The sequence below is a fragment of the Pseudoalteromonas sp. DSM 26666 genome (assembly GCF_900116475.1).
GTDB lineage: Bacteria > Pseudomonadota > Gammaproteobacteria > Enterobacterales > Alteromonadaceae > Pseudoalteromonas > Pseudoalteromonas tetraodonis.
Map to the genome: position 1 here is coordinate 173015 of NZ_FPAR01000003.1, position 57671 is coordinate 230685.

At 40.3% G+C, this 57671-nt stretch carries 47 protein-coding genes (2 of these 47 running past the window's edge); 24 read left to right on the forward strand and 23 right to left on the reverse strand.

From position 1 onward, the window contains the following. Positions 1 to 865, forward strand: partial view of a Dyp-type peroxidase gene (locus BM380_RS06975; protein WP_013465923.1) — the 3' portion only. Its footprint begins 35 nt before the window's first position; only the last 865 of its 900 coding nucleotides appear in the window; its start codon lies beyond the left edge, outside the window; it ends in the stop codon at positions 863 to 865. Between the two features lie 57 nt (positions 866 to 922). Here the strand turns inward: BM380_RS06975 and argR are convergent, their stop codons facing one another. Continuing rightward, positions 923 to 1390, reverse strand: a complete 468-nt coding sequence (gene argR, locus BM380_RS06980; RefSeq protein WP_008114955.1) for a transcriptional regulator ArgR — start codon at positions 1388 to 1390, stop codon at positions 923 to 925. A gap of 215 nt (positions 1391 to 1605) precedes the next feature. On the opposite strand from argR, the gene mdh reads away from it, so the two are divergent. Continuing rightward, the gene (mdh, locus tag BM380_RS06985) at positions 1606 to 2538 is read left to right on the forward strand and encodes a malate dehydrogenase (RefSeq protein ID WP_013465922.1); all 933 of its coding nucleotides are present in this window, start codon (positions 1606 to 1608) and stop codon (positions 2536 to 2538) included. Positions 2539 to 2613: 75 nt separating this feature from the next. On the opposite strand, the gene ispB is transcribed toward mdh, so the two are convergent. Beyond that, complete coding sequence (ispB, locus tag BM380_RS06990) at positions 2614 to 3585, reverse strand: octaprenyl diphosphate synthase (RefSeq protein ID WP_064663827.1); 972 nt, start codon at positions 3583 to 3585, stop codon at positions 2614 to 2616. Positions 3586 to 4008: 423 nt separating this feature from the next. On the opposite strand from ispB, the gene rplU reads away from it, so the two are divergent. The 7 genes from rplU to BM380_RS07025 all read left to right on the forward strand — a co-directional run bounded on the left by rplU (position 4009) and on the right by BM380_RS07025 (position 9592). Beyond that, the gene (gene rplU / locus BM380_RS06995; RefSeq protein WP_004587921.1) at positions 4009 to 4320 is read left to right on the forward strand and encodes a 50S ribosomal protein L21; all 312 of its coding nucleotides are present in this window, start codon (positions 4009 to 4011) and stop codon (positions 4318 to 4320) included. Positions 4321 to 4336: 16 nt separating this feature from the next. Beyond that, positions 4337 to 4594 carry a 50S ribosomal protein L27 gene (rpmA, locus tag BM380_RS07000; RefSeq protein WP_008114963.1) on the forward strand — a complete coding sequence of 86 codons (258 nt, stop codon included), beginning with the start codon at positions 4337 to 4339 and terminating at the stop codon, positions 4592 to 4594. A 154-nt stretch (positions 4595 to 4748) separates the two neighbouring features. Then, on the forward strand, positions 4749 to 5900 hold the full coding sequence (cgtA, locus tag BM380_RS07005; protein ID WP_090493737.1) for an Obg family GTPase CgtA: 1152 nt from the start codon (positions 4749 to 4751) through the stop codon (positions 5898 to 5900). A 71-nt stretch (positions 5901 to 5971) separates the two neighbouring features. Continuing rightward, positions 5972 to 6463, forward strand: coding sequence for a type 3 dihydrofolate reductase (folA, locus tag BM380_RS07010; protein ID WP_024601745.1), 492 nt, complete (start codon positions 5972 to 5974; stop codon positions 6461 to 6463). An 82-nt stretch (positions 6464 to 6545) separates the two neighbouring features. Next, positions 6546 to 6920: a DUF3718 domain-containing protein gene (locus tag BM380_RS07015; protein ID WP_013465918.1), complete on the forward strand. Its 375-nt coding sequence runs from the start codon at positions 6546 to 6548 to the stop codon at positions 6918 to 6920. Positions 6921 to 7103: 183 nt separating this feature from the next. Continuing rightward, positions 7104 to 9044: a methyl-accepting chemotaxis protein gene (locus tag BM380_RS07020; protein WP_036956678.1), complete on the forward strand. Its 1941-nt coding sequence runs from the start codon at positions 7104 to 7106 to the stop codon at positions 9042 to 9044. 74 nt (positions 9045 to 9118) lie between these two features. Next, complete coding sequence (locus tag BM380_RS07025; RefSeq protein ID WP_090493739.1) at positions 9119 to 9592, forward strand: peroxiredoxin; 474 nt, start codon at positions 9119 to 9121, stop codon at positions 9590 to 9592. A gap of 73 nt (positions 9593 to 9665) precedes the next feature. Here the strand turns inward: BM380_RS07025 and BM380_RS07030 are convergent, their stop codons facing one another. After that, positions 9666 to 11795 carry a S8 family peptidase gene (locus BM380_RS07030; RefSeq protein WP_090493741.1) on the reverse strand — a complete coding sequence of 710 codons (2130 nt, stop codon included), beginning with the start codon at positions 11793 to 11795 and terminating at the stop codon, positions 9666 to 9668. A 448-nt stretch (positions 11796 to 12243) separates the two neighbouring features. Here BM380_RS07030 and BM380_RS07035 point away from each other — a divergent pair, with 448 nt between their 5' ends. Continuing rightward, a complete protein-coding gene (locus tag BM380_RS07035) occupies positions 12244 to 13428 on the forward strand; it encodes a BaiN/RdsA family NAD(P)/FAD-dependent oxidoreductase (protein ID WP_090493743.1) in 1185 nt (394 codons plus the stop codon). Between the two features lie 102 nt (positions 13429 to 13530). Here the strand turns inward: BM380_RS07035 and BM380_RS07040 are convergent, their stop codons facing one another. The 5 genes from BM380_RS07040 to coaBC form a co-directional block, all read right to left on the reverse strand. Beyond that, positions 13531 to 14421, reverse strand: coding sequence for a Fic family protein (locus tag BM380_RS07040; protein WP_254772058.1), 891 nt, complete (start codon positions 14419 to 14421; stop codon positions 13531 to 13533). 196 nt (positions 14422 to 14617) lie between these two features. Next, positions 14618 to 15706: a GGDEF domain-containing protein gene (locus BM380_RS07045; protein ID WP_090493747.1), complete on the reverse strand. Its 1089-nt coding sequence runs from the start codon at positions 15704 to 15706 to the stop codon at positions 14618 to 14620. Between the two features lie 283 nt (positions 15707 to 15989). Then, a complete protein-coding gene (locus BM380_RS07050) occupies positions 15990 to 18737 on the reverse strand; it encodes a S9 family peptidase (RefSeq protein ID WP_090493749.1) in 2748 nt (915 codons plus the stop codon). A 358-nt stretch (positions 18738 to 19095) separates the two neighbouring features. Beyond that, the gene (gene slmA / locus BM380_RS07055) at positions 19096 to 19683 is read right to left on the reverse strand and encodes a nucleoid occlusion factor SlmA (protein ID WP_008113236.1); all 588 of its coding nucleotides are present in this window, start codon (positions 19681 to 19683) and stop codon (positions 19096 to 19098) included. 223 nt (positions 19684 to 19906) lie between these two features. After that, a complete protein-coding gene (coaBC, locus tag BM380_RS07060; RefSeq protein ID WP_090493751.1) occupies positions 19907 to 21100 on the reverse strand; it encodes a bifunctional phosphopantothenoylcysteine decarboxylase/phosphopantothenate--cysteine ligase CoaBC in 1194 nt (397 codons plus the stop codon). 141 nt (positions 21101 to 21241) lie between these two features. Between coaBC and radC the strand changes: the two genes are divergently transcribed. The 3 genes from radC (at position 21242) to rpmG (ending at position 22592) form a co-directional block, all read left to right on the forward strand. Continuing rightward, complete coding sequence (gene radC, locus BM380_RS07065; RefSeq protein WP_013465906.1) at positions 21242 to 21916, forward strand: RadC family protein; 675 nt, start codon at positions 21242 to 21244, stop codon at positions 21914 to 21916. 272 nt (positions 21917 to 22188) lie between these two features. Beyond that, positions 22189 to 22425 (forward strand): 50S ribosomal protein L28, encoded by a 237-nt coding sequence (gene rpmB, locus BM380_RS07070; RefSeq protein WP_008464111.1) that lies wholly within the window; start codon positions 22189 to 22191, stop codon positions 22423 to 22425. 11 nt (positions 22426 to 22436) lie between these two features. Beyond that, positions 22437 to 22592: a 50S ribosomal protein L33 gene (rpmG, locus tag BM380_RS07075; protein WP_004587947.1), complete on the forward strand. Its 156-nt coding sequence runs from the start codon at positions 22437 to 22439 to the stop codon at positions 22590 to 22592. A 355-nt stretch (positions 22593 to 22947) separates the two neighbouring features. On the opposite strand, the gene BM380_RS07080 is transcribed toward rpmG, so the two are convergent. The 7 genes from BM380_RS07080 to lptD all read right to left on the reverse strand — a co-directional run bounded on the left by BM380_RS07080 (position 22948) and on the right by lptD (position 31911). Continuing rightward, positions 22948 to 24963, reverse strand: a complete 2016-nt coding sequence (locus BM380_RS07080) for a methyl-accepting chemotaxis protein (protein ID WP_090493752.1) — start codon at positions 24961 to 24963, stop codon at positions 22948 to 22950. 304 nt (positions 24964 to 25267) lie between these two features. Then, positions 25268 to 26086, reverse strand: coding sequence for a symmetrical bis(5'-nucleosyl)-tetraphosphatase (locus BM380_RS07085; protein WP_090493753.1), 819 nt, complete (start codon positions 26084 to 26086; stop codon positions 25268 to 25270). Between the two features lie 15 nt (positions 26087 to 26101). Continuing rightward, positions 26102 to 26491: a Co2+/Mg2+ efflux protein ApaG gene (gene apaG / locus BM380_RS07090; protein WP_041709470.1), complete on the reverse strand. Its 390-nt coding sequence runs from the start codon at positions 26489 to 26491 to the stop codon at positions 26102 to 26104. Then, complete coding sequence (rsmA, locus tag BM380_RS07095; protein ID WP_010391631.1) at positions 26475 to 27281, reverse strand: 16S rRNA (adenine(1518)-N(6)/adenine(1519)-N(6))-dimethyltransferase RsmA; 807 nt, start codon at positions 27279 to 27281, stop codon at positions 26475 to 26477. The genes apaG and rsmA overlap by 17 nt, the downstream gene beginning before the upstream one ends. Continuing rightward, on the reverse strand, positions 27278 to 28270 hold the full coding sequence (pdxA, locus tag BM380_RS07100) for a 4-hydroxythreonine-4-phosphate dehydrogenase PdxA (protein ID WP_033103982.1): 993 nt from the start codon (positions 28268 to 28270) through the stop codon (positions 27278 to 27280). Before pdxA ends, rsmA begins: the two co-directional genes overlap by 4 nt. Before the next feature lie 2 nt (positions 28271 to 28272). Next, entirely contained in the window at positions 28273 to 29568 is a 1296-nt protein-coding gene (gene surA / locus BM380_RS07105; RefSeq protein ID WP_090493755.1) for a peptidylprolyl isomerase SurA, read from the reverse strand. Between the two features lie 96 nt (positions 29569 to 29664). Then, the gene (lptD, locus tag BM380_RS07110) at positions 29665 to 31911 is read right to left on the reverse strand and encodes an LPS assembly protein LptD (protein ID WP_090493757.1); all 2247 of its coding nucleotides are present in this window, start codon (positions 31909 to 31911) and stop codon (positions 29665 to 29667) included. A 94-nt stretch (positions 31912 to 32005) separates the two neighbouring features. Here lptD and BM380_RS07115 point away from each other — a divergent pair, with 94 nt between their 5' ends. From BM380_RS07115 to djlA, 3 genes are read left to right on the forward strand one after another with little or no spacing between them, the layout of a single operon-like run. After that, a complete protein-coding gene (locus BM380_RS07115; RefSeq protein ID WP_090493758.1) occupies positions 32006 to 33007 on the forward strand; it encodes an aminoglycoside phosphotransferase family protein in 1002 nt (333 codons plus the stop codon). Continuing rightward, positions 33004 to 33660, forward strand: coding sequence for an N-acetylmuramate alpha-1-phosphate uridylyltransferase MurU (gene murU / locus BM380_RS07120; protein WP_090493760.1), 657 nt, complete (start codon positions 33004 to 33006; stop codon positions 33658 to 33660). Before BM380_RS07115 ends, murU begins: the two co-directional genes overlap by 4 nt. A gap of 33 nt (positions 33661 to 33693) precedes the next feature. After that, positions 33694 to 34551: a co-chaperone DjlA gene (gene djlA / locus BM380_RS07125; RefSeq protein WP_090493762.1), complete on the forward strand. Its 858-nt coding sequence runs from the start codon at positions 33694 to 33696 to the stop codon at positions 34549 to 34551. Here djlA and BM380_RS07130 read toward each other — a convergent pair. The 3 genes from BM380_RS07130 to rapA form a co-directional block, all read right to left on the reverse strand. Next, the gene (locus BM380_RS07130; protein ID WP_090493925.1) at positions 34534 to 35430 is read right to left on the reverse strand and encodes a DUF3530 family protein; all 897 of its coding nucleotides are present in this window, start codon (positions 35428 to 35430) and stop codon (positions 34534 to 34536) included. The two genes, djlA and BM380_RS07130, sit on opposite strands and share 18 nt — an antisense overlap. 73 nt (positions 35431 to 35503) lie before the next feature. After that, the gene (rluA, locus tag BM380_RS07135; protein ID WP_075169847.1) at positions 35504 to 36157 is read right to left on the reverse strand and encodes a bifunctional tRNA pseudouridine(32) synthase/23S rRNA pseudouridine(746) synthase RluA; all 654 of its coding nucleotides are present in this window, start codon (positions 36155 to 36157) and stop codon (positions 35504 to 35506) included. 154 nt (positions 36158 to 36311) lie between these two features. Then, positions 36312 to 39206: an RNA polymerase-associated protein RapA gene (gene rapA / locus BM380_RS07140; RefSeq protein WP_090493764.1), complete on the reverse strand. Its 2895-nt coding sequence runs from the start codon at positions 39204 to 39206 to the stop codon at positions 36312 to 36314. Positions 39207 to 39505: 299 nt separating this feature from the next. Here rapA and BM380_RS07145 point away from each other — a divergent pair, with 299 nt between their 5' ends. The 3 genes from BM380_RS07145 to BM380_RS07155 all read left to right on the forward strand — a co-directional run bounded on the left by BM380_RS07145 (position 39506) and on the right by BM380_RS07155 (position 45623). Further along, positions 39506 to 40897, forward strand: coding sequence for a PhoH family protein (locus BM380_RS07145; protein WP_090493766.1), 1392 nt, complete (start codon positions 39506 to 39508; stop codon positions 40895 to 40897). Between the two features lie 66 nt (positions 40898 to 40963). Continuing rightward, positions 40964 to 44734 (forward strand): PAS domain-containing hybrid sensor histidine kinase/response regulator, encoded by a 3771-nt coding sequence (locus BM380_RS07150; RefSeq protein ID WP_090493769.1) that lies wholly within the window; start codon positions 40964 to 40966, stop codon positions 44732 to 44734. Next, on the forward strand, positions 44724 to 45623 hold the full coding sequence (locus BM380_RS07155) for a diguanylate cyclase (protein WP_016900589.1): 900 nt from the start codon (positions 44724 to 44726) through the stop codon (positions 45621 to 45623). Before BM380_RS07150 ends, BM380_RS07155 begins: the two co-directional genes overlap by 11 nt. A 13-nt stretch (positions 45624 to 45636) precedes the next feature. Here BM380_RS07155 and BM380_RS07160 read toward each other — a convergent pair whose 3' ends face one another. Beyond that, a complete protein-coding gene (locus BM380_RS07160) occupies positions 45637 to 46017 on the reverse strand; it encodes a DUF3192 domain-containing protein (protein ID WP_013465869.1) in 381 nt (126 codons plus the stop codon). 174 nt (positions 46018 to 46191) lie between these two features. Then, positions 46192 to 47136 (reverse strand): D-2-hydroxyacid dehydrogenase, encoded by a 945-nt coding sequence (locus BM380_RS07165; RefSeq protein WP_013465868.1) that lies wholly within the window; start codon positions 47134 to 47136, stop codon positions 46192 to 46194. A 440-nt stretch (positions 47137 to 47576) separates the two neighbouring features. On the opposite strand from BM380_RS07165, the gene BM380_RS07170 reads away from it, so the two are divergent. Together BM380_RS07170 and BM380_RS07175 are read left to right on the forward strand one after the other, a co-directional pair. Next, on the forward strand, positions 47577 to 48710 hold the full coding sequence (locus tag BM380_RS07170) for a 1-acyl-sn-glycerol-3-phosphate acyltransferase (protein WP_013465867.1): 1134 nt from the start codon (positions 47577 to 47579) through the stop codon (positions 48708 to 48710). A gap of 103 nt (positions 48711 to 48813) precedes the next feature. After that, positions 48814 to 49059: a DUF1289 domain-containing protein gene (locus BM380_RS07175; RefSeq protein WP_013465866.1), complete on the forward strand. Its 246-nt coding sequence runs from the start codon at positions 48814 to 48816 to the stop codon at positions 49057 to 49059. Here the strand turns inward: BM380_RS07175 and BM380_RS07180 are convergent. Then, positions 49056 to 49832 (reverse strand): type 2 periplasmic-binding domain-containing protein, encoded by a 777-nt coding sequence (locus BM380_RS07180; protein WP_254772059.1) that lies wholly within the window; start codon positions 49830 to 49832, stop codon positions 49056 to 49058. The genes BM380_RS07175 and BM380_RS07180 overlap by 4 nt on opposite strands. 293 nt (positions 49833 to 50125) lie before the next feature. Here BM380_RS07180 and BM380_RS07185 point away from each other — a divergent pair, with 293 nt between their 5' ends. Genes BM380_RS07185 through BM380_RS07195 form a run of 3 tightly spaced genes read left to right on the forward strand, consistent with a single transcriptional unit; the run spans position 50126 to position 55274 of the window. Further along, a complete protein-coding gene (locus BM380_RS07185) occupies positions 50126 to 50329 on the forward strand; it encodes a DUF3283 family protein (protein WP_013465864.1) in 204 nt (67 codons plus the stop codon). A gap of 12 nt (positions 50330 to 50341) precedes the next feature. After that, complete coding sequence (locus BM380_RS07190; RefSeq protein ID WP_024600832.1) at positions 50342 to 50743, forward strand: GNAT family N-acetyltransferase; 402 nt, start codon at positions 50342 to 50344, stop codon at positions 50741 to 50743. 25 nt (positions 50744 to 50768) lie between these two features. Then, positions 50769 to 55274: an EAL domain-containing protein gene (locus tag BM380_RS07195; RefSeq protein WP_090493771.1), complete on the forward strand. Its 4506-nt coding sequence runs from the start codon at positions 50769 to 50771 to the stop codon at positions 55272 to 55274. 24 nt (positions 55275 to 55298) lie between these two features. On the opposite strand, the gene BM380_RS07200 is transcribed toward BM380_RS07195, so the two are convergent. Next, a complete protein-coding gene (locus BM380_RS07200; RefSeq protein ID WP_013465861.1) occupies positions 55299 to 56243 on the reverse strand; it encodes an ion transporter in 945 nt (314 codons plus the stop codon). An 8-nt stretch (positions 56244 to 56251) separates the two neighbouring features. Continuing rightward, a protein-coding gene (locus BM380_RS07205) for a bifunctional acetate--CoA ligase family protein/GNAT family N-acetyltransferase (RefSeq protein ID WP_090493773.1) crosses the window boundary here: on the reverse strand, positions 56252 to 57671 show its 3' portion. Its footprint extends 1247 nt past the window's final position; the window shows 1420 of its 2667 coding nt (coding positions 1248-2667); the start codon falls outside the window, past its right edge; its stop codon occupies positions 56252 to 56254.

A 57671-nucleotide genomic window follows, 5' to 3' on the forward strand; every position in this document is an offset into this window, starting at 1 on the left:
AAACTTACACGGTTTGCACTTATTTTTTAATGTACTTGATGGTCACGACGAATCACTTCGCGCTAAGCTTAAAAAAGTGAGCGATATTGAAGATGAGTTTAGTGATCAATTCTCTGAATCTATGCTTTCTTGTATGGTCGCCATTGGCGCGCAATATTGGCCACACATTCTGCCTGATTATATGCCAAGTGAGCTGCAAAGCTTTCCTAATATCACCCATAGCGATTTTGTGATGAGTGCAAGGCCATGCGATTTATTTGTACAAATCCGCTCAGACAGAGAAGATGTAAACCACCTGTTTGCATTGCAAATATTAAAACTTTTCAACCCTGATGTTGAGCTGGTGGAGCAAATTCGAAATTTTCGTTTTTTAGATGGCCGTGATTTTAATGGTTTTATTTATGCGGGCGATACTCCGCATGGTCGTCAAAAACGGGTAACGGCCCTCGTTAATAAGCCTGATAGCTTTGAAGATCAAGGCAGCTATATTCATGTTCAGCGCTATAAACATGACTTAACGTTATGGCAGCACTTGTCGTTGCAAGAACAAGAACAAATAATGGGGCGTACTCGTCTCGACAATACCCTAATAAGCCCCGCACTTGAAAGCAGCCATGCAACCCGAAGTGAATTAAAAGATGAACAGGGGCAAGCATTATTACTAAATCAAAGTATGCCTTATGGCGACGTGTATGAGCAGGGGATGTTAATGATTACGTGCTCGGCTAAAGGGGATGCGTTCGAGAAAGTACTCAATAGCCGATTAGGGCAGGGGGAGTATTACGACCATTGGCTTGATTTTACTCAAGCAGATATGGGCTCTGCGTTTTTTGCACCCTCAGTGCGATTTCTAAAGCAGCTATAAAACAAGCCAGTAACGGCTACGTATTAGTATAGCCGTAACAGTGATAACCAAACGAGTTTAAACCGTATCAAACAAAATACGCACACGCTCTAATGTGAGGTCTATTTCTGATACTTTCGCTGGCGCAATAAAAATAGTGTCATCGCCGGCAATTGTTCCTAATACGCCATCTGCTTTACCTAATGAGTCAAGTAAACGGGCAATTAGCTGAGCAGCGCCAGGACTGGTGCGAATAATAATCATCATTTCGTTATGCATAATGTCAATAACTAACTGGCGTAACGGGCTTTTAGCGGTTGGTACACCCATTTCGGCAGGTAAACAGTACACCATTTCTTGTTTTGCATTGCGGGTACGTACCGCGCCAAACTTACTTAACATCCGCGACACTTTACTTTGGCTAATATTATCAAAGCCTTGTTCTTTTAATGCGTCAACTATTTCGCCTTGTGAGCCAAAATTCTCTTCTTTTAAAAGTGCTTTAAAGGCTTTTACCAATGCTTCTTGTTTGTCTTGTGGTTGCATAGTGTCTAATTAGTTATGTTGTCGATACTGCAAATTCTACACAAAAATGCATATTTATGCAGCAGTTGTTTAGGTTTTGCTGCGTTTAAACAGCAAAGTTTACAACTATGGTCGAAAATATAGCTAAAATAGGCAGGATAAATTTGTTTTTAGTCGTTAATTTCTTTATCTTATAAACCACAAATATTTCCTTCCTCAAATCACGGAGAATTCCAATGAAAGTTGCTGTATTAGGTGCTGCAGGCGGTATCGGTCAAGCGTTGTCTTTATTATTAAAAACAGGCTTACCAGCTGGTTCAGAATTATCACTATATGATGTTGCGCCAGTAGTTCCTGGTGTTGCTGTTGACCTTTCTCATATCCCAACAGATGTAAAAGTTGAAGGTTTTGGTGCAGATGCACTAGATAAAGCATTAACAGGTTGTGATATTGTTTTAATCCCAGCGGGTATGCCACGTAAGCCAGGTATGGATCGTGCAGATTTATTTAATGTTAACGCTGGTATCATTAAAACATTAGCAGAAGGCATTGTTGCTAACTGTCCTAAAGCGCTTGTAGGTATTATCACTAACCCAGTTAATGGAACTGTACCTATTGTTGCTGAAGTATTCAAAAAAGCAGGTACTTACGATGCTAAGCGTGTATTTGGTATTACAACTTTAGATGTGATCCGTTCTGAAGCGTTTATTGCTGAACTTAAAGGCGTAGACGTAGCAAGTGTTAAAGTACCAGTGATTGGTGGCCACTCAGGCACAACCATTCTACCGTTACTTTCTCAAGTTGAAGGTGTTACTTTCACTGATGAAGAAGTAGCTACACTAACTCCTCGTATCCAAAATGCAGGTACTGAAGTAGTTAATGCTAAGGCGGGCGGTGGTTCTGCAACATTATCTATGGGTGCTGCTGCAGCACGTTTTTGTATGTCTTTAGTTAAAGGCTTACAAGGTGAAGACGTTGTAGATTATGCATACGTTGCTGTTGAAAATGGCGATGCAGAGTACTTTGCACACCCAGTACGTTTAGGCAAAAATGGCGTAGAAGAAATTCTTTCTTACGGCACTTTAAGCGCATTTGAAGAGCAAGCTAAAAATGACATGCTTGAAACGCTGAAAAAAGATATCAAAGAAGGTGTTGATTTTATGGCGTAATAGCCAAAATTAACCCATAAAAAAGCCTGCATTTGCAGGCTTTTTTATTGCTCGGAATTATCTACACAGTATTACTTAGTGGTCGCGGTCAACCGCTATTCTAGCTAAGCTAATTAGTGCTTGCTTGTAACTCGACTCAGCTAAGCAATCTAAACAGGCAATTGCTTTATTAGCTTCTTGCTCGGCTTTTTCCATTGTGAACTCAAGGGCATTGGTATGTTTAAGTGCAGCCAGTATCTCGTCAAGGTGCTCCATACCATTACAGTGCTCAATAGCGTCTCTTATTAACTGTGTTTGATGCTCACTACCGTGTTGCATTGCATATATAAGAGGTAACGTCGGCTTACCTTCAGCTAAATCGTCGCCAATGTTTTTACCAAGTTGGTCGGCATCAGCGTTGTAATCTAAAACATCATCCACTAACTGAAAAGCAGTACCTAAATGCATGCCATACAAATTAAGTGCCTCTAGTACACTATCGTCTTGCTCAGTAATAATGGCCGCAAGACCCGTCGCTGCTTCAAATAGCTTGGCGGTTTTAGAATAAATAACCTGCATATAACTGGCTTCAGTGGTATCAGGGTCGTTGCAGTTCATTAATTGCAGCACTTCACCTTCAGCAATAATGTTGGTTGCATCAGCCAGTACTTGCATTATTTGCATTTTACCAAGACCCACCATTAGCTGAAACGAGCGGGTGTAAATAAAATCACCCACCAGTACGCTAGCAGCATTACCAAACTCAGCATTTGCTGTAGGTGTGCCACGGCGCAAATTAGATTCATCTACAACATCATCATGTAAAAGCGTTGCGGTATGAATAAATTCAATGATAGTTGCTAGCGTAATGTGATCTTTGCCTTGGTAACCTAGCGCTTTAGCCGCCAAAATAGCCAACATAGGGCGAACGCGTTTGCCACCGCTGTTAACAATATACAAACCAAGTTGATTAACTAACGCCACATCTGAGCGCATTTGCGCATGTATTAGTTGATTGACGTCATTCATATCGCTTTCGATTAACGCCTGGATAGCTTTTATATCCATTGATCTCCGAGCCAATTTTAATGTGTGAACGGCGCAGATTGTACAACAAAAAATGCATTAGCTCGATATTTTGTGATGATTCCTTAAAAAAACACCCTTAAGTAGGTTAAATGACCTATTAACCTTGTGAATAATTGATTAAACATCCTGGTTTAATTTTGAATCACCCCTGGCGGTTAATTGAACTACATAGGCTCGCTTTGCTATTGCTAATTTATTTTCTGTAACCGTTAAAAAGCGCTTGGCAAAGGGGGATTTTAATATAAAATAGGGGAAATATTGAATTGCTCTCAATGCAGCTACTTTTTATTCATTTAATTACAAAAAGAGGCTTGCTAGTTTTTACGCATTAGCGTAAACTTCGCGCCCTATTGAAGAATATTTTAGTTGCGTCGATTTGAGGGCGCACAGACGGAGTTAATTATGTACGCGGTTTTCCAAAGTGGTGGTAAACAGCACCGTGTGACTGAAGGTCAAACAATTCGTCTTGAGAAATTAGACGTTGAAACTGGTGCAGCAGTTGAATTTGATTCAGTACTTTTAGTTGCTGATGGTGAGAAGATCGAGATTGGTGTACCGTTCGTAAACGGTGGTAAAGTAACAGCTGAGGTTGTTTCACACGGTCGCGGTGAGAAGATTAAGGTTGTTAAATTTAGACGCCGTAAGCATTCTCGTAAGCAAATGGGCCATCGTCAATGGTTCACAGAAGTTAAAATCACTGGCATTAGCGCTTAATTAGAGGTACTTAGAAATGGCACATAAAAAAGCAGCTGGTAGTACTCGTAACGGTCGCGATTCAGAAAGCAAACGCCTAGGTGTTAAGCGTTTTGGTGGCGAATCAGTTCTAGCGGGTAGCATCATTGTTCGTCAGCGTGGAACTCGTTTCCACCCAGGCGCAAACGTAGGTATCGGTAAAGACCACACTATCTTCGCAAAAGCAGATGGTAAAGTTCAGTTTGAACAAAAAGGTCCTTTAAACCGTAAATACGTAACTATCGTAGCTGAGTAATCAGTAAGGTAGTTAAAAAACCCCGCCTTTGCGGGGTTTTTTGTTTTAAGCATGTTTAAATATATACCCAAGTGTTTTTATGCTCAGTGTGCTCTATAGGCCACTTAGGTATATAATAGAGTTATTAACAAGCCAATCCCTAAAGTGAGTAATCATGAAGTTTGTAGATGAAGTAGAAATTCGCGCAGAAGCTGGTGACGGTGGCAGCGGCATCGTGTCTTTTCGTCGTGAGAAATATGTTCCAGATGGTGGACCTGATGGCGGTGACGGTGGAGACGGTGGTAGTGTTTATCTACAAGCTGATGAAAACTTAAATACCCTTATTGACTATCAATTTGAGCGTTTTCACAGAGCAGAACGCGGTACAAACGGTCAAAGCCGTAATTGTACGGGTAAAAAAGGTGAAGACCTGATCGTTAAAGTGCCTGTTGGTACACGTATTATTGATGTTGATACACAAGAATCATTAGGGGATTTAACCCAAGATGGTCAACGAATTGTGGTTGCAAAAGGCGGTTTCCATGGCTTGGGGAATGCGCGTTTTAAATCAAGTACTAATCGTGCTCCACGTCAAAAAACACTTGGCACACCGGGTGAAGTACGTAACCTTAAGTTAGAGCTAATGCTACTGGCTGATGTCGGCTTACTAGGCTTACCAAATGCAGGTAAATCAACCTTTATCCGCAGTGTGTCAGCTGCAAAACCTAAAGTAGCTGATTATCCATTTACTACGCTGATTCCTAACTTAGGGGTTGTTCGTCCTGAAGCAAACAAATCATTTGTAATTGCTGATATTCCAGGTTTGATTGAAGGCGCGTCAGAGGGGGCGGGATTAGGTATTCGCTTCTTAAAGCATTTAGAGCGTTGTCGTGTGCTTTTACACATTATAGATGTAATGCCAGTTGATGGCTCTAACCCTGTTGATAATGCATTTGCAATCATCAACGAGCTACACCAGTACAGCCCTAAGCTTGCTGAAAAGCCACGCTGGTTGGTATTTAATAAAATTGATTTATTGCCTGAAGATGAAGCCAAAGCCTTATGTGAGCAAATTACAGAAGAGTTGGGTGAGTCTGAAAATATTTACAGTATTGCTGCAATTAATAAATTAAATACGCAGCCATTAATTCACGACATCATGACGCTACTTGATAACATGCCTAAAGAGAAGTTTGTTGAAGTGGCAGACGAAGAGGTTGAATTTAAGTGGGATACCTACCATCAAAAAGCCACTAAAGGCGATGATGATGACTGGGATGATTGGGATGAAGATGATTACGACGTAGAAGTTGTCTACGAGCGTTAATAATTGTTTATATTTAAAAGGAGCTAACGCTCCTTTTTCTTTGATTAATAATAAAGTATTGGGTATTTAGTGTGATAATTTCAATGATTGCAGCAATGGCAAATAACCGTGTCATTGGCTTAGATAATAAAATGCCATGGCATTTACCTGGTGACCTTCAGCACTTTAAAAAAGTAACCTCTGGTAAACCCGTTATTATGGGGCGCAAAACATTTGAATCAATAGGCCGACCGTTACCTGGGCGACGTAATATTATTATTACTCGTAATAAAGACTATCACGCATCAGGAATTGAAACAGTAACCACACCAGAAGCTGCACTTGAGCTTGTTAATGATGTTGCAGAGGTGATGATAATTGGTGGCGGAAACATCTACCAGCAGTTTTTAGCGCAGGCGCAGCGCTTGTATTTAACCTTTATAGACTTAGATGTTGAAGGGGATACACAATTTCCTGATTATAAAAGTGTTGCAAACTGGCAAATTGAAGATGAAATGTTGATGACGCCCGATGATAAAAATAAATATAGTTATAAGTTCGTAACTTTGAATAAAGTTTCTTAACATTATTGCGAAAATCTGAGCGTGTTGGTACAATATTAAACAGTCGAGTACGAAAAAAGTATTAATATAGGGTGTCCAATCAATGATTAAATTACCAAAGCTAGTTGTAATTGCTGCTATTGCAGCGGGTTCGTTCGCTTATACTGCGCCTGTAAGCGCTGATGATCAGTTAGCTGTTTCAGTCTGTGAATACATTGCCGCTGATGATAAAAATCGTCTGCGTAGCAAACTAAAAAGTTCACGTGTGAAAGTACGTAATATCTATGATGCAGTTTTCTGTAATGGTAACAACTTATTGCGTCACGCTGTTGCAAGTAATGCGGTTGATACGGGTGAGTACATTGTTAAAAACTTATCAAAAAGCTCACTTGAAGATGGCGCAGATATCGCTTGGGCTGAGGCAAATCATGCTGGTTCAGCTTTAATCCCTATTATTAAAGACCGCGCAGGCCTTTAATTAAAAGCTTAATTTAAAAAAACCGCGTTTATACGCGGTTTTTTATTAGTTACCTAAAACATCCTTCCATTGAGCCTTTAGCTATCTCTCAATACACCTGACTATTACCCTAATTAAGTCTTTTACATAAAAATGTCATAAAAATTCAATACTCTGTATGAATGTCACTTTTGAGATATGTTTATGCGTGTATCATTTTTTACCCGTCTTTTAGCTATTTTATTAACGTTAGCCAGTGTGTTGCTCGCTGCTACCTTGTTATGGGCAAGTCATACATTACTAAAAATTCAACAACAAGATATTGCTTATAGCCAATTAAAAAATACCATAATGGTCGATCTTGCTGGCCTTTTAGAAGACTACTTGGCACGAGGCAATAGCCAATACCTGACGCAATCTTCAGCTTTAATTGAGCAACTTAAAGCGCAGCAGCTAACGGTACTTCCCTCTGAGTTAGAAGTGCGCCTTTCAACACAGCTATTTTCACTAAATAAAGACATTAACGGTAAATACAGAGCACTAGGAAAGCTCTCAGGTAACGAAACTGCGCTTTTAGACAATGCACTGAGACAAATGGCGGGCTCAGCGTCATCGCTTATAAATTATGTACAAAAAGCATCAACTCAAAGTAGCCATGCTCTAAGCTACAATAAGTTGGCGAGTGATTATTATAGTGAAGTGGTTAATTTATCTTTATCGACCTATCAACTGCTAAATGATTACCAGCCTGAAATTGAAAAAAGCCTGCAACAAAGCGTAAAAAATTTAAACTTACTCGCTGCAAAAATTGCACAGTTGCCTAATTTAGGAGTGATGACTGAGGTTGATGAATTTGCTTTATTTGTAGATGAGGAGCCAGAGGATTTGGCTGCTGATATAAAAGCGGAGTTGGTTAGTTGGCCTAAGCGCTATTTACGTGATTTAAGCAGTACTTTATCGCAAGCAAAGCAGCGTAATTCTGGAACGAATGAGTTACGTGAACAAATTAGCGTGTTATCAAAAACAGTGATTGAGGCAGAGCAAACATTAAAAGCGCAGCAAGATACCGTTAAACAACAAGTATTTTGGGTGTTTGGAATTGCAATAGGTGGTTTAGTAATATTAGCTTTTGGTGTTTATTGGGTGCAACGTAAACAGGTTTTACAGCCTTTGCGGCAACTACGAGATGGGTTTGCATTTTTAATCGAAAGTAATGAGTTAAAAAATATTACAGTGAATAATCCTAAAACAGAGGTTGGTGAAATAGCGCAGTATTTTAACCTGTTAATTGAGCGCCAGCGTCTGGAGGCGCAAGAAAGAGCGAGTATGCTTGGTGTCGTTAGTGACTTCATGGAGCAAATGAGTGAGCATTTAGAAAAAATAGGTACAAAAAGCGCGACTAGCTACGAACAAGTTGTTAAAAATGAAAGTTTACTAGTAAATATTCAACACATAGGTGAGCAGGTTAATCATATTAACGCTCAAGCTGCTGAAAATGCTCAAAGTACTTATGAGGCAATGCAGCAAAGTGTTGGTTTTGCTAAAAATATGCTTAATGCGAGTTCTGATACACAGCAACGTATTGAACAAGGTATGCACAGTGTGCAAGAGTTACTGAGCGGCGTACAAGGAGTGAGTAATATAATAACGGTTATTCGCACCATAGCTGAACAAACCAATTTATTAGCACTGAACGCTGCAATAGAATCAGCAAGAGCCGGTGAGCAAGGCCGAGGTTTTGCGGTGGTTGCTGATGAAGTAAGGCAATTAGCCATGCAAACCCAAGGTTCGTTAAAAGAGATTAACGATCAGCTCGCGTTATTAAGTGAGAACTCTCAAATGGTCTATTCACAAATTAATGCGTTAACTGAGGATGCACAGCTACAAACCGAAAATGCCCAAGAGCTTCAAGCAAACTCTGAAGGGGTCGCAAATAATGCTCAGCAAGCAAACACAGTTGCAGTTGAAGCAATGGAGCTTGCAAAACAGCAAAGCAATTTCCTTAGTGACTTTACCCAATCAATGCATAATATGAAAAGCCAAGTAAATGAGTCGAGTGAGTTGGTGTCTGATATTCGCTCGCAGCTAGAGCTGCAAATGGCAACAATTAAAAAGGGATTGGGTTTAGACAGTGATGCTGTTTAATCTCGGTATAAACTCGAAACCGTAAATATTAACCTGTATGCTAAAAGTCTACGTAATTACCCAAAGGATTTAACATGATTGAACAAGGTCAAACAATACCCGCAGTTAGTCTATCTAAGCTAACCGATGACGGTATGCAAACACTGACAAGCAATGAATTATTTGCAGATAAAAAAGTCGTGTTATTTGCAGTGCCAGGCGCTTTTACACCAACGTGTTCGAATGCTCATTTACCTGGATATATTAGCTTGGCTGATAAAATTAAGGCCAAGGGAGTTGACGCTATTTATTGTGTATCGGTAAACGATGCATTTGTGATGAAAGCGTGGGGTGAGTCACAAAATGCAGAGCATATAGACATGCTTGCAGACGGTGATGCTAGTTTTACTCGTGCTTTAGGGCTTGAAAAAGATACCGCAGGCTTTGGTGGAATACGCTCAAAACGATACGCGATGGTTGTTGATAATGGTGTTGTTACTGGTCTATTTGTAGAACAAGACAAAGAGTTTGTAATAAGCAGTGCTGAAGCTGTTTTAGCAACGCTTTAACACTGACGACTTTAATCAGAGAATAAAAAGCCGATACAGTGTATCGGCTTTTTTTATCTAAAGAGAGGATGTTTTATGGCTGGTATTGACCGCTTAGCGTTAAACCAGAGAATGTTTGATACGCATTAACACTTAAGTGCCATGTTCCCGCTTGAGGATTACTAAAAGTACAAGTTTCGGCGTTACCATTTTTATATGGACGACAATCATAACTTGAGCTTGTTGGCTGGCTACCAAATTTTACAAATAAGTCTGCATCACCGGTGCCGCCTGACGTTGTAACAGTAAAGCTTGCCATACCCGCCGGTACATCTAGCGTGTAATGTTTCCACTGACCTGCATTTGCTGTGATATCAGACACCGTGCCACCACCTGCTTGAGGTGTGCCTGAACCACCACCTGTTGAACCACCCGTAATGTTACCGACTAAACTCACGCCACTGTAGGCTGAATAACCACGCAGCATTACATGATAAGTGCCGGCTGTTGGATTATCAATAGAACATTCTTCACTGTTTCCACCTTTATATGGACGACAATCATAAGTGGTTGTGGTTGGTTTACTACCTGCACGTACATACAAGTCAGCATCCCCTGTACCGCCACTCATAGTGAAAGTAACATTTGTTGCACCACTTGGTACTGTCATAGTGTAAAAGTCTTGTGCACTTGCCGCACCGCTTAAACCGGTTTTGACTTCTCCATCAACAAGTTCGTTATCACCCGTTGTTGGCGGTGTACCACCAGATGCTGCAGCAACCGCAGCGGCCGCATCAACAATACCTGTACCACAGCTGGTACACGTGGCAGAGAATGGACGAGTGGTTGTTTTTAAAATACTTTCTATTTCATCAGGAGTCGCGTTTGGTTTTGCTTGTTTGATCAGTGCAGCAACACCCGCAACATGAGGAGCCGCCATTGAGGTGCCTTGCGAAAAGCCATAACTGTCGCTTGATGGTGTTGTTGAACCTGAATTGTAAGTTGATAAAACACCTTCAGAATCATTGGCAAAGCTTTGCGCGCCACCCGGTGCTGCCACATCAATATTACTTCCGTAATTTGAGTAATAAGCGCGGCCACCATTACGGCCAACTGATGCAACATTAACAACACCATTACAGTTACCTGGGTTGTAGTTTGCAGAATTATCGTTATCGTTACCTGCAGCAATAACAACAACTGTGCCGTTGTTACGAGCGGTATTAATGGCATTTTGCGTGGTTGAACTACATGCACCCGCACCACCTAAACTCATGTTAATTACATCAGCAGGATTAGCATTTGCCGATGTACCCGATACATTACCACCTGAGGCCCAAATGATACCGTCAGCAATATCTGAGGTTAAACCGCCACATTTACCCAATACACGCACTGGTACTACTTTGGCGTCATAAGCAACACCAGCAACGCCTTCACCGTTATTTGTTACTGCAGCGACAGTGCCTGCAACGTGAGTACCATGCCAACTCGAGCCTTGTGCACCGTTATTACCACATTCACCAGCTGCAACCGCATCCCCTGGATCGCGAGCATCGTTATCACGGCCATTGCCATCATTGGCGACTGATAGATTAGAGATCATATCGTAGCCTGGTAAAATATTAGCGTTTAAATCAGCGTGAGGGCGATAGCCTGTATCAAGTACAGCGACAACCACACCACTGCCTGTTGCCGTATCCCAAGCTGTTGGTAGGTTAAGTCCACCGGCTTGCTCATAGTAATGCCATTGATCATCAAAACGCGGGTCATTTGGTGTCGCAAATGGTTTTAGCATTTGATCGACTTCAATATATTCAACATTACCCGAATTAACCATTTCCTGCATGAACTGCTGGGCCTCTTCAGCGTTTAGTTTTTTATCGGCACGCATTACGTGATGGTTATTGAGTGCCATTGCGCGAACATACTTGGCTTTAACTTTGCCTTTTTTTGAGGTGAAGTTTTTTACAAAGCTTTGCGCTTTTTTATTCATCATTGCTGGTGATACATCAGCGGTTGAGGTACTCATCATATCGTTGTTATTCTTATATTTAATGATGAATTGAGTCTCAAAGCCACCTTGATTTTGTAACTTGGCTGAGGTTTCTGCCATTGAAGGTGCGATTGCTTGCGCTGGGTTTGCCATGCTTGAGCTGGCAGCAAAGAGTGTACTTATTGTTAGCGCAACAGCGCATTTTTTGAATGAATTATTAGAAGTCATAATTACCCTTAGTTTTATTATTATTTGTGAAAATCCACAAAGCGGGTACAAAGGTAAATGATCTGTTAACTATTTTGAAATATTAAATACGTATGTACCTATTTCATTTAGTTATAACCGCGTATTTAGTGCGCTTTCAGTTGTTTTGTATTTGTTTTATTGCTATCAACGATCCTAATGTATTAGATTTTTTTGGTGTTTTTTATCATTGATTTACTTTTATTGATAAATTAAAAATAATACAAAAGGGCGTGTTGACCTTTGCGGGTTAAAATAAGTTCAATCTAGGAAGAGGTTAACCGCAGCGCGCGATTTGTAACCTTGTGGGCTAAGTAAAAATCGAGCAAAGCTACCGCGCCCTGTTTACGCTTAAGATAAACACGTTCTGGCTATCTGGTTATTATTGAAACTTTGTTATAATTCACAAAAGTTTTTAAGAGATAACTAAATGACTCACGTTGATGTGATAGTGATTGGTGCCGGAGCCGCTGGTTTAATGTGTGCGGCACAAGCAGGGTATCGCGGCCGAAGCGTCACAGTACTTGATATGGGTAAAAAGCCAGGACGTAAAATTTTAATTAGTGGCGGTGGGCGTTGTAATTTTACCAATGAAAATGCAAGCCCTAGCAACTATTTATGCGCAAACCCCCATTTTGTAAAATCGTGCTTAAGTCGTTATACGCAGCACGACTTTGTAGAGCTTGTAGAGCGACATGGTTTGGCATATCACCATAAGACACTCGGGCAATTATTTTGTGACAATAGCGCACAAGACATTGTTGATATTTTACTAACCGAGTGTGAGTGGGCGGGCGTTACTATTCAACTGCGCAGCGAAGTGTTAAATGTCGCTAAAACAGCCACCGGCTATAGTGTGACCACTGAACAAGAAACACTTACTTGTGAGTCGCTTGTGGTTGCATCGGGTGGGTTAACCATGCCTAAACTGGGTGCTACGCCAATCGGCTATAAAATTGCAGAGCAATTTGGCTTAGAGATATTGCCGACTATGGCTGCTTTAGTTCCCTTTACCTTACATCAGCACGATAAAGACCGTTTTGAAGGGCTTTCGGGTATTAGTATTCCTTGTGAAGTTGCAAGCGAAGATGGCACCGTATTTAAAGAGAATATTTTATTTACTCATCGTGGTCTATCTGGGCCTGCTATATTGCAAATAAGCTCATTTTGGCGAGCAGGTCAGGCGGTAACGATCAATTTACTGCCTGAAATAGATTTAAAGCAACAGCTAGCTGATTGGCGAGAAACACAAGCGCAAAAATCGTTGAAAAATAGCCTTGCGACTATCCTACCTAAACGCTTTGTAGAAATACTCCACGACAGTAACGCTATTCCCGATTGTAATATTAATCAACTAACGCATGGCCAAATAGATGCGCTTGCTGATTATATTCATGCGTGGCAAATTAAACCAAATGGTACCGAGGGTTACAGAACCGCAGAGGTTACTTTAGGCGGTGTAGATACCGATGAGTTGAGCTCAAAGACATTTGAGGCTAAAAAAGCCAAAGGCTTATACTTTATTGGCGAAGTAACCGATGTAACGGGTTGGCTAGGAGGCTATAATTTCCAATATGCGTGGAGCTGTGGATTTGCCGCCGGGCAGTACGCGTAGTCGTTTTTAATCAATTATAAAATTTCGCTGCAAACAGCGTATTAACACGCCACTTCATCTTTGAGGTGGCGTTTATTCCTACTCTGTTTATAACTTAAGTTTTTAACTCGTCTGGGTAAGTTTATACTGCTGCATTTTGCTATTTGGTTTTTCGGGAATAGTCATTTCTATAATTCCAGCCTCAATGGCTGGCTTTAAGTAACGCTCTCTAAAATGTTTACGGTCTTTTAATCCAAGTAAATTTTGTAGCTCTTGTCGGTTTAGTGGCTTTTCGCTTTGGATAAATATATTTATTAAAGCGATGACTTGGGGGGCTTGTAAGTCTAAATTTATAGTCTCTTTAACTTGAGGGGTTTGTTGGGGGTTTTTGGTTTTTGTTATTGATTTTAAATCACTTTCTAATGACTTTAGTGCCGCTAATAATACTTCCAATATATACTCAATAAACACGGATGAGTCACCGGACTTGGTACTAAGATTAATGCTTTCAAAATAATGTCGGCGAGTTGTCGCTATAACATTGTTAATATTTATTAGTGAAAATAGCGAATGCCACTGCGATAATTGCAGGGTTTGCCACGTACACGCTATTTCAGTATTACCCTGTGCAAAAGGTTGAATAAACTGTAATTCATAATGGCATACTGCACTACTGATTAAAGGATGATGCGCGGTTGTTTTAAACCAAGCAAATAACTCCTCTACCATTTGTGGTACTCGCATTGCTTGTGGTGCCATTTGCAAACCACTTTTTAACGCTAAACTTTGCTGCCTATAACTGCCCGATTTTTCACTCAGATCTTTGATTAAGCTTCGATGCAAGGCTAATAAGATATCTGGGGTTGATAGGCCAGATGATATTGATTGAATATCAAGGTTATTGATTTGCAGGGAGGCGGTTTTTTGTTGCTTATAGTGCTCAAGCATTGCTGGCGAATATAAGGCACTGATTTTACCTAAAACTTCACTAATATTTACCATACTGTGAGTCATGCTAGCTGAAATAGAGAAGGGGGGAGTGGCGTTGCTCATTTTGGTATAGGGGTTATTCAAATCAGGGGGTTAAGAATACGCGAACTGAGTTTAAAAGTCAGTTTTAATGGGTTTTTAGTCTGGTTTTTTGTGCTGTTATTAGTTCTTTATAATTAGTTTGGTGTGTGTCGATACATTAATTGGCTATCTTACTTAGTTATAAGAGGCTAGCTGAAGCGACTATCGTTAGTTTATTGTCGCTAAAATAAACTGAATTACGACCATTATTTTTAGCTTCGTATAGTGCGCTATCGGCACGTTCTAACACGCTAATAACTGAATCATCAGAACTGATGGTAGCTACCCCTATGCTTATGGTTAGCTGAATGTTGGCAACAGGGTGTGTCGAAATATAGTCTTTTAACGCGTTTGCTTGTGCTAATGCATTGGTCAGTGAGGTGTTTGGTAAAATAATAGTAAACTCTTCTCCCCCCCAACGCGCAATTAATGAATGGTTGGGCATGTTACTTTTAATCAGTTTAGCAAACTCAGCTAACACTTTATCACCGACTAAATGACCATAGGCGTCGTTTATTTTCTTAAAGTGATCAATATCACAAATAAATAAGCAGTTTGTGGTTTTTGTTTCTTTGCTGCTGGTAATGACTTGCGACAATGCATAATCAAATTTTTGTCTATTATAAAGCCCTGTGAGTTTATCTGTTTCAGCGAGATGTTGAATCTCTATATTACGGGTTGTTAAATGCGCATATGCAGAAAAACGTGTTTTTTCATAAAATCTGAAAATTAAGATATGGGCAATGCTGACCTCAATGATGTTAAATAAAGAGCCCAGCCCGATAGTGACGGTTAGCTGTTGTTGCTTATAAGTTAGGTAAGCACAAATACAAAAAGCAATGGCGCTAAAAATGCTTCCCCAATTTCTACCCACTAAAAAAAACGCAAAAGGGGGAATAAGTGTTGCCCAAAATAAAGAGTGAGCAAGGCCACCTACAGAGATAACAAATGTCATTATTAAACTAACGACCATAAATGTAACTGCCCATGCCGCAGCACTTACATTTGCAGTTTTACTAAACCAGCCATAAATAGCTAATGATATAACTAAGCCTAATGCATCAATGGCGGCAATATCGTAACTGTGAAAGTAGAACAGGTTGAGTAGGGTTAAAACTAAAAAGTAGCAGGTTGCCGTTAATAATGAATGAGCAATTAAGCGTGTGCGCCAAAAGTCTTTATGATCTTTTGGATACTGTGGTAGTCCTTTGTACCAAAAATCTAGCATGCTCTACTTCTCTTAGACTGTGTCTTTTTTATTGACTGATTATTACTCATAACCCGCTCATATAAAAGTACCGAGTAAATAACTATAAAATAAAGGGTTATCTAGCTTGCGCTATTTTTGTATGCAAATACAGTTCTGCATTGCAGTGATAGCGAGTAGATCTTCAGCTAAAGATCTGACGGGCACATTATTACTTTGGACACTCTCTTTAAAGTGGTGATAGTTACATAGTTAAAAACCCCGATATCATGCAGTGCTATCGGGGTTTTTTAACTTCTAGTGGTTACTCTTCGATAAACGCTTCACCTTCTTTCATCCACTTAGCGGCCGGTTTGCCTTTAAGATAATGATCAAAGTACTGCATCATACGCACTGAAAAATCGACCTGATTAGGAAATTTTTTCAAGTGGTGTGGTTCACCTTCGTATTGTAAAAAGGTTGCATCTTTACCTGCGCGGCGAAGCGCTAAGTAATATTGCACGCCTTCATGCCATGGCACCGCATCATCTTTGTCGCCAAACATAATTAAGATAGGCGTGTTTACTTTATCGGCAAAAAATACCGGTGAGTTTTCAATATAAAGCTCAGGTGCTTCAAATAAATTTTTACCAATACGGCTTTGCCCTGTTTCGTATTGAAATTGGCGTGCAAGTCCAGATTTTAAGCGAATGCCACTGTAAGCACTGGTCATGTTAGACACTGGCGCGCCCGATACCACAGCTTTAAACATATCAGTTTGGGTGATCATAAATGCACTTTGATAACCCGCCCAAGAGTGGCCTTGTAAACCTATTTTATCTGGATCGGCAATGCCTAAATCAATCAGCTTTTGGGTGGCGTTGATCATGGTTTGAGTTGAAGATTTACCAGGGTGTCCTATTTCAAAGCGAATGTCAGGTAAAAAAATGGCGTAGCCATTTGAGGTAAACATCGGGAAATTAGGGCGATGATTTAATTCCATTTTTGGAAAGTCATACATGCGCTGGCTCATGTAGCGGTAAAAGTACACCACAACAGGCACTTTATCGCCTTTTTTATAATCGGCAGGCTTGATTAATACCCCTTGTAAATCTTCACCATCAAAGCCTTTATAGCTAATGAGTTCAGGTGCTTGTCCCCAAGCAAAGTTGCTTATCTGAGGGTTAAGGTTAGTTACGCGTTGTGGTTGTTTAAAGTTAGAGTCTGTTTGATAAATGTCTGGAAATTGCTGATAGGTTTGCTCAGTAAATAAGTATTTATCGGCATGTTTGGCTTTTTTAACTACATCAAAGCGCTTATTACCTGTAAGTAATTCAGTGACTTCAAGGGTTGCTAAATTAAGTTTAGCCACTTCACTTTGCTTGCTTTGTAAATTAATCGCAGAAAGCAGGATCGTATCATTGTTGTTAAAGCCTACTTGGTTTTTATCAAGTTTGATCACCCTGTACTGCGTGTTATTTTGTTTACCATTAGTTAAGCGTTTAGCTTGCTTGGTATTGACGTTAAACGACCAAATATCGTATTTGCTATAAACCAGTATTTCGCTGCTATCGTTTAGCCAGCCTGCAAAACCATAACCAGGCTGCTTGGATGGATAGTCGTGTTTGTCATCGGCAAACGTGGCGTTAATCGCCTTGCTGAGTACGCTCACTTTGTTATTACCTAAGTTTTTAAGCTGTACTTGGTTATTATCAAAGTAAGCAGCAAACTGCCCATTAGGCGCAAGGCTCGGCCTAAATGGATAGTCGTTAATGATAGGAGTTTGTTTACCCGTGTTTATATCAACAGCAAAGTAGTCAGCAAAAAAACCGCCGTACATTACTTTTTCAAGATGCGCTAAATTTGAGTAGCCTAACAATGACGTGGCACGCTCAGTATTAAGCGCCAGCTCAGGCATATTTGGGGTGCTTAACTGAACGACTTGCTGTGAGTTTATATGGTATACCGCAGTGTAATGACGATTTTTATTATTTTCATTCCATTGCTGTTCTTCGCGCGGTTTTATTTGTGCATCATTGTTGTGCCATACATTTAGCCCTTTATGGTCGCGAATTACCTCAAAGTCATACAGTGATGACTCATCTGTGTATTCTTTTTGTTTAACTTTTGCTGCGAGTTTTGGGCGGTTTTCAAAGTATAAACGTGTACCATCTTCGGCCCAAGTTAATGTCGCGGTTTTGCCCATTAACCATTCTGGGTTAGGTGATTGCACAGTGGTTAGCGTGTCGTTTTGCCACAGCGTTAATTCGTACTGACGACGACGCTTATCATCGTTTACATAGTTGCCTAAGGTAAACGCAACGGTTTTTTCGATTGGGTGCCACGCTATTTTGCTAGCAACCACACCAGGCTCATCAATTAATACGGTGCTGGTAAAATTATCGAGTGAGAATAAAGTAATTTGATTATTGCCGCCATCCACATAGCTTTGACTCACCAATAGCTGATCGCTGGTGGCACTAATGCCATAGGTAAAGGCATTTTCAAGAGTATGAGTGCGTTTATCACTTAAGTTGATGATAACCAGCGGATAGCTTTTATCTTTTTTGTCGGCAGTGATAGCGCTATCGTTGTCGAGCTTTTTATCGTCTTCTTCAGCGTTTTCATTTTTGCGATAGGCCAGCCACTGGCCGTTATTAGCTAGTACGTAATCTTTTACATCATTAAAGCTTTGCTGCTCACCGGTTTGGGTGTTGACTAATACTAAGTTATTTTTTAAGTCACTTTTTTTCTTAGTGGTTTCTTTTTCAAGCAGAGTAGGCACCTGCGTAAATGCAACCCAGTTTGCCATTTTGCTAATGGTAGGACGGGTTCCTCGTTCCACCTCAGCAATAAGCTTATTTCTATTGAGTGAGTAGACTTTCCCTGTAGCATTCCCGCGATAAGGGGTTGCACTTAAAGAAAGGATTTGACCATTTTCAGAAAGCTGCGTGCCTTTTGCAGATTTAAAATCAAATACATCTTTAAATTCTAGTGGCTTATTAGCTAAAGCACTGGCGCTCGTTAAGCTGGTAATAAGTGCACAGCCTACAAGAGTGAGTTGTGTTTTCATTATAGATTCTCGTTTTTTAACATTATTTTATTGTAACGAGTTTTAATAACAATTCGAGTAGATACGATAAGTGGTAGCAAGGCAGAGATGAGAGGTTAAAAATATAAGGTAAAAGGTGAAAGGTGAAAGGTAAAAGGTAAAACTTTCGGGCTACGGGATGCGAGGTGCTAAGTATCCGTAAAAAGTTAGGGAAGCGGAAGTTTAATTGTGGTTTTCAATTTTTTTACTTTCAGCTCTGTGTTCAAATTTATTTTTAAGTCTAATTTATAAAAAGAACACAGAGTTTATGTGGAATAGATTATAAGAAATGGCTAAATAGTTTAATTTAATAACCTTGCTATCAAAATTAACTAAAACCTTATAACCAAATTTTTTGTAATTCTGGCCATTGTTTTTCAAATTGCTCGCTAGGTCGTGCACTAAAATTACTGCGCACAAATTGGTTCATTTTACCCTCAACGTAGGCAAGCAAAAAGTTAGCTAGCGTCAGTTCATCACTTTGAAAGTTTTTACCTTCACGTAATTTACGCTCTCTAAGAATCTGTTTGAATTGGGTTTCTAGCTTTTCAAACAAGCCTTGTACACGCTCACGAAGTCGCTCTTGTTCACCCTGTAGAGCATCGCCTGTTAATATACGGGTTATGCCTGGGTTTTTTTCAGCAAACGTTAGCAGCAGTAATAGGGTGTTGTATACACGCGCTTTACTTTCTTTCTCGTTATCTAAAATAAGATTAATACGTGATAGCAGCGTGTCTTCAATAAATTCAATTAACCCTTCAAACATGCGCGCTTTACTAGGAAAGTGGCGGTAAAGAGCGGCTTCAGATACGCCAACTTCTGCGGCAAGTTTGGCTGTTGTAATACGCTGGCCTGGGCTGGTTTCTAACATTTGTGCGAGTGCTTGCAGTATTTGCTCTTTGCGATTACTTTTTTTTGTCGCAGGCATGAACATTCCTTTTTAATAGTTATTTTTTTCAACATAAATGTGCGATAACACAGCTTTGTGCCAAGTGTTACAGCGCGCAATACTCAATGGGGTGTTTTTGCACGTATTACAGCGATACATTAGTAATGCGCAAGCGTTAAGCTATTTTAGCGCAGTAAAATTACACTAAAAGGTCACAAGGCGTCATCATGTTAATGTTTTATTCAGTTTGTTTCCAGCCTTTTTATAATCGTTTGGCGAGCTGCTCGATCACTTTAACCGCTATTTCTATTTTACTGGTTTCAGGTAAATCGAGTTGTTCATTTTGCCAGTAAAGAGTGAGTGCGTTACGCTCTGAATTGAAGCCCAAGTCACTTTGCGATACATCGTTGGCACAAATCATATCGAGGTTTTTATTGGTTAGTTTCCCCTTTGCGTAATTAGCAACGTTCTGCGTTTCTGCGGCGAAGCCCACGGTGTAAGGACGGTTTTGTGTGAGGTTTGCAACCGCGGCTATTACATCTGGGTTTTTAACTAAGCTAAGAGTGAGTTCATCGCCTTGTTTTTTCATTTTTTGCGTAGCGATACTTGCTGCACGATAATCGGCCACAGCGGCACAACCAATAAAGGCATCTGAGTGAGGCGCATATTTGAGTGACTCATGCAGTAACTGTTCAGCACTTTCTATATTAATTAAATTAACACCTTGCGGTGCTGAAATAGTTACCGGACCTGAGATTAAGTTCACGTGTGCGCCAAATGATAACGCAGCTTGCGCCAGTGCATAGCCCATTTTTCCAGAGCTATGATTTGATATAAAACGAACAGGATCGAGAGGTTCACGGGTTGGACCTGCAGTAATTGTAATTGTTTTACCTGCTAAGAGTTGTGGTTGCGCAGGTTCAGTGCATAAACTCACTAATTCATGCGGTTCAAGCATTCGCCCAGCACCGACATCGCCACAAGCTTGCTCGCCTTTGCCTGGCCCCCATATAGCAACGTTGCGTGCTTTTAAAGTGGCTAAATTAGCTTGCGTTGCAGGGTGAGCATACATTTGCTGATTCATAGCTGGTGCGATGGCAACTTTTGCAGGAGTTGCGAGTAATAACGTAGTAAGTAGATCATCAGCAATGCCTACCGCCATTTTTGCAATAATATTGCTGGTGGCAGGAGCAACTAAAATTAAATCAGCCCATTTTGCAAATTCAATGTGCCCCATAGCGGCTTCGGCTGAAGGGTCTAGTAATGAGTCAGACACCATTTCACCACTCACTGCTTGCATGGTTAGCGGGGTGATAAAATGTTTTGCTGATTCGGTCATTACTACTTTAACGTCACAACCATGGTCTTTTAAGCGTCTTACGAGTTCAGCACATTTATAGGCTGCAATTCCACCGCTAATACCCAGCACTATTTTTTTATTTGTTAAATTAATCATGGTTGTTCATCAATTTTATAAAATATGGTGGCTAAAATAACAAATCTTGAGCGTGACAGCTAAGATAAAATGCGTTTTATCGCGCTAATTTTTGATTTTGCATTACAGTTATACAGTACAGTAATCTTTCAAGGATGAATCATGCAATTAACGTCACTGCCTAATTCGCTCCGCCCGCGAGAAAAACTGCTAGAAAAGGGCGCAAAGGCACTCTCTGATGCTGAACTATTAGCTATATTTTTGCGCACGGGCCTACCCGGCATGAATGCCATAGAGTTGGCGCAGCATCTGATCAACGAAAATAAAACCCTGCATAATTTGTTTAATGCCAGTATGGATGAATTTTGTGCGCAAAAAGGCTTGGGAATGGCTAAATATGTTCAGCTACAAGCAGTACTTGAACTAAGCCAGCGATACATGCAAGAGGGCTTTGTGCGCGACGCCGTTTTTAACTCCCCACAAGCCGTTTATGACTATTTAACGCTGCAAATGCGTGGATTGCAGCAAGAGGTATTTATGGTGTTGTACCTTGATAGTCAAAATCGTTTATTAAAAGATGAAATATTATTTTACGGCACAATTAATGCGGCCAGTGTATATCCGCGTGAAGTGGTAAAGGCGGCACTGAAAAATAATGCGGCGGCGGTTATTTTTTCACATAATCACCCCAGTGGTATTGCAGAACCGAGTCAGGCCGATAAGCTCATTACCAATAAGTTGTGCCAAGCACTGCAATTAGTCGACATAAATGTGTTGGATCATATTATTATTGGTGGTGAAAGCAGTGTTTCGTTTGCCGAACGGGGACTGATTTGAGTTTATCGCTTCAGATATGTGCTAAAAATGAGCGGTTTAGTGCGTTTTGGCAAATTAGTTTAATTTAAATGCAGTTTTTACTTTCCCTAAGGGCATTCGATCTTTATAATTAGCCGCTATCAAATTTACACATGAGCTGGTTGGATAAGATCAGTATTTGATCTTTGCCTGTAAAAGCTGTATAAAGAGCGCCCTTCGATTTATCTCTAGGGCACAAATACATGGCCTTAGGGAAAATTAAGCTCGAGCGAAGTTATTGGAGATATATAGACATGTCTAAAGTATGTCAAGTTACAGGTAAGCGTCCAGCGGTTGGTAACCACCGTTCACACGCGAGAAACGCGACTAAACGTCGTTTCCTACCTAACCTACAAACACACCGTTTTTGGGTTGAAAGTGAAAAACGTTTTGTAACATTACGCACTACTACTAAAGGTATGCGTATTATCGATAAAAAAGGCATTGACACGGTTCTTACTGAAATCCGTGCTCGTGGCGAAAAAGTTTAAGGAACTGAATTATGCGCGATAAGATCCGTTTAGTTTCAACTGCTGGTACTGGTTTTTTCTACACTACCGACAAGAACAAGCGTAACATGCCTGAAAAAATGGAAATCAAAAAATTCGATCCTAAGGCTCGTAAACATGTGATTTTCAAAGAAGCTAAAATCAAGTAATTTAGTTTTCTTTCAGAAATGTAAAAACCCAGCTTATGCTGGGTTTTTTGTTTTTAAAATCTGCTCTATCATCCACCGAAACCATATCACCGTAATGATACCCATTGAATTAAATCGCTAATTGGCTTTTGTTAAGCACTAATTATTCCGTAGATAATGGCATCAGTTGTTTATAACTAAAAAACATAAAGAGTATGAGCATTAAATAATTTTACGAGCTAAGTCGTTTGGTGTTGTGGATTTAGAGTGCGGTTATGAGCTGTTTAAGTATGCCTGAAGAGGAAGAAGGAGGCTTTACGCTGACTTACTAGGGTATGAGCTGTAAGTAGCTCTAAGGCTACTTACAGCGCGATATTTATACTTTAAAGTTCTCTACTGATATTCTTAGTTCTTCGGCTAATTTAGCCACTTCTGAACTTGAAATATTCGTTTGTACAGCGCCTTCTGCTGTTTGCTCGGCAATAGCAACAATAGACTCTAAGCGCTCACTGATCTCTTGTGATACTTGTTGTTGCTCTTGTGCTGCTGTTGATATCTCTTCACTGACATTATGCGCTTGTGATACTGCAAGGGTAATTGAATCCAGTGCACTGTTGGCTAAGTCACTTTGCTCAACACACGAAACCGCGCGTTCTTTACCTTTTTCCATAGCTTTAACCGCTTCTTCAGCGCCCGACTGTAGTGACTCAATCATAGATTGAATTTCTTGGGTCGACTCTTGTGTTTTACTTGCAAGTGATCTTACTTCATCAGCTACCACAGCAAAGCCTCTGCCGTACTCTCCGGCACGAGCGGCTTCAATCGCTGCATTAAGTGCGAGTAAGTTAGTTTGCTCGGCAATACCGCGAATAACATCTAAAATACTACCAATTGATGCGCTATCTTTGTGTAGTTTATTGATAACACTTGATGCTTCGTCTACCTCGTAGGCGAGTTGCTCAATGGTTGCTTTATTTTGATTTGAAATACCTTTAACGCGCTCCGCTTCTTTATCGGCATTTTTAATTTCGCTCAGTGCTTGTTGTGCACTATTACTCACTGTTTGTGATGTGCTGCTCATTTCAGTGGTTGCGGTTGCTGCTTGCTCTACTTGCGCTTGCTGATTACTGATTGCTTTGCTTGATTCACCGGTAATTGTTGAGGTTTGCTCAGAAGCGGCTGCAAGTTGTGTTGAACGTGAAATAATACCGGTGATTAAGCTACGTAAACTATCGATTAAGGTATTACAACTTTTCGATAATTCACCAAATTCATCTTTTGCGCTGTCATCTAAGCGTTGAGTCATATCACCACTGGCAACAATATCTAGAATACGATTTACTTCCGCTAATGGCTTAGTAATACGGTTAACCGTAATGATGGCTACAAGCACAGCGATAATAGTCGCAATGATCATACCTATCCATGTCCATAAATTAGCTGAGTTTACGTCACTACGTACGCCCTCTTGTAATGTAAATGCAACGCCACTGGCTTGTAATACTAATTCGTCAATTTGGCTAAGCGCTGTTTTAGTCGCTTTTTCAGACTCTGCTAATTCACGCTCGGTTGTGCTTATTGCGTCAATAAGGCGTTTTTTATTCGCTGAAAGGCTATCGTTACCTAAAATATTGCTCTCTAGGGTATCTACATAACCCTTTAAGTCATTAAACAAGCTGCTGTGACTTTGCTCTATCGCCGGCTTTATTAATGAAACGGTACGAACGACTTCTTCAAAGTAATACACTTGTTCATTTTTAATAATATCGAGCGTGTTAAGCGTTTTAACGGTTAGCATGTCGGTGCTGCTGGTAACCACGGACATAAAGTTATTTTCTAGATTATTAGCTGCTTGATAAGCGCGTGGATGATTATCCTCTAAACCATCAATATCAATAATATCAAGTACCATAGAGTTGGCATCTTCTGCCGCGAGCTCAACGGTTTCTAGTTGCACTTTGAGCTTTTTGTTAAGCACTAGCTGGGTGTTTTTATCTTTAAGCAGGCTGTTTATGATATTTGAAAAGCTCTGGTAGGTTTTTTCAACTTCAAGGCTGCTTTTGTTTAGCTGTGGATCGTCTTTAACAACTTGTTGTAGTTCGCGGTGCAATTTATTAAATATTTGTTTTTGCTCTTCTATTTGCGCTTTTAACGTGGCGAGTTCTTGAGCCGATGTTATATGGAAACTAGCTTGAGCGGCTTTACTCATCAAAATAAATTCTGCTTGTAACTGAGCGCTCTTGTTTAATGCAGGAAGCGATAGCTGATTAACTTTTTGAGTTGAACGATCTATATTTGCTATTTTTATTAAAGAGTTACCGCCAATAATTAAAAGTAATAAAGTGATAAATATAAAACCACCCCAAATACGTTGACTCACTGTTAGATTCATATGGTTTTCCATTCAAAAATACGTCTATTAAAACTTATCGGCGCTTTCAACAATAAGTTAAGTAATTAAAAATAATTAATTTTTACTGTTAATAGTTAGTTGCTAAATTTACCGCAAAACTTAATTACAAACTAAGTCTTTTATTAAAGATAAAAAATAATTTAGGCAATAACACTCGTTTACTGTCTATGTTTAACTCAATTATAAGAGCATTGCTATTTTTTACACATTATTGTGAATGTTTTGTAATTATACAATTTAACATCCACTCTTAAACTTAACAGATGTATTAACTTTTTTCAGTTTATTTAGACAAAAGTTGTGATTTTTCTGAAAATTTTTGTTTGCTTTGTAAATCTATTAAGGTCATTGAGCCGCCCCAGACGCAACCTGTGTCTAGAGCGTACAGGTGTTTGTAGGGAGTTTGACCTTCAAGGGCAGCCCAATGACCAAAAATAAGGTCATGTTGAGCGTTAACGATTTTAGGGTGAGAAAACCAAGGAATTAATGAGTGGCTATTGGCTGTTGCTTCTTTTGCATTAAAATCAAGCAAATTATCAGGCGTAATAAAGCGCATACGGGTGAAATAATTAACGATATAGCGAAACTTTGCAGCGTCATCGAGCTGCTCACTCCATGAAAGTGGGTGAGGCTGATACATGTTTTTTAAGAAGTATTGAGCGTTGTCAGCACCATAGCATTGCTGCGCGAATTGGGCATGCTGAATGGCTTGCTCGCATGACCAATCAGGATTAAGTCCTGCGTGAGAGATAAAACAATCATACTGCTCTAAATAAAGAGCTAAAGGCTGAGTTTGTAAAAACGCGATGTAGTCGGGGAGTTTACTGCTGTTGAACAGTGTCGTTAGTTTGTCTTTAGGGTTGGGTGCAACATTGTTTAAATAACAGGCAATCATGTGTAAGTCATGATTGCCTAATGTGACGCTAACGCTGTCTTGATGTTGATAAATATAATCAAGGCACGCTTTGGAGTCTGGGCCGCGAGCAACAATATCACCTACTAGGTAGAGGTGGTCTTTGCTGGGGTTAAAGTCGACTTGCTTTAACAATAAATTAAATTCGTTAAAGCAGCCTTGTAAATCACCTATTGCGTAGTCAGCCATTAGTCGCTGTTTTAATCAGTGTAAGATATTAGGGCAAGCTAAACGGAACACATTTATTGGTGCTTCAAACTCAGCACCAAACTCGTTTCGTAAAGTGTAATGCCCTTGCATGGTGCCTACGGGAGTATCTAATATTGCACCACTGGTGTATTTGTAACTTTCACCAGGGGCTATATCTGGGGTTTCACCCACCACACCTTCGCCTTGCACTTCTACTTCTTTACCGTTGGCATCGGTAATTAACCAATAGCGGCTAAGTAGTTTTGCACTACATAAACTGTGGTTTTTTATAGTAACGGAATAAGCAAATACAAATTTATCAAGTTCAGGTTGCGATTGCTCTTCTACATAAAATGTTTCTACAGATACCTTTACAGGTGATCCCATATTACTGCTTGTTGTCATAAATCCAGTTAGCTATATCAATAAATTGTTGTAACGACAGGCTCTCAGCACGCAAGGTAATATCAATGCCAATGCTGGTTAACTCTTCAGCGGTTAAAAGGTTGCCTAGGCTGTTGCGCAGTGTTTTACGACGTTGATTAAACGCTTCTAAACAGACTGTATTTAGTATTTTAACGCTTTTAGCTGTGCGCTGTTCTGCCTTTTTAGGGATTAGACGAATAACCGCAGAATCTACTTTAGGTGCAGGTTTGAAGCACTCAGGCGGTACTTCTACTACAGGCATCGCATTACAGTAGTATTGAGTCATTACACTCAAGCGGCCAAAGGTTTTGCTACCTGGACCTGCAACCATGCGCTTTACCACTTCTTTTTGCAGCATAAAGTGCATGTGCTCAATATGATCGGCAAATTCAAAAAGGTGAAACAACAAAGGAGTAGAAATGTTGTACGGTAGGTTACCAAATACTTTTAGCTTTTTGTCGTCTTTAACTAGGCTTGCAAAATCAAACTTCATTGCATCGCCTTGGTTTACGGTTAATTTAGGCCCTAAAAAAGGGTGTTCAATTAAACGTTGGGCTAAATCTTTATCTAGCTCAACAACCGTTAAATGGCCACTTAAATCGGCTACAGGCTCAGTAATAGCGCCAAGGCCTGGGCCAATTTCGACTAAATTATCTTGCGGCTTGGGATCAATAGCGGTGACAATTTTATCGATGATTGATTCATCGAATAAAAAGTTTTGGCCAAAACGTTTACGGGCGCGGTGTCCTAAATGTACTTTATCGGTCATTGATTCTGTGCTTTTTCATGGGCGAGCTTAATTGCTTCGCGGATCGCTAATTCAAAACTGCCAACATCAGCATCGCCTGTACCGGCTAAATCAAGCGCAGTACCGTGGTCGACTGAAGTGCGGATAAATGGAAGGCCAAGAGTTATATTCACTGACTTACCAAATCCTTTGTATTTTAGCACAGGTAATCCCTGATCGTGATACATAGCCAGTACTGCATCGGCTTCATTTAGGTATTTATCTTGAAATAATGTATCTGCTGGTAAAGGACCGATTAAGTTCATCCCTTCAGCTCTTAGTATGTCAAGTGTAGGCGTTATCGTGTCGATTTCTTCGCGGCCTAAATGGCCATCTTCACCAGCGTGCGGGTTTAAGCCACAGACTAAAATACGCGGTTGCTCAATACCAAACTTGGTTTTTAAGTCATGATTAAGAATATTAGCCACTTTAACCAGTCGCTCTTGGGTAATAGCACGAGCAACATAAGCAAGCGGGATATGCGTTGTTACTAATGCAACTCGCAGCCCTTCGGTAGCCAATAACATAACAACATCAGCGGTGCCCGACTGTTGAGCAAAGTACTCAGTGTGGCCACTAAAAGAAATACCGGCTTGGTTAATAATACCTTTATGAACAGGGCCAGTAACAACGGCATCAAAAGTGCCGTCCATATTCTTCTCACTGGCGATACGCAGTGTATCTAGTACGTATTGACCGTTTGCGTCATTTAGCACACCCAGTTCAACTGACTCGGCTAAATCAATCTGTTTTATATATAAGCTGCCAGCCGCTGTAGGCATGGCTTCGGCGCTTTCATCAAATTCAATTAACTTAATGTTTAAACCTAAATGTTTAGCGCGCTGCTTTAGTAGCGATGCATCTGCAATCGCTACTAGCTGTGCATCCCAGCTGTGCTGTGCCAGTTTTAATAGCAAGTCAGGGCCAATGCCAGCAGGCTCACCAGGGGTTACCGCAATTCTTAAGGTCATAATTATTCGTCTGTTGGGAAAATTTCAACATGGGCTTGTTCGCGCATTTCTTGCTGCCAGTTAAAGCTTTCTTCTTTAAATTTACGATTAAACAACATGCCATGTGCACGATTACGTTTAGCTTGCTCGGTTTTATCAGCAACGCGTGTATCTAATAACTGTACAATGTGCCAACCATACTGAGTTCTAAATGGTTCGCTGATTTCGTTTTGATCAAGAGATAGTAATGTATCTCTAAACGCAGGTACGTAGGTAGTTGGATCAGTCCAGTCGTATTGTCCGCCTTTAAGTGCTGAGCCTGGATCTTGCGAGTGCTCTTTAGCTAGTTCTGCAAAGTCAGCATTTCCAGCACGTAAATCCTTAACAAAGCCAGTTAGCATAGTGCGGGCTTTTTCTTCGCTTAAAATAATTGAAGGCTTAATAAGAATATGACGAGATTTAACTTCTGTGGTTTCTACTACTTGGCGACCACGTACGTCTTGCACCTTAATAATGTGAAAACCTGCGCCAGAGCGAAGCGGGCCAATAATCGCATCTTTCTTTTGACCTTTTACAGCTTCTGCAAATAAAGATGGCATTTCGTTAATGCCCATCCAGCCTAATTGACCTCCCTCAAGCGCTTTTGAGCCACTAGATGAAGAAATAGCAATACGCTTAAATTCTTGGCCGTCTTGCAGCAGTTCAATTACTTTGTCTGCGCGTGTTTTTGCAGAGCTTACGTCGTCTGCACTTGCCCCGCTTGGAATATCGATAAGAATATGACCAATATCGTATTCTTCGGCATTTTGGCCTTGGCTATCCATAATTTTTAGTAAGTTATCAATTTCTTGGTCGCTTACATATATACGGCGGTCTACGTTTGCACGCGTTACTTGTTGCGTGGTTATCTCTTTACGAATTTCTTCACGGTAAGCTTGAAAGCTTTCACCCGACGCTTCAATAGTTCGACGTAAATCAGCAATTGTACCGCCTTGCTCTTTGGCCATGTTGGCGAGTGTTTGGTCAAGCTGGCTATCTGAAATCTCTAAGCCCATGCGCTCAGCCATTTGCATCATTAGCGTTTGATTAACTAAGCGCTCAATTGCTTGTACGCGCAGTGTTTCGTCTTTTGGCAGCTGTTGGTCTTGTTCTTCTGCTTGTTTTTTAACACGATCAACAATGGTGTCAACTTCACTTTTTAAAATAACGCCTTGGTTTACAATACCAATTACTTTGTCTATTTCGACCGGAGCGGCGAATGCACTTTGGCATAAGCTAAACGTTAAAACTGCTGATGTTAATAATTTTTTTAAATTCATATTCTTTTTACTACTCTTACTAATAGTACTGTTGTAATGCTAAATGCGGCTAGATTGATATAGTTATTTGTAAATTTTTACTATACAAAATGCAGTTTAGTCATTAAGAAAATACGGCCTACGATAACCAAAAATACCTTGTTGTAATAATTTTTGAGCATCATAACGGCTTTTACTACCAAGCCCTTTTAATACAAAATTCAAACGAATGCTCGAATCAAAAGTGGCTTGGGGTTGCCCAATTGACTGATTTAAATCAGTTTCAATTTGACGATGGCCAGTAATTTGGAACGCCCAACAGCACGATTCATACTGTAATCCACTAAATACTTCAATACTGCGGTTATTATCAAGATCGCGATGGTAACTTGCAATAAATTGCCATTCGTCACTAATAGGGATGCTTGTAAATAAGCCCGCTTGTTCGATTGTATTTCCTGAGACATCATTTGCATAGCGATGGTTCAATTGAACCAGCTGATTATCGTCACCTTTATAGTCTAAGGTTAAATTTGACTGGATAATTTGCTTGCCATCTGTGTCGTACTGAATTCCACCCGATAAATACCAGCGGCGGTGCCAATGTAACATGGTTTGCGCTGCAAACAAGGCATTGTAGTTACTGTCACTGTTAAGCCCTTGCTCTGTGGGCTTGGCTGAGTCACTTAAATAAAATATTTGGCCTGCGCTGAAGTTAAATACTTCTTCATTTTTATTATCAAATAAACGGGTGGTTGCCCCAAGCGTAAACTGATTCGCAGCGGCAATACGGTCAACACTTGAAAAACGCGCATCTCTAAATAAGCCAAAAAAGTCATCTTGTAATTTAGTGGTATCGTACAAGCCAATATCAGACTGATCTTTATTGGGTGTATATAAATACTGAATTTGTGGTTCTAAGGTTTGAATACCATCGTCGATAAAAATTGAGGTATCACGCTCAAAGTTAAGCTGAGAATATAAGCGCACTTTTGGCAATGTGCGCGAAACATTATCACTATACTGTGTACCCTGTAAATCACCGTCTTGTTTATAGTTAGTTTGCAATAAGCTCACTTCAGATAAAAACGACCAGGCATACTCTTTGTAATCAAAGCGTGCTTTAGGTTCTATATGCACGCGAGTTGCTTGATCAATAACCGCTGAGCTATTAGTAAAGTGGCTCAGCTCCCCTGAAACAGTAAAATCGAAGTAATCAATTTTCCACGGCGTAGTTTGTGTAAAGCTAACTTGCGGTAAGGCTGTATATGACTCTAAGTGGTCACCGAGTACTTCAAAGTTTTGTATTTTTATATCAGTACGCCACATCTCGCCCATGTGAGTTAGTGAGCCGGTACGATAAAGCTGAGTATCGGTTTTACTTGCATAAGTTGAGTTTAAATCAGTGAGGTAGTTATCATCACTGACATTGGTAATATCAATACTGGCTCGCCAGTCTTCGCCTATATAGCTTTTTTGTTGCCAATGAAACAAAAAACGCTCGTCAAGCTCAGGCTCTGAGTCATCTTTATTTAAGTATTCAACAGCCACTAAACCTTGGTGTTCTGGAGTTAGATATCTAAATTCAGTTTGTAGCTGTAAACCTTTACGTGACATATAACGCGGCGTAATGGTTGCATCATAGTTTGGAGCAATATTCCAATAATAAGGCGTAATAGTCTCTAACCCATAACGATCTGAACTTGAAAAGCTGGGCGTTAATAAGCCTGACTTACGGCGCTCATCGAGTGGGAAAGTAAAATAAGGTAAATAGAGTACTGGCGTGTCTAAAATACGTAGCACCGCATTGTAGGTTTCACCCCAGCCTTCTTCTCGTGATAAATTAATTTCGTCGGCTTCAATAGCCCACACAGGCGTATTACCTGGGCAAGCAGTAAAGCTTGCATTCATCAGCATTAAGCCAGACTTGTCGATGGTGAGTTTTTCCGCGCCGCCTTTGCCTTGCTGTTGTGTTAGGCTGTATTGTGCGCCTAATAAGCTAAATGCTGAGTTGTTTAAATCGGCGTTTAAGCCCGCACTTTGAACTTTACTCACATAATCGCGATAGGTAATAGGGCCGGTAGCATTGAGCAGGCCGCGTTGTTTATCAATCAGTGCTGATTGTGCGGACAAACTCATGTTAACGGTGTTAATATTAACATTGCCAGTAAATTCAGCGCTTTGTGTGCCTAAAAGCTCAACGTCATCAGCGCTGATATCAACCGTTCCAAGCTCAAGGCCAGCTAGCGGTTGCCAAGCTCTGGTTTGCATTGAAGTGCCACAAAAATTGTGTGTCAGTTCAGTTTCGGCAAGCGATGGTGCGCTCAGTACGCTTAGCATCAAAATGCCCCAGGTTTTGCTCATTTATCGACCTTTATGCTCTGTGATTAGTTACAAGCTATACATAATAAAGGAAAACAATGGCAAAGTAATTAGTGAAAAATAGATAGCTTATAAAATGACACGCTTTGAGAGTTTACAACAGTTTATTAATACTCACTTTAGTGAGCAATCCTGCGCGCTTAATGCAATAACCGCAGATGCCAGTTTTCGCCGTTACTATAGATTAAATTTTGAAAATAAAAGCTTTATTGTGATGGACTCCGATCCAAAAAAAGTTAACAACGTCCCTTATATTGCATTAAATAAGGTGTTTTCTGAGCAGGGCTTTTTATTGCCATCCATTATTTATAGTGACGAGCAGCAAGGCTTTTTTATTTTAAGTGATTTGGGCAGCACCCATTTAGCTGACTTGCTTGATGATGCCAATCGAAGTGAGTATTACCAGCAGCTGATCAGTTTAAGTGCCAAGTGGGCTAAAACGCCAAAAGCACCGGCAATGAACCCGTACGACAGTGATTTTATTGCACTTGAGTTGGATATTTTTAAAAACTGGTTGGTTAATGATTTTATTAGTGCAGAGCTCAGCACTGAGCAACAAAATATTTGGCAAACAAGCACTTCGTTGTTAATCAATACACTGCTTGAACAACCTACAGTGACTATGCACCGTGATTACCATAGTCGTAATATTATGCGCTGCGAGCAGCAATGGGCAATTATTGATTATCAAGACGCGGTACAAGGCCCATTATGTTATGACTTGGTCTCGCTTTTAAGAGATTGTTACTTTAAGTTGCCTAATGACGAGCTTACTCACTTACTCGAGTTTGGCTATGACGAATTTAAGCGCCAAGGCTTAATAACTAATGAGTCATTTGCACAATTTAAGTATTGGTTTGATTTAACCGGCTTGCAGCGGCATTTAAAAGCGGCGGGTATTTTTTGTCGCTTGTACCTACGTGATGGCAAAAAAGGTTACTTAGCGAATATACTTCCTACGCTTGAATACGTAATAGAGGTAGCGGCACAATATCCGGAGCTTTACGACTTATCAGATTGGATAAAAGCTAGCGTGATGCCAAAGGTACAGCAGCGGTTAAAAGAGGAACAATTATGAAGGCCATGATTTTAGCTGCTGGACGCGGAAAACGCATGATGCCGCTCACCGCACAGCTGCCAAAACCTATGTTATGTGTGGCAGGTAAGCCACTTATTGAACATCATATTATGCGCTTAAAAGCGGCTGGCATTAGCCAAATTGTGATTAACCTTGCGTGGCAAGGAGATAAAATAAAAGCCTATTTTGCAGATGGCAGTGCATGGGGGGTAACCATAACCTATAGCCAAGAGGTGACTGGCGGGCTTGAAACTGCAGGGGGTATTATTCAAGCACTTCCTTTACTCGGTGAGTCATTTATTGTGATTAATGGTGATGTTTACAGCGATTACGATGTTAGCGCATTAATGCAGCTGCATTTACAGCCAAAAGAGGCGCACATTGTATTGGTTGAAAACCCTGCGCATAACCCAGAAGGCGATTTTACCCTAAGTCATTTACCTAATAGTGAACAGCGCTATACCTTCTCTGGAATTGGCCGTTATCAAGCTGATTTTTTTGAAGGGTTGACCCCTGGTATCCGCCCGTTAGGGCCTTTACTGCGTGAAAAATTAAATGAACATTTAGTCTCCACTGAACTCTATATTGGCCAATGGGACGATATAGGCACACCAGAGCGTTTATCAACTCTTAACCAACAATTAGCGCCATAAGCTAAATATAAAACACTAGAGGTAAGTTTTAAAATGTGGGGAAAAATTCTCGGTTTCTGTTTTGGTTTTATGTTTGGCAAAATATTTGGCGCCATTTTAGGCTTATACCTAGGCCATATGTTTGATAAAAGTCTAAAGAAAGATTTTGATAAGGCAGGCGGCTTTTCTAATTTATTTAAAGGTGATGATGTTAACGAGCGCCAAGCACTGTTTTTCTCTAGCTGCTTTGCGGTAATGGGACATATTGCCAAGTCAAATGGGCGTGTTAGCGAAACCCATATTAAAGCAGCGACGCTGTTTATGGATGAAATGGGCTTAAAAGGCGAAGAACGCCGTGAAGCGCAGCAGGCGTTTCAATCGGGTAAAGACAGCGACTTTTCACTTAAAGACACGGTTTATGACTTTAAAGAACGCTTTGCTAAACGTTACGATTTACTGCAGTTATTTTTAGAAATTCAAATCCAGATGGCGTTTTCTGACGGGGTACTTGCCGCACAAGAAAAGCAATTACTGCAAGAAGTTAGTAAGCAGTTGGGCGTATCTAAAGCGCACTTTGCGTTTGTGCTAAAACGTTATCAAGCAGAGTTTAATTTTAGGCAGCAACAGCAGCGCTTTAGACAGCAGCAAAGTCAAAGTAGTAGTTACCGAGAAGGCTCAGGGCATCATGTACCGTCAAGTAATGATATGAATCGCTCGCAGGCATTGGCCTTATTAGGGCTAAATAAAGACGCCTCGCAACGTGATATTAAACTAGCGTACCGTAAGCTTATGGCTCAGCACCATCCTGATAAACTGGTATCTCAAGGTTTACCTAAGCACATGATGGAAGTGGCAGTTAAAAAAAGCCAAGATATTCAAGCGGCATACGAGTATTTAAAAAAGGCGGCGTAAAAAACCGTCTATTTCTTTGCTCAAGCGTGCATGTTGCTGCGGCGCGTCGCGCAATCCAAACAGCTGGCGCTGGCGGTAATCAAACTTTGCATTACGGTTAACCCAACGCTGACGGTTTTTAAGGTTCATTAAAATATCGTTATGATCGCCTGAAAAATAAATATCTAATAACGCAGGTGTCACTAAAGAGGTGGTTTGGCTCAAACGCGCATTACGCTGTGAATTTGGTAAAAAGCTACTTAAACTAATAAATGCATTGATCTGTAAATCTGAAAAATCAGCATAGTGCTCCATTAATACTCCCGCACTGGTTCCTTGAGCAATAACCACGATATCATTCGAGGCTTCAATCGCTTGCTGATAGAGGGCCTCATAGCGAGCAATTAAATTTGTTTTGTAGTTATCTAATACGTCAACATTGACCTGCTCAATATAATCAACATGATGAGGCGGGTCAGTTGGCGTGCTGTTATCTGCTGCAGCCGGTTGATTATCTGCCTCGCTGCTCTGCTCAGCAGCTTGCCAATTAATATCGGGCACCGTCATAGCGTAAGTGCTATAGCCATGGTTATTTAACTCTTTGCGCAAAAAGTTCATGCCAGAACTGTTTGTAGGGCTCGATTGCCAGTCGGGTATTAGAATCACCACACCTCTAAAATCAGCGCTCATGTACTCACGATGTAAGGTTAAAAATGGGGTGTCGCCAAGCTCAATGGTTTTAATTTCATCCCCTGGTGCCAAGCGTTTAATATCATTTTCAATAATAGTTGAGTGGGCTGTAGGGGCTATATGTTCTACTGCATATGCTTGCCAATGCATTAATATGCAAACAGCTGACAATGCATACAGTGACATTTTTATAAATTGCGCAACAACCATAATAAACTCAAACAATAAAGATTATTTAGGTATCGGCGCGAGGCTATAAAAGTTTAGCTATTTGCGTGTTTATTTAAAACTCGGGGTCAGCTTCAAACGTGAGTACTTGCTCTGTAACAGGATGCTTTAGTTGCAGCATTTGTGCATGCAGCTGTAATCGAGGTGCCGCAGCAAGTGCGTCTTTGTGGGCATATAAACGATCGCCTAAAATAGGGTGGCCTAAGCTTAACATATGCACGCGCAGCTGGTGGGAACGCCCTGTTATGGGAGTAAGCTCTACACGGGTTGCCTGTGCTTCGCGCTCAAGCACTTTAAAATGAGTAAGCGAGGGCTTGCCATTGTCGTGATCAACCATTTGCTTAGGACGGTTCGGCCAATCACAAATAAGCGGTAAATCAACGGAGCCGGTTTCACTTTCAAGTTGCCCATAAACTCGCGCAATGTAACGTTTTGCCGTTTCGCGCTCTTGAAATTGCATACTTAAATGCCGATGAGCGGCTTTGTTCATTGCTAAGCAAAGTATGCCTGAGGTAGCCATATCTAAACGGTGAACAATTTTAGCCGTAGGAAAAACACGGTTGACGCGATTAATTAAGCTATCAGCATGTTTTGGGTCTTTACCTGGTACGGTAAGTAACTCGCTGGGCTTATTTACAATAAGTAAATCATCGTCTTGAAACAGTATAGTTAAATACGGGCTCATAGGGGGATTGTAATTAACTAACACGGCAGACCTCAGTGATTTTGAAGTGCGCTATTTTAGTGGAGTGAGCGCAAAGGCTCAAGTAAAAAGCGCGATATAAATATCGCGCTTTTTTCAATACACACGCTAGTTAATCTTTAACTAACGACTGACAGCTTATAGCTCAAAGCTAGATCCCTTAGTGAGAAACCACAATTAAACGAATGGCATCGAGTTTTAACTGCGCTTTTTCAATATGTGCGGTTAGCTCATTGCGTTGTTTATCGTAAAAAGTAATTTCTTCTTGGCGAATATTTGGGTTTATTTGTTTAAGTGCCTCTAAACGCTGCTGCTCTTCGCTTAACGATGTTTGCATTTTAGCTAATGACTCTGCACGAATAACATCTAGCTTTTGTTGCGCCATGTCTTTTGCTGTGTTGATCATTGGATGAACCGCACTTTGTAATGCACCTGCTAATTTACTCGCCGTTTGACGACCTACCGCAGATAGTTGCTGATTAAAGCCATCAAAGCCAACGTTTTCGCCTAAGTTATTACTGCTCTTATCGAGTAAAATACGAATTGGCGTAGGCGGTAAAAAGCGGCCCACTTGCAGTACTTTTGGTGCCATTGCTTCGGCAACAAAGATTAGCTCAACAAAAAAGGTGCCTGGTGGTAACTTTTTGTTTTTAAGTAACGCCACCGATGAACTACCAAAGTCATCATCGCAAATCATGTCCATAGTGCCTTGCACCATAGGATGATCCCAACTAATAAAGTGCACATCTTCTTGTGAAAGAGCGGTATCACGGTCAAATGTTACTGTCATTCCATCGTCTTTTAGCGATGGGAACGAAGCGTTTAACATGTGCTCAGTGGGTTTTAAAATAATGGTGTTTTCACCTTTATCTTCTTGGCTTACACCAAAGGTGTCGAACACGTTGATCATGTAGCTTGGCAGTTCAAACTGGTTATCGAGCTTTTCAATGTCAGCTACAAGTGAGTCAGCAGCACCTTGTCCCGATGAATGTAGCTCTAGTAAGCGATCTCGACCACTTTCCATTTGCTTACGTAATATTGCATTCTTTTGTGCTACTTGCTCAAGGAGTGGATCTAGCTCATCTTCATCACAATTATGAGCTGCAATGTACTCAAGTAAATCTTCGTTAAACTCTTTATACAGCAACTGCCCAGTGGTTGATGTGCTTTCAAACGCATCTAAGCCTTCGTTATACCAACGCAGTAGTACTTCTTGTGCCGTGTTTTCAAAATAAGGCACGTGAATGTTCACATCTTGTGTTTGCCCTATACGGTCTAATCGACCAATACGTTGCTCAAGTAAATCGGGGTTGAGTGGTAAATCAAATAACACTAAGTGATGTGAGAACTGGAAGTTACGACCTTCTGAACCAATTTCTGAACACAGTAATATTTGTGCGTTATCGTATTCATCGGCAAAGAATGCCGCAGCGCGGTCACGTTCAATAATCGACATACCCTCGTGGAACACAGAGGCTTTAATTGCTTCGCGTTCACGTAATATTTGCTCAAGGCTAATTGCTGTTTCGGCTTTAGCACAAATAAGAAGTACTTTTTCACGCTTGAGTGTTTTTAGCGTTTCAATTAACCAATCTACGCGAGGGTCAAATAATCCCCAACTTGCGCTTTCACCTTCAAATTCTTGAAATATTTTTTCAGGGAAAAGTGCACGTTGCGCACTGAGCTCGGCATTTTGAATGCCACTCATATTACCCAGTACGGTCATTGCTGTTTTGTATTGCTTAGGTAATGCCATTGGGTAGGCATGTAATTTACGGCTAGGGTAGCCATCAATGCCACTGCGGCTATTTCTAAATAATATGCGCCCAGTGCCATGGCGATCCAGTAACATATTGAGTATTTCTTTGCGTGCAGCAAGGTCGCCTTGTTGGGCTTTTTCAAGGATATCGGTGATATCTGTTTCTTTTAATAGCTCAATTAATGTGGCTTTTGCGCTGTCATCCAGTGCTTGTTCTTGTAATAACTGATTAGCAGCTTCGGCAACGTCTTTGTAGTTTGCTTCTTCTTCTTTAAACACGTCATAGTCGTAAAAACGATCTGGATCGAGCAGTTGTAAACGAGCAAAATGACTACGATGACCCAGTTGGTCTGGCGTAGCGGTAAGAAGAATTAGCCCTGGAATATCTTGGCTCAGCTCAGCCATACGTTGGTATTCGGCACTGGGTTTATTGTTGTTAATGCTTAAATGATGCGCTTCATCGATTACTAATAAATCCCAGTCGGCCAACGTAGCTTGTTCAAACCAGCGTTTTTTCTTGGTTAAAAACTCAAGGCTAGTAAGTACCAGTTGCTCGGTATCAAATACATTGGGTGAATCAGCAAACGCTTCGTCGCAGCGTTCTTCATCAAAAATTGAAAAACGTAAATTAAAACGGCGTAGCATTTCTACTAACCATTGGTGTTGCAGGTTCTCAGGCACAACAATAAGCACACGGCTGGCACGACCGCTAATAATTTGCTGATGCAAAATCATGCCCGCTTCAATAGTTTTACCTAAACCTACTTCATCAGACAGTAATACCCGCGGTGCAAAACGTTTACCGACTTCTTGAGCAATATAAAGCTGATGCGGAATAAGATTAGCGCGTTGACCAATTAAGCCTTTAATAGGTGATTGCTGACGTTCAAACTGATGTAACCAGGTTTGATAGCGCAAAGTATACCGATCAAAACGGTCCACTTGGCCTGCAAATAAGCGGTCTTGCGGTTTATTGAACTTGATAAAGTGGTCTAAAAAAGTTTCTTTTAATTGTGCTTTTTCACCGTTATCAACACGTTCACCGTGATAGCACAGTAATTCGCCTTGTACTTCAATTGACTCAACTTGTAATTCCCACTCCTCAACGCTTCGGATCACATCACCAGGATTAAATGCTACGCGGGTTACCGGAGCTTCTGCAGAAGAATAAACACGGTTTTCACCACTGGCAGGAAATAAAATGCTGACCTGGCGGCCATCAATGGCAACAACGGTGCCTAATCCTAAATCTGACTCTGTGTCACTTATCCAACGCTGACCTAAGGAAAAATTCATGTATGTCTCGTCTATGAAGAAAAAGGCGGCTATGTTACCTGTTAGATAACACCACTGCAAGGCGCTATTTGCCTGACTTTTAATTAATTTTATAAGTATGAATTATTACCAACCCTAAGCGCTCATTAGTGCGTCGATTTTGTGGAAAATTCAAACTAAATGATATTTGTCATAAAACAGACTTTTATGACAAATAGACTAAACTCAAAATATACCTAAGTAATTAATCAAGTTTATTAGTAACCACTGATTAGTTTATTGGGTATAGCATAAAAATCATAAAACGTAAGGAAAGTACTATGGGAAAAGCTTCAAATTTTGATAGTAAAATGTATGTGCTAGATACCAATGTATTACTTCACGAACCCCTCGCGTATTTGTCATTCCAAGAGCACCAAGTGGTTATCCCAATGACCGTATTGGAAGAACTTGATCATATAAAAGATAGAAAACACGATGTGAGCCGCGATGCGCGAGTGGCTATTCGTGGCCTTGATGGGGTGTTGAGTCAGGCAACTCCCGAACAAATGTTACAAGGTGTGGCGCTGCCAAGGAATAAACAAGGCGGATCGACAGGCAGCTTAATTATTGTAAACGACCATTTATTTGCCGATTCTATTTCTGGTTTGCCGGGTAATGAAAACGACCACCGTATTATTAATTGTGCGGTGCATTTACAAAACCAGCACAGCGATAAAAAAGTCATATTAGTAACTAAAGATATTAACATGCGCTTAAAAGCCAAAGGGGCAGGGCTTAAATATGTTGAAGACTATCGTACTGATCAATTAATTGACGATATTGATTTACTCACCAGTGGTTATAAAAAAATTGAGGGCGATTTTTGGCAGCATGTCGGCCAGTGTAATACTGAGCAACACGGACGTGAAACAGTTCATCATATCCCTAAAGATTTAATTCCTGATGTGTTTTGTAATGAATATTTACTTGATGATGGCGATCAGTTTGCCGCTAGAGTTAAATCGTATGATGGTGAGCATATTACCATTAAAGATATTGGTGCAGAGCGATTGATGCATCAAAGTGCATGGGGAATAAAGCCAAAAAATATTTACCAAGCAATGGCTCTTGATGCCTTGCTCGACACGTCTATTGAGCTTGTTATTTTAACCGGCCCTGCGGGATGTGGTAAAACTTTACTGGCACTTGCGTGTGCGCTAGAGATGGTGATTGAAAAAGGTATTTACGACAAAGTCATTGTAACCCGTAATACCCCTGAAATTGCAGAATCAATTGGCTTTTTGCCTGGTACCGAGGAAGAAAAAATGGCGCCTTGGTTGGCTGCCATAACCGATACCTTAGAAGTGCTGCATAAAGGTGATGAAAACCCAATTTCGAGCCGTAATTACATTATGGAAAAAGCCAATATTCAGTTTAAGTCGGTGAATTTTATGCGCGGACGCAGTATTCAAAATGCGGTAGTGATTTTAGATGAAAGCCAAAACTTAACAGCTTCTCAGCTAAAAACCATTATTACCCGCTGCGGAGAAGGAACAAAATTAATTTGTACTGGGAATTTAGCTCAAATAGACAGTAATTATTTAACGGCGGTTACTTCGGGGCTTACCTATATTGTAGAGCGGTTTAAACATTTTGAGGGTGGTGCTACCGTAAATCTTAATGGGGTAGTACGCAGTCGACTGGCTTCGTTCGCCGAGGAAAATTTATAACTTGCGCTTAACATCTTGGCTCTATAGTCTACAGTTTGATTTTTGAGCTAATAATTGGGTAGGTCGTTGAATTTTTTACCGCTAAAACATTATCATCGCTCTGTTTTTGTGGCGTTAGCAATCCCTTTATTGGTGGCCTCTTTTTTGTGTTTGCATTTTTATGATATAAAAATGGACCGTGCAATAACAAAAAAGACCACCGATTTTAGTGCGTTATCGGCGCAGCTTGACCATGATATGCAAGCCATGGACGATTTACTTAATGCGATGTTTATTATGTATGACAAACACGCCCCACAACCAGCGAATCAGGCCTTCACAAAAAACATTAATCAATACGAGCATTATTATTATAGCCAGATAGCACATTTTAATGGCGAAATAGTAGGAAAAGGCCAATTTAGCTATTCCGAACAGGCATTATCACGCTGGCAAAAAGTCATGTCGCTGGCTCCGTCTTTCAATACTGCTCTAGCGCTGCTTTCGTCGCTGCATTCTGTAGCCTATGTTGATGAGCGCGGCTTTGCTTATTTAGCTCGGCGTAACAATACACAAAGTTATATTTTAACGCAGGTACTTAATGGCGACTTTAAACCTTTACCTTCAGCGAACACACTCACTTCAAGTGCCGTTATTAAAGTAGACAATAACGCATATTTTGCAGTTGGCCGACAGCGAGAGCTTAACTCCTCAGATTATATTGTTTTAATATATGACTTACAGGCTATCTCTAGTTGGTTGAAAAAAATAACCTCAAAGCAAGGCGAGTATGTTTTTATCAACCAAGAGAATGAAATTATTGCCAGTTCACAGCAGCCAATTAATCAAGCCATAAAGTTATCGACCTATTGGCCTAATACTATTAGCCCCTCACAAAAGAGTATTGCGCGGGCAGACTCATTATTTTTAATTCAGCCTTCAAAAAAGAACCCTATTCATCTGGCGTATCTTGCTGACAAGCACACTCTCTCAAGCGGTATTGTGTATGAAGTATTGATAGAGTTTATTTCGTTAGCTTTATTTTTATGTTTAATGTTTTACATCTTTTTTTGGTTAAGCAAACGTATATTTATCAAACCTATGACCGAGTTGATGCGTTATTTAGAGCATCATAACGATGACAATAGCGGGTATTTAAATTACCAAATACCGTTAAACTGGCAACCTTGGTTTGCTCGGGTAAAAGCTATTTTTGCGAAAAATGAGCATTTAGTTATTTCTTTGCAAAATGCTAATCAAAAGTTAGATGATCAAGTACAGCAACAATCGCAAAAGCTAAAACATAGCGACCAAGCAAAAGAGCGTCATTTAGCGTTATTAAACACAGTACTTAATAGCGTGCCTGATTTTATTTATTTTAAAAATACAGAAGGCATTTTTTTAGGCTGTAATAAAGCGTTTGAGTTGTTTATTGGAAAAACTCAAGGTGAACTCCTTGGGCAGCAAATACACAACATAAGTAACGAGTATGAACAAATTAGTTTGCTGGAATATCAAGTATTACAGCATAAAATGCAAATTCAGCAGCGCATAGATGTTGCTGAGCGAACTTATCAGTTAACCATTGCTCCCTTTTACAATGAACAGCAGCAATTATTAGGAACTATGGGGGTTGGCCGTGATATTACAGAACAACAACATACTTTGTATGCATTAAAAGAGTCTGAATCTATATTTAGAAGCGCAATTGAATTTGCCGCAAATGGGGTGTTTTTACTCTCGCTTGAGTACGCTATTTTACAGGTAAACAAAGCCGCACGAAAATTATTTTCCAAGCATGATAAATTAACCGATACTCCTTTTTATGCGCTTTTTAATGATACGCAATGGCAGGAGCTTGAAGCATTACTACAGCAATTATTAAATAATAAGAAAAGGGTGTTTCACTTAACCTTGGCTCATACCCAATTAAATGCCTGGTTACAGTTGAGTATGTCGTTAATTTGGAATGAAAATAGTCAGCCGCTTTATTATGTTATTCATATTCAAGATGTTACAGAACTTACCAAAGCCAAAGATGATGCAGAGCGTGCCACGTTAGCTAAAAGCCGTTTTATTGCTAATTTAAGCCACGAAATACGCACCCCCCTCAATGCCGTGTTGGGATTATTGGATATGCTCGCAGAGCACGGGTTAACACAGCGGCAAATTCAACAAACTAGCCAAGCAAAATATGCGGCCAATAATTTGTTGCAGATGCTAAATAGTATGCTTGATTTTGCCCGCGTTGAAAGTAAAGAAGCAACGCTGCAATTAGCGCCATTGTGCTTAGTTGATTTGATTGATACCTGCGAAAGTTTAATTTTACCTTTATGCCAAACAAAACAGATACAGCTAAAAATCGACATAGACTCGCAAATTTCTCCATTTTTAGTCGGCGATACAATTCGTTTGCAACAAGTATTAGGTAACTTACTTACCAATGCCGTTAAGTTTACCAATAAAGGCAGTGTGACATTAAAAATGACATTACAGCCGAGCCAGAGCCATACAGAGCAGCGTATTTGTTTTCAGGTTATCGATACGGGAGTGGGGATTGCTCAAGCGGATCAACGCCGTTTATTTGATGCCTTCACGCAAGGTGATGAATCATCTACTCGCTTGCATCAAGGGGTTGGCTTAGGGCTGGCAATTGTAAAGCATAGTGTGGCATTAATGGGAGGTGAAATTGCACTCAGTAGCGATAAAGGCCATGGCTGTCATTTTTACTTCACGCTTGATTTAGCGACAGATACCGAGAAATCAGCAAGCTTTACAGATAGACTATTACTGATCACCAGCGCGAAGAGTCAGTTGCTTAATCAGGTTATTACCGCGCATCCTTTTTTCAATAATCAAGCTCTTGAAATAGTCGTAACTGATCCTGATTGTTTGCAACAAGCGCATAGCATTGTAATCGATGCTGATGACGTACCTGCCTTTCTCACGTCAGCAATAAAAGCAGTATTAAACACTCGTACTACTTCATTCATCGTTATAGAGCACTCGCAACCGAGTCAGCTTTCAATAAATGACTCTTTTATTAGCCAGTATTTACCGCGCAGTGCACTGGCGCAGCGGTTACTTAGTTTAACCCCTGAAAAGTTAAAGAAAGTAACTCAATATAAAGCGGATAAACCACAGGAAGAAATAGCGGGAACCTTAGTATTAGCCATAGATGATAACCCGCTCAATCTCGACATTATTAGCAGTATATTGTGTAAAGCCGAAGTGAATGTTGTGACTGCTAGTGATGCTAAGCAGGGGGTTGAATGGGTGAATATATTGCGCCCCGATTTAGTTTTAATGGATATTCAAATGCCGGGTATTGATGGCTATCAAGCAACCCAAAGAATACGCCAACAGTTTGACGCCCAGCAATTGCCTATTTTTGCATTAACTGCACATTGTGAGCCTGCCGATATTGCACGTTCATTGAATAGTGGTATGAATAAACATTTAACTAAGCCCGTGGTTGCGCCTATTTTATTTGCATCGATAGCTGATTTAGGCATATCTAAGCCTTGCTTTTTTGATAAAACCTTCGCTTTGACACAGTTCAATGATGATGAGAAGCTATTGCAAAGCATGCTTACTAAGTTAGCGGTGTTAAGTGAGTCATATTCAGCTGAGCTTCAAAAAGACATACCTACTATTGAAATGGTACGCTTAGTGCATAGTCTAAAAGGGATAGCAGGAAACTTAGGGTTTAACCGATTATTATTATGTGCTCAACATACTGAGCAATTATTAAAAGTGGGCGACAAGAACGCTAATGCTGCAATTAAAGAGCTGATAATACAGTTAAAACAAGTTCATATTTATATAAAAATTTTAGATGTAAGCAATGATAAATAAAGCAAAAATATTAATTGTAGATGACGATGCGCTTAACCGAATCATTTTAGAAAAAACCTTAAGCGATGAGCATGATGTTTACTTAGTGACAAGCGGTGAAGACGCGCTGGCGTTTGTTAAACACACGCAAGTAGACTTAATCATTTTAGATATCATGATGCCTGGTATGAATGGTTATGAAGTACTCGTACAGCTAAAAGAGAACAGTATAAGCCAGGCTATTCCTATTATTTTTATCTCTGCAAACAACCGTCATGAAGATGAGGCAAAGGGGCTAGAGCTCGGCGCAATGGATTATATTGGTAAGCCATTTAGTGCCGCTATTGTGAAAGTTAGAGTGCGGAACCAGTTATTAATTAAGCAAAAAAATGATTTGCTAGAAATGCTTGCCTCTATTGATGGCTTAACAGAAATACCCAATAGACGTTATTTAGATGAGAACTTAGAAAGAGAGTGGCGTAGAAGTAAGCGTAACTACTCTCCTTTGTGCGTTTTACTCATAGATATTGATCATTTTAAACGTTATAACGACTACTATGGCCACCGAGCTGGAGACGAATGTTTAAAAACAGTGGCAAAAACGTTAGCCGCGCAATGTGAGCGTGGCAGTGATTTTGTTGCGCGTTACGGCGGTGAAGAATTTGTGGCCGTATTACCAGAAACCAATCAGCAAGGTGCAATCGCTTTTGCCAACAAGTTACGTAACGCCGTTAATGATTTGAATATTGAACATAATGCGTCTTTAAACGCTACACACGTCACCATTAGCATCGGTATTGCTTCTAGTGAGAGTAGCCAAGCTTACACTGAAAAAGCATTGTTAGAAGAAGCTGACTCCGGTTTGTATAATGCGAAAAAGTTAGGGCGCAATCAAATTAGCGCCCAATAAATGCTGTAGTTACTTAGTTTGTCAGCATTTGCAGTGCTGAGGCACCAATACCAACTAATTTATCATTTTTAAATACCAACGGTGTGCATTCATCTTTAGTCATTTTACCATCTGAATGGATGCTGTGCGTTGCATAAAATAAGACTTGGTAAACATCCTCTTCTTTTTTGAGTAATTCGGTGAAGTCAGGTGTTTTTAGGGTTTTTAATACCGACTGATAAGAGCTATCCATTGCCAAGCCTGAAATAATTTCACGATTATTCTTATGTGTTGCTTGCCAGCTAGAAGAACTATTACCAGCCCAATGACCTTCCGCTTCGCCATCGGATACAGCAATAACACAGCCAGTTAAAAAAGGAGCGGTGAGGGCGGCGATTAAAAGTGTTTTTTTCATTTTTTATTATCCTAGATGATTAATTACAGACTTTAGAGCAAAGACTAGGCCAGTTTTTTAATCCTTAAAAATCAATTGCTTATTTTTAAAGTGATTTTTGAGTTAGTGGCTTTTTTAAGAAATAAAATTAAAAAGCCACTTTTTAGTTATTTTGACTAACTTAATTTAACGGCATTAAACCAAGCGATTACGCGACTCTTGTTGACTAAATGCAGCGATATTTAAACTCACTTCTTTAACCAAGCGCACAATAGATTCGGTACTGGCCCACGCTATATGTGGGGTTAGTAGTAAGTTATCTCCCGTGTAATTGGCCAGTGGATTGTTGTGCTCAGCAGGCTCTTTAGTTAGTACGTCAACACCTGCACCAGCAATCACATTGGTTTTTAAGGCTTGTGCTAAGTCGGCTTCGTTAATGATCCCCCCGCGCGCGGTGTTAATAATAAGCGCAGTTGGTTTCATCATTTTTAATTCATTAAGCGTAATTAAGTCACGCGTTTCATCATTAAGTGGGCAATGTACGCTGATAATATCCGCTGTTTTTATTGCGGTTTCAAAAGGCGTGCGTCCTTGGCGACACTCAGCACCTTTGCGCTCTGCAACAATGACATGAGCACCAAAGGCTTCAGCCACTTTAGATACAGCATTGCCCAGAGTTCCCCCACCAATAATGGCTAATGTTTTACCCTGAATGTCATTAAAGCTGTAATCAAGGCGACAAAACATTTCACTTTTTTGCCATGCGCCTTGTTGGCAGTCCGCTTGGTAGCGATGAGTATTGCCTAATAAGTTAGTAATTAACGAAAAGGTATGCTGCACAACCGAGGGGGTTGAATAACCAGCAACATTGGTTACCGCAATGCCTAAATCTTTCGCGGCATTTAAATCAACATTATTGGTGCCGGTGGCACTAACACAAATAAGTTTGAGTGATGTTAATTGTGCCATGGTGTCACGATTAATCACTACTTTATTGGTGATTAACACCTCTGCATTTTGGCTATGTGCTAGCACTTGCTCTGGGCTAGTTAGCTGATGCACGGTAAGCTTTCCCAGTGCTGAGATACAATCAAGTGAGGTGTTTGCCAGTGTAGCGTTATCAAGAATTGTTATGTTCACGGTGTGTCCTAATAGTGTATGTGTTAAGGGAATAATAACCCCTGTACGCAAAATGCTTGTGATAAAAAGAGTATCATCTATTTGAATGTTATTGGGTTTATCATATTGCGTTTACATTAGCAGTTGTAGAGCCATATTTAAATGTGGTCTGCCCACTGACGGTTAACTTGCATGTTATTATGATCAACTGCCTTGCTAAGTTAACTTGAACAAAGTGCTGTTAGTAGGGTCTACCCATTTAAATTAATAATTAATAGCCATAGTTTATATGTATGCGTTGTTAGCAAGACAGCTTGGCTCGGCGTTAAACTATAACGCTATGAAAACTCAGTAAATCGAACTTTAGTATTGCTAGTTTCGTATTTTTGATTGAGTTATAATCAAAATCAGACACAGCGGGGCGTTTTAACGCGCCGTTTTTAACTTTGTAGATGCAGTAAATGATTGAATTAGAAGATAAGTACGCAGATATAAGACCTTACAATGACGATGAAGTTGCCGCCTCATTAACGCGATTAATTAATGATAATGCGTTCATTGATGTAATTGCAAAATACAATTTGCCACGCTTTATATCCGCAGTTGGGTTTTTAGCACGCGCTATAATAAAGCATCAGTTGCGCAAAAAGTGGGGCAAAGTTAAAACGGTTGAAGATGTACAAAATGAAGTGGCACATTACTTAAATAAATTAATAAAACGTACCACCTCAAAAGTCACTTTTTCTGGCTTAGAAGACTTAGACCCTAATCAAGCCTATCTTTTTGTTTCAAACCACAGAGATATTGTACTTGACCCTGCACTGGTTAATTGGGGCTTATTCCAGCATAAAATGAAAACAGTGAGAATTGCGATTGGCGATAACTTGCTGCAAATTCCTTACATTACTGAGCTTATGCGCTTAAATAAAAGTTTTATTGTGAAACGCTCAGCAAAAGCCCCAAAAGAGATGTTAAAAGCGCTGACTCAGTTATCGGCTTATATTTATGATTCACTCAGTAGCGGGCACTCAATTTGGATTGCCCAAAAAGAAGGGCGCGCTAAAGATGGGGTTGATCAAACTGATCCTGCGCTTTTAAAAATGTTGCAACTTAATGGCCGTAAACAAAAGAAAGAATTTGGCGAATACATTAAAGAGCTCAAAGTGGTGCCGGTTGCAATCTCTTACCAATACGAACCATGTGCAATTGCCAAGGCAAAAGAGCTATATCATAAACAACATCATGGGAAGTATGTTAAATCGGCGGGTGAAGATATTGCCAGCATTGTTGAAGGGTTTAGTTCAGCCAAAGGGCATGTGCATTTATCGTTTGGTCAGCCCATTGAGTCAGGTTGTGACAGTGCCGATGAACTGGCAAAAACCATTGATAAGCAAATTATTGATTCGTTTTACTTACACCCAGGCAACTTTATTGCTGCTGGCTGCACTGAGGCGGTGATCAATAAAAATGACGCAGCACAGTTTGAAGAACGTTTGGCCAAGGTGCCAGAAGAGTTAAGGGCTTTGGTTTTAGCTATGTATGCCAAGCCATTTCATCGAAAAACACAAGTAGATGAACAAAGCTGTGAGCAGTAATTAACAGTTTAAGCTAACAACAAAGCAGCAATTTATTTGCTGCTTTTTTTTTGCACAAAAATAGCGCTATACTCAGGCTATGCTTTTAATACCGGAGGGTAAAATGCAACAAATTGAAATATTTGATATTCCTAGCCCTTGTAAAGGTATTTGCTTAGTTAATAATCGCGGTTATTGCAAAGGCTGCTATCGCAGTCGCGATGAACGTTTTTCTTGGAATTCGTTAACGAATTCCCAAAAGAAAAAAGTATTGAGTTTATGCCAGCAGCGCTATAAACGTTACTTACAGCAAAAAAATAAAGTGGCACAATCATCACCGCAAGCAGATCAACAAGGTTTTGATTTTTAAAACTGTAGGTTGTATTTTGACCTGAGTTTTGCAACTGTGCCGTTATTGTGTAACTTATCCAGTGTTGCTTCTAGCTGGGGAACAATATCCGCATGACTGTTATGTAAATAATGATAAAGCGGGTAGGTTGCAACTACTTGTTTTTCATAGCAGCCTAAAGAGGGGGGAATGGTTTTATTTGCCATCGCAAAATCAATAAGTAACGCTCCTTGTACTTTTTGCTGGATCAGTAAGTTAAGCTGCGTATTATTATTTTTAACTTCAATTACCTTACCTTGAAAATCAATACTGTCTAAATATCGCTGTTGCACAGGGTAACTGGAAATAATGGCAACGCTATCTATGGTTTTAGTGGAGCTGGGCTCACAGCGTTTATAAAGCTCAAGGTTAAATTTAAAGAGTGGATAGTTAACTCGAATTAAATTTTTATAGGCACTTTCAATACTGATATCGCGAGCAAGCTGCCCATCTAACATGCCATTATCTGCTGCAAATAATGCATTTTGACGATTAAAATCGACAATATTTAGTTTAAAGCCCATATCTGCATAAGCCAATTGTAATAGCTCAATGGTATAGTTTGCTTGTTGAGTGTTTTGCGGGCGATTAAATGTGTAGCTATAACTGTGCGCAAAAGATGTATTACTAAAAACTAAGCACAGTAATATAAGCAATCCGTTAAAGCGTTTGGGCACGTCATTATTTCCAATTAATTGCGGCAAGATAATAGGCGGGCATAGTAACAAATTGCTTGTCTTTTGCACAGTTTGCATTAGTAATCTTGCAAGAGTTACCACCAACAATTATTGATTACGTTGGATTATTTACAGTCGCTTATTTTTATTGGTTATAGAGTTAGTTTTTTATAAGTTTAAACGTATAATCTACGTTTTATTGAGCGAGGGGCTGTTGACCTTTGCGGATGAAAATTTGTTCAAGCTAGGGGCGCTCGGCGCGACTTGTTTAACCTAGTGGGCTAGTAAAAGCCTCCGTGTGCTGCTCACGGCCCTTACCTGTATTCATGCAGGCAACAATAAGTTTATAGCCCCTAATAATTGGAGTGAATATGAGTTTTAATCTGTGTAACTTGCCGCGAGAGCAAAAGTATCAAATTCAGTTAGATTACGAGGCCTCATTTTGGGCTTATCAAATTAAGCGCGGTAAAAAAACGCGTGAGCAAGTGTACGACACTCTGCATAGTCGTCCTGTTGCAGAGCAAGGTGTTTTAAAACAAAAATTTGAGCAGTATTTGGCAATTATGCTTAGCTAGGGTTTGCCTACTATGCTTGTAATTAAACAATTAGAATCAATTAAAACGCCCTTAGTTAATAAGTTTTATACGTTACATAACGTTCGCGGCCGTGCTAACAAACAGGATCAAGTCTGGGTCGCTTACGATAATAATACGATTATTGCCGCCTGCCGGTTACAGAATAAGCCCACTTTTTTATTTTTATCAACGGTGTTCGTGGCTCCTTCTTATCGTTCAAAGGGGGTGGCAACCCAGTTATTAGTTGCCCTTTTAAATGCGCAAACAGAACCTGTTTACACCTTTGCTTATCAACGCCTTACTGATTTTTATCAAGCACTTGGTTTTAACCAAGTGTTAACATATACTCCTGCATTATTAACGCTATTTGATGCTTATAAGCACCGAAATATTACCGCATTGAAATATCAATAAAACATAAATTAGTAATAGGACAAGCATGGGTATGAGTATTAATGGGTTTATCACAGCCATATTTGTGCTGTTTATGCTCATAAGCGTTGAAGTAACAGCGCAAGTAAAACGATTATCCCCAAGCGAAGGCTTATCTCAAAGTTACGTTAATACCATGCTTATTGATAACAATGGGTATTTATGGCTCTCTACTGAGGGAGGCCTTAACCGATACGATGGCTATCAAGTTATTCCAATCAATGGCCCTAATGGTGAGTTAGAAGAGGCGATCATCGATCGCATATATCAAGACCAACAAGGGCATATCTGGATTGCCTCCTTATTAGCAGGCTTGTTCAGATACGATCCGAAAACGGATACCTACCAACAATACATAGAAAAACCTGTCACAGAAGAGCAAATACTACAGCAGTCCGTTTTTACTATGTTAGCCACCGATGATAAAACCTTATGGATTGGACAAGGCCGAGAGTTTGCAAAACTCGATATAGACAACGGCTCTATTACCTCCTTATTTACACTTCCTGAGCAATTTGAAAATGCGTTTGTGCGTACTTTGTTTCATTATAACGGTTATATTTTTATCGGTAGCACAGACGGCGCGTATGTTTTTAACATCGCAACACAGCAGGTAAGGCCACTCGAGCACTTGAGCGAAACGGATGTACATATTTATCAAAATAATGTGAAATCATTTGCGCTAGGTAATAACAATCAGTTGCTTGTAGGTGCGGTTAAGGGCTTATACGCTGTTGATATTAGTAATTTAGAGGCAATGTTTAACAACCGCGAACAATCATTTACAAGCCAAAAATTACTGGCCGATTTGAATGTTTGGGATATTGATAATCAGCAAGGAGTGCTCGATTTAGCAACAGATAAAGGCCTGCTTTGTTTTAATTTAACTACTAAAAAAGTGGTAAAAAATAAACGTATCCAACAGAGTAAGTACACCCTCGCCGATAACAGTATTATTGATATGGTGAAAGATAAATCGGGCGGAATGTGGCTAGCCACTAAAACCGATGGTGCGTTTTATTTATCAGGCGACAATTACAAGTTTTATAATGTAGAGGGAAATGCACTGGTTGGGGATGGTTTATCACATCATTCGGTATGGTCAATTAAGGAGTTCCAAGAAAAGCTATGGTTAGGCACACACAATGGTTTAACTGCGGTTGATTTAAAAAGTAATCGCTCAAAGGTGTATTTAAAAGATTATAAAGTCGATTTACTGACCACAGAGTTTACTATTTTCAAAATTATGCCTTACAAAGATAAACTCTGGTTGCACTCAAACCGAGGATTATTCATTTTTGACCCGCAAACTCAGCAACTTACCCAACCAAAAACCAACAGTCCTACCAATCAGATTTTTTTAAATGATTGGATGCATGGCCTGACATTGCTACCAAACGGGGATTTGTATTTTGTACACCCAGATCATGGCATGTTTAAATATAATATTGATAGCCGACAATTAGTTCACTTAAAAGGCGAATTAGCACAATTTGACCCTTTTTTAGCGCATGGCTTTTTACCCCCATTACCGCACCAACCCGAGAAGCCATTATTTTTTAGTGGTGGCGTTTTATATCAATTTAACCCCAATGATTTAAGTTTAAACACCATTTATAAAGTGCCTAAACACCATGAAAATGTAGCCGTTAGTATTCTTTCCTACGTGGTAGATGGGCAAGGCATACTTTGGCTATCGTTATCTAATTTTGGGCTGATTGGTATAGATGCAACGACCTATGAGTTAGTGCACACAATTGATTTAGATAAAAATAAACTCGGCACCTTGTTGTACGATATGGTTCTTGATGAAGAGGGAATGATTTGGATGAGTAGCCATAAAGGAATATGGCGACTAAATCCTGAAACAATTCATTTTCAGCAATTTACAACATCAGATGGGGTGCTCTCTGCTGAGTTTAATAATGGCGCTATGGCTAAGTTAGCGGATGGTCGAATTGCCTTCGGTAGCCTCAAGGGCTTCACCTACTTTGACCCTAAAGACAATAAAAATAGCCAAGGTTTATTAGATCAGGTCAATATCACGCGCATCAACTTAATGTCTCGGGACTTGTCTATAAATTTACAGCAGCCATTAAAAAATATCACTTTAAACCATGATGATATCGGGCTTGAGATTGCATTTTCAGCGATGTCATTCAGCTTCCAAGAGCGCATTATTTATGAATATCAGCTCGATAAAGGTAAAAAAAGTTATACCCGAAATAATCGTGTGGTGTTTCCTAAATTAAACCCCGGCAGTTACCAGTTAAAAGTCTGGGCAAAAGACCCACTGACCGGCGACTATACTGCGCCAGCAACGTTAAATATTAAAGTGAAATATCCGCTATGGCGTGCTCCATACTTTTTAGCGCTTTACGCCATTTTATTGATCACCATAGTGACTGCATGGGTAATGAGGCGCAACAAAATACAGCGTATCTTATTGGCAGCACACAAAGAAAGCCAAGACAGTGAGGCGCGTTTAAAGCTTGCACTAGAGGGAAGTGAGTCCGGGGTATGGGATTGGCAGGCGAGCCAGTTAAATATTTATCAGCCTAGATTAGTCAACGAATTAGGCTACGAGGATGACTCGGTGAGTTTAGATGACTACCTAGAAAAAATTCACCCTCAAGAGCGTGCTATTTTTAGGTTGGAGTGGTTAGAATTTTTATCAACAGATAAAGGGTATTTTAATTGTACCTACCGATTACGCCACGCCAACGGTCATTGGCGCTGGTACAAAGATTTTGGCAAGGTGGTTGAATGGGACAAAAAAACGCCGCAAAAAGTAGCCGGTACGTATACCAATATGACACGCGAAAGGGTGTTTGAAGAGCATGCACGGTTATTTACCGCCGCGTTTGAACAAACCCGAGATTGGGTGTTTATCTTAGATAAAAACTTTAATATACGTGCCTCAAATAAATCGCTGCAAAGCGCTTTTGGCTTATCAGCAGAGCCTCGTTCAACCCGTGCGCTTAATTTGGGAATGTCCCGCAGTAGCTATTTTGATTATTTACGAATTATGCAAAAGCTTGAAGTGGGCGAACATTTTTCATGTGAAGACACTGTCGTTCTGGCAAACAAAGAGCAACGCCATGTACTGGTTAAAATAAGCGCCGTGGCTGATGAAAGCCAAAGGCTGAGTAGTTTTGTGATTATTTTAACGGATATTCATGCACAAAAGTCAGCTGAGAGCGAACTGCATATACTGGCTAATTACGATTCACTTACTGGGCTGCCAAACAGAACCTTGTTTAACGACAGAGCTATACATGCCATCGATCAGGCGCGCCGCCATCAGTGTAAAGTGGCTTTGTTACACGTTAATATAAAACGGTTTAAGTATTTTAATGATTCATTTGGCACAGAAAACGCCGATGAGATAATAAAGCTGGTGGCGAACCGCTTGAAAACAGCATTACGTCCTTGTGATAGCGTCGCGCGTTTAGGCGGTGATGAATTTGTAATTCTAGTTGAAGATATTCAGCAAATAGAAGAAGTATTACTTATATGCACCAAACTAATGGATTGCGTGAGTAAAGACATTGTTATGAATCAGCAAAGCGTCAATGTACACCTAAGTATTGGTGTGGCTATTTTCCCTGATGATGCCGCGCATTATAAAGCACTATTGAAAGCATCAAATGTGGCGCTTTATTATGCTAAAGATGGCTTGGAAGGGTGTTATAAGTTTTACAAACAAGAAATGAATCAACGTGTTGAAAGAGCGATGCATTTAGAATCACAGTTGATCAAAGCTTATCATGAACATGAATTTTGTAATTATTATCAACCCATTATTAATGCTTCTACGCAAAAAACAGTGGGCTTTGAGGTGTTACTACGCTGGCCTGATAATCAGTTAGCGAGTACGCAAGAGTTTGCAAACGTAGCTGAAAATATAGGTTTAATCACTAAAATAATGCTACAAACATTTAAGCGTGCTTTGGTGCAGTTAGCTCGTTGGCGTAAAGTGTGTCCTGATCTATACCTATCAATTAACCTCTCAGCACTGGATTTTGAATTTATCGGACTCGTCCCTGAAATTCGCCAAGCACTAAACAATGCAGCACTGCCGCCCGAGGCTATTGTATTTGAAATAACAGAGTCTATTTTAATGCGAGACTCAGAACATGCGCTTAAAAATATGGACTTATTAAAGCAACTAGGCTGTAAGTTGTACATGGATGATTTTGGAACAGGGTATGCCTCGTTAACTTATTTGAAGCGCTTTCCGATTGATGTATTAAAAATAGATCGCAGCTTTGTGCAAGATATTGGTATTGATTCGGATAACGAAGCGATTATTCAATCTACACTAACTTTAGCAAGCAGTTTAGGTAAAGAGTGTATTGCTGAAGGGGTTGAAAGCGCACATCAGTTGGCTTTTTTAAAAGCGCAAGGTTGTAGCTACTTTCAAGGTTACTTGTTTAGTAAAGCGGTGCCTAAAGAGCAGGTGCTTGAGCTTATTGAGCACGATTGGCATCCTGTATTCTCACAAGCTTAAAGCGCCGCTTAATACATTATTTTATTAAGGACGCTTACCACAGTGACGGCAAAATAAGTGTGAGCTGCGTTTATTTAGCTCTGCTTTTATCGCTTTATTGGCCTCTAGCTTACTTAGCCCTAGTTTGTAGCGTAGCTCCTCAAGGTGATGCATCTGCTCATCAGTGAGCTTACCATCGGTTATTTTCTCGTGGGTGGCATCTTCAAAGAGCTGGCGACGTTTGCGTATTTGCTCTGAGAAACTCGACGCTAATAAACCGGTTGGTATGGCAACCATCCCCATACTCACCAAAGTGATTACGCCACCAAATAGTTTACCAATAGGCGTTATAGGCACAACATCGCCATAACCAACCGTAGTTAGGGTTGCCATTGCCCACCACATGGCTGCAGGAATAGAGCCGAACTTGTCTGGTTGAATGTCGTGCTCTAATAAATAAATACCGCAAGAGGCTAAAATAAGTAACACAGACATAATAAAAAATGCCGCCAGTAATGAACTCGACTCATCAATAAACGCCTGCAATAACAATTGCATTGCTCGAGAATAACGGGTGAGCTTAAATACCCGCAACAACCGCAGTACCCGTAAAAAACGTAAATCGATAGCAAAGAAAAACATTAATAAACTAGGCAAAATGGCAATTAAATCGATAATTGCCAGAGGTGATAAAATATATCGAATCCGTTTTTGTGTGTTTGAGCAATTCATGGAGGCGTACTTTACGCGATCGACACAGGTCCAAGCACGTATTAGATATTCAGCACTAAATATAGCCACTGATACCAGCTCCAAGATTAAAAACTCGCTATAGTACTCGGTTGCGATGCTGTGCACCGACTCAAGCACAATCGCCACCACATTAATCATAATTATGCTGATCAGTATGACATCTAAAATGTGTCCCGCTCGCTGATACTTACCTGACGCTTCAAATACTTGGTTTATGGTTTGTCTTAGTTTACGCATAGTACCTATTACAATGTGAGCAGCATATTGATACTGCCTTCTTCAAAATCACGACTTATTTTAAACCCGAGTTTACGAGCCAACTCAATCATGCCGGTATTTTCTGGCAGGGTGATACCTTCAACCGTTTTCACGCCTTGGCGTCTGCAGTGAGAAATAGCCGCGTTCATTAAAATACGCCCTAACCCAAGTCCTTGGCAATCAGAACGTACCACAATGGCAAACTCTGCTTGTAAGTTATCGGGATCCATAATCACTCGCGAAACCCCTAATGTGTGCTGTTGCTCGTCTTGTGTTTGGGTAACAATAAATGCCATCTCGCGGTCGTAATCAATTTGCGTCATTTTAGCGAGTTGATCATGGTTAAATTGTGGCAATTCACCAAAAAAGCGCTTGTATCTATCTTCTTTGCTTAAGGAGCGGTCAAACTCTTGATGTGCCTGCTCATCTTCTGGTTTGATTGGTCTGAGCGTTGCTAAGGTCTTATTTTTTAGGGTCACCGTTTCAACCAGCTCAATAGGATAAGGGCGGATTGATAAACGTTTTCGGTGCGCCTGAACCTGATATTGATTTAGGTTCATGGTGGCATCAAGGACTAAAAACTGCCCATTACTGGCTAAAATAGGATTAAGCTCTAATGAGGTGATATCGGGTTGATCAACAACGAGTTGAGAAATTCGGGTCAGTAGCGCACATAAACGATATTTATCTACTTTTTCTGGCAGAATGCGATCTTTAAGGACTCCCTTATCATGGGCGGCGGCAATTAAATATTTAGCTAGGTTCATATTCAGTGGTGGCAAGGCCACCGCCGCTTGAGCGTACTCAAGCCCTGTGCCAGCTTCACCTAATAAAATAACTGGCCCAAAATTAGGCTCTGTTTTAATGGCTATGCGCAGCTCATTGGCACCTGCTCTAGGCGCCATTTTTTGTAACGAAAAGCCATCAATAATAGCATCAGGGTAGGTGTTTTTTATTCTTAACAGCATGGCAAATGCCGTTTGCTCGACCTCTTGCGCATCATTGAGGTTGAGTACTACGCCACCGACTTCAGACTTAGAGGGAATGCTGGGGCTCATCAACTTTAATGCGACCGGAAAACCTAGCTCTATTGCTTGCTCTTTTGCCTCAGTAGGGGTGTAGGCTACTTCAGTTTGGATACAGTCTATACCGTAGCTACTTAAAATTTGACTCGCTTGATGGGTTGATAAGTAATGTTGCTCATCATTTAAAAACTCTTTAATAGCTGCTTTCGCTGCTACTTTATTAATAGTCGCATCATCGGTGTTTGATTCTGGCGTTTGGGTTAAATGTTTTTGGTTACGACGATAGCTTACTAAGTGCATAAAGGCACCTACTGCGCCTTCTGGGGTACGATAGGTCGGAATGGCGTTATTTGCGCAGATGCGTCTGGCTGCGAAGGCGGCA

What these genes read in the sequence shown, in the direction of transcription:
- BM380_RS07200 (WP_013465861.1), bottom strand. Translation starts at nt 56,243, where the DNA reads ATGCGTAAACTAAGACAAACCATAAACCAAGTATTTGAAGCGTCAGGT.
- rpmG (WP_004587947.1), top strand. Translation starts at nt 22,437, where the DNA reads ATGCGCGATAAGATCCGTTTAGTTTCAACTGCTGGTACTGGTTTTTTC.
- murU (WP_090493760.1), top strand. Translation starts at nt 33,004, where the DNA reads ATGAAGGCCATGATTTTAGCTGCTGGACGCGGAAAACGCATGATGCCG.
- BM380_RS07050 (WP_090493749.1), bottom strand. Translation starts at nt 18,737, where the DNA reads ATGAAAACACAACTCACTCTTGTAGGCTGTGCACTTATTACCAGCTTA.
- BM380_RS07115 (WP_090493758.1), top strand. Translation starts at nt 32,006, where the DNA reads ATGACACGCTTTGAGAGTTTACAACAGTTTATTAATACTCACTTTAGT.
- BM380_RS07170 (WP_013465867.1), top strand. Translation starts at nt 47,577, where the DNA reads ATGATTGAATTAGAAGATAAGTACGCAGATATAAGACCTTACAATGAC.
- BM380_RS07035 (WP_090493743.1), top strand. Translation starts at nt 12,244, where the DNA reads ATGACTCACGTTGATGTGATAGTGATTGGTGCCGGAGCCGCTGGTTTA.
- BM380_RS07015 (WP_013465918.1), top strand. Translation starts at nt 6,546, where the DNA reads ATGATTAAATTACCAAAGCTAGTTGTAATTGCTGCTATTGCAGCGGGT.
- BM380_RS07175 (WP_013465866.1), top strand. Translation starts at nt 48,814, where the DNA reads ATGCAACAAATTGAAATATTTGATATTCCTAGCCCTTGTAAAGGTATT.
- rpmB (WP_008464111.1), top strand. Translation starts at nt 22,189, where the DNA reads ATGTCTAAAGTATGTCAAGTTACAGGTAAGCGTCCAGCGGTTGGTAAC.
- argR (WP_008114955.1), bottom strand. Translation starts at nt 1,390, where the DNA reads ATGCAACCACAAGACAAACAAGAAGCATTGGTAAAAGCCTTTAAAGCA.
- BM380_RS07190 (WP_024600832.1), top strand. Translation starts at nt 50,342, where the DNA reads ATGCTTGTAATTAAACAATTAGAATCAATTAAAACGCCCTTAGTTAAT.
- rpmA (WP_008114963.1), top strand. Translation starts at nt 4,337, where the DNA reads ATGGCACATAAAAAAGCAGCTGGTAGTACTCGTAACGGTCGCGATTCA.
- BM380_RS07030 (WP_090493741.1), bottom strand. Translation starts at nt 11,795, where the DNA reads ATGACTTCTAATAATTCATTCAAAAAATGCGCTGTTGCGCTAACAATA.
- lptD (WP_090493757.1), bottom strand. Translation starts at nt 31,911, where the DNA reads ATGAGCAAAACCTGGGGCATTTTGATGCTAAGCGTACTGAGCGCACCA.
- cgtA (WP_090493737.1), top strand. Translation starts at nt 4,749, where the DNA reads ATGAAGTTTGTAGATGAAGTAGAAATTCGCGCAGAAGCTGGTGACGGT.
- BM380_RS07155 (WP_016900589.1), top strand. Translation starts at nt 44,724, where the DNA reads ATGATAAATAAAGCAAAAATATTAATTGTAGATGACGATGCGCTTAAC.
- apaG (WP_041709470.1), bottom strand. Translation starts at nt 26,491, where the DNA reads ATGACAACAAGCAGTAATATGGGATCACCTGTAAAGGTATCTGTAGAA.
- djlA (WP_090493762.1), top strand. Translation starts at nt 33,694, where the DNA reads ATGTGGGGAAAAATTCTCGGTTTCTGTTTTGGTTTTATGTTTGGCAAA.
- BM380_RS07045 (WP_090493747.1), bottom strand. Translation starts at nt 15,706, where the DNA reads ATGCTAGATTTTTGGTACAAAGGACTACCACAGTATCCAAAAGATCAT.
- rplU (WP_004587921.1), top strand. Translation starts at nt 4,009, where the DNA reads ATGTACGCGGTTTTCCAAAGTGGTGGTAAACAGCACCGTGTGACTGAA.
- mdh (WP_013465922.1), top strand. Translation starts at nt 1,606, where the DNA reads ATGAAAGTTGCTGTATTAGGTGCTGCAGGCGGTATCGGTCAAGCGTTG.
- BM380_RS07180 (WP_254772059.1), bottom strand. Translation starts at nt 49,832, where the DNA reads ATGCAAACTGTGCAAAAGACAAGCAATTTGTTACTATGCCCGCCTATT.
- pdxA (WP_033103982.1), bottom strand. Translation starts at nt 28,270, where the DNA reads ATGACCTTAAGAATTGCGGTAACCCCTGGTGAGCCTGCTGGCATTGGC.
- BM380_RS07080 (WP_090493752.1), bottom strand. Translation starts at nt 24,963, where the DNA reads ATGAATCTAACAGTGAGTCAACGTATTTGGGGTGGTTTTATATTTATC.
- radC (WP_013465906.1), top strand. Translation starts at nt 21,242, where the DNA reads ATGCAATTAACGTCACTGCCTAATTCGCTCCGCCCGCGAGAAAAACTG.
- ispB (WP_064663827.1), bottom strand. Translation starts at nt 3,585, where the DNA reads ATGGATATAAAAGCTATCCAGGCGTTAATCGAAAGCGATATGAATGAC.
- slmA (WP_008113236.1), bottom strand. Translation starts at nt 19,683, where the DNA reads ATGCCTGCGACAAAAAAAAGTAATCGCAAAGAGCAAATACTGCAAGCA.
- surA (WP_090493755.1), bottom strand. Translation starts at nt 29,568, where the DNA reads ATGAATTTAAAAAAATTATTAACATCAGCAGTTTTAACGTTTAGCTTA.
- BM380_RS07025 (WP_090493739.1), top strand. Translation starts at nt 9,119, where the DNA reads ATGATTGAACAAGGTCAAACAATACCCGCAGTTAGTCTATCTAAGCTA.
- BM380_RS07085 (WP_090493753.1), bottom strand. Translation starts at nt 26,086, where the DNA reads ATGGCTGACTACGCAATAGGTGATTTACAAGGCTGCTTTAACGAATTT.
- coaBC (WP_090493751.1), bottom strand. Translation starts at nt 21,100, where the DNA reads ATGATTAATTTAACAAATAAAAAAATAGTGCTGGGTATTAGCGGTGGA.
- BM380_RS07040 (WP_254772058.1), bottom strand. Translation starts at nt 14,421, where the DNA reads ATGACTCACAGTATGGTAAATATTAGTGAAGTTTTAGGTAAAATCAGT.
- BM380_RS07185 (WP_013465864.1), top strand. Translation starts at nt 50,126, where the DNA reads ATGAGTTTTAATCTGTGTAACTTGCCGCGAGAGCAAAAGTATCAAATT.
- BM380_RS07195 (WP_090493771.1), top strand. Translation starts at nt 50,769, where the DNA reads ATGGGTATGAGTATTAATGGGTTTATCACAGCCATATTTGTGCTGTTT.
- BM380_RS07020 (WP_036956678.1), top strand. Translation starts at nt 7,104, where the DNA reads ATGCGTGTATCATTTTTTACCCGTCTTTTAGCTATTTTATTAACGTTA.
- rapA (WP_090493764.1), bottom strand. Translation starts at nt 39,206, where the DNA reads ATGAATTTTTCCTTAGGTCAGCGTTGGATAAGTGACACAGAGTCAGAT.
- BM380_RS07160 (WP_013465869.1), bottom strand. Translation starts at nt 46,017, where the DNA reads ATGAAAAAAACACTTTTAATCGCCGCCCTCACCGCTCCTTTTTTAACT.
- BM380_RS07145 (WP_090493766.1), top strand. Translation starts at nt 39,506, where the DNA reads ATGGGAAAAGCTTCAAATTTTGATAGTAAAATGTATGTGCTAGATACC.
- rsmA (WP_010391631.1), bottom strand. Translation starts at nt 27,281, where the DNA reads ATGACCGATAAAGTACATTTAGGACACCGCGCCCGTAAACGTTTTGGC.
- BM380_RS07130 (WP_090493925.1), bottom strand. Translation starts at nt 35,430, where the DNA reads ATGGTTGTTGCGCAATTTATAAAAATGTCACTGTATGCATTGTCAGCT.